Source organism: Streptomyces sp. NPDC001668 (assembly GCF_042893155.1).
GTDB lineage: Bacteria > Actinomycetota > Actinomycetes > Streptomycetales > Streptomycetaceae > Streptomyces.
Map to the genome: position 1 here is coordinate 1 of NZ_JBIAUQ010000020.1, position 57,671 is coordinate 57,671.

Below are 57,671 nucleotides of genomic sequence, written 5' to 3' on the forward strand. Positions count from 1 at the left end.
CCCGTCCCCTTCCCGCCGTCGGCGGCTTGAGGAGCGTCCACCGTCCCACCCCAGGGGCGCGGGGAACTGCGCGACCAGCCACAACGCACCCGCACTCGCCCGACAACCGAACCCGGCACCCCCGTAGGCGCCCCGCCCAAGCCCAGCGCAGCGGCCCCGCACAAATTTGTGATCGCATTGAGCGGTGCCGCATTCCCCTGCGTATCGTCTGGTAGGGGTCTCGGCACGCTGGTGAGAGGCGGCTCGGAGCGATGACTCACAGTTTTCGTACGGACACGCACGCCCCCTATTACGACGACGAACGGTCCTGGCGGGACAGCGTCGGGCAGTACGCCCTGCTGCCGTTGCGGATCTTCCTGGGTGTCACTTTTATCTATGCCGGCCTGGACAAGCTGACCGACAGTGCCTTCATGAAGGACTCCGGCTCGGGTTCCATCGGCGACATGATGCGCAGCGTCCGGGACTCCTCGGCCATCCCCGCGCTGGTCGATCTGTCTCTGAAGAACCCCGTCGACTTCGGTTACGCCATCGCCTTCGGTGAACTCGCCGTCGGCATCGGCACGTTGCTCGGCGTCCTCGCCCGCCTGGCCGCACTCGGCGGGGCGCTGATCTCGCTCAGCCTGTGGCTGACCGTGAGCTGGGCGTCCGACCCCTACTACTACGGCAACGACCTCGCCTACCTGATGGCCTGGCTGCCGCTCGTCCTCGCGGGCGCCTCCGTGTTCTCCGTGGACGCCGCCCTGCGTGCCCGACGACGGCAGCGGGCGGGAGGCTACCGGTAGCTCCGGCCGGCGGGGCTACCGCTGGGGTGCCTGGTCGGTCCCCGGTGGCGTGGGCGTACGGCGCCTGTCGCGGTGGTTGCGTATGGTCCGGTCCAGCAGGCCCACCGCGCCTGCCAGGCAGAGGCCGCCCACGACGAGGGGGATCACCGCGAACCACGGAGTCTCCCAGGCGCCGCCCGCGTCACCGGCGTAGGTGATGCCCGCGACGGCCAGGAAGCAGCCGGCGACCAGTTTTCCCGGTCGGAACTCATGACGCAGCACGGCTCACCTCCGCCTGGCCGATGCCGACCCGCAGGTCGAGGTCGAGGGTGGCGGTGTTCTTGTCGCCCGAGACCGGTTTCAGGGTGATCTCCTTGCGCTTGCCCGGTGCCACGTCCACGTCCTCCTGGTCGTCGCCCGGCAACTGGATGTCGCCCACTCCCACGTCGAGGACCGCCTTCACGGTCACGTCCGCGGGCACGATCACCACCAGTCGGCCCACTCCGACGTCGGCCTGGGTCGTCACGGTCCGGCCCTTGGCGAAGTCGACGCGGGACAGGTCCAGGGTGCCCACTCCGGTGCCCAGTTCGTATGCCGGGCGGATGTCCTGCGCCGCTGCCGGTGTCCAGGTCTTGCGGACCCAGTGCGTGGTGATGTCCTTCGGGAGCGCGGCCGAGGTGGCGAGCAGGCCCGCCGTGAGGATCGCCAGGAAGATCGAGCCCGCTCCCGTGCGGCCCAGGAAGGAGCTGATCGCTATGCCCAGGCCGAGGACGATCAGCGCGCAGGACAGACCGGTCTGCAGGCTGGTGCCCAGGGCGTGGTCCTCCCATGTCGCCGCCGTGCCGAGGCCGCCCGCCAGCAGGGCGAGCAGGAAGAGCCAGCCGCCGATCCAGCGGGGGCCGCGGGGTTTCGGGGGGTGGATCCGGGCTGCGTGGGTGTCCTCGCGACGGCTCCAGGTGACGCCCCGGCCGATGGTGACGGCCGCCGCGATGTCACGGTCGCGGGAGTCGCGCGGGCCCCACAGATAGCCCGTGCCGCCGACGTGGGTGCCGTCCTTGACGATGGGCTCGCGCCACCAGGACGGGTAACCGACGGCGACCGGCGGGGCCTGGGCCTCCGGCGGGGCGTCGGCGACCGCCTGGGCGGCGAGCGGGTCGGGGTCGGGGGTGCCGCGGTTGCGCGACCAGTACCCGGCGCCCGCGAGGAGCAGGGAGAGGACCACGGCGAAGGTCAGCACGCTGGTGTTGCTCAGCATGGTGAGGAAGACCCCGCAGCCGACCAGGGCGAACAGCACGCCGGTCAGGGCCTGGCCGTCCACCCGGCCGGTGAGCAGCTTGCGCACCTCGTTCTCCTCCTCGTCCTCGTACGGGACGAAGAGCCAGGCGAAGCCATAGAAGATGAGGCCTATGCCGCCGGTCGCCGACAGCACGGCGAGCGTGATCCGGAAGATCACCGGGTCCATGTCGCACTGCCGCCCGAGTCCCGCGCACACCCCGGCGAGCAGTTTGTGCCGCCGGTCCCGCCGGAAGCGCAGGGGGGCGAGGGGGGCGTCCTCGGCGGGGGCGGCGGCCTGCGGTGCGGTGGTGGGCGGGGAGGGGCGGGGCGGTACGGGGGAGTCGGTCGTCGTCGTCCGGTGCCCGACGGGCTCGGTGTCCGCCGGTGTGCCTCCTTCTTTCCGCGTGGCCGCGCCGGGGCCGGTGCCCGGGTCCGGGCCTCCGCCGGATCCGGCGCCCGCGGCGTGCTGGTGATCTGTCATGTGTCCATGGTGACGGGCTCGGGGGCGTGGCGGGAGTCGGAACGACCCTGGCCGGACCCTGATATCGGCCCCGAGAGGGGGGAGGGAAGCGTTCGGGCGACGCGCCGTTCGAAGATCAGGGGAGTCTCGGGGGACAACCCTGATGCCCCGGTACCGCGGCCGTGTGACCATCGATGGCATGCCGGAAGCCGCAGCAGCGCCACTCGTCGAACCGCGGCCGCCGCGCAAGCTCTACCGCAGCAGTGACGGACGCTGGCTGGGTGGTGTGGCGCGGGGGCTCGCCGGGCATCTCGGGCTGCCCGTGATCTGGGTGCGGCTCGTCTTCGTCGGCCTGTTCATGGCGGACGGGCTCGGCGCGCTCCTGTATGCCGCGTTCTGGTTCTTCGTGCCGCTCGGCGTCGGCGGGGTCGCCGGGCAGAAACCCCCGTCCCTGGTCACCACCGAGACCTCGCCGGACGGCCGCCGCAGACTGGTCGCCCGCCGCCCCGACAAGGGCCAGATCGTGGCCCTGCTGCTCATGGTCGTCGTGGCCATGGTCTTCGTCGGCAACGTCAAGGTGGGCAACGGCGCCAAGGCCTACCTCTGGCCGGCCGTCCTGGTCGGCGCGGGCGTGGCCCTGGTCTGGCGCCAGGCGGACAACGCCCGCCGGGCCCGCTGGATGGAGGTGGGCCGCCGACGGCGCACCCTGACGCTGCTGCGTGCCGCGGGCGGGGTCCTCCTCGTCACCGCCGGTGTGTCCGGGATCTTCGTCCTGCAGGGCTCCGCCGCCCACCTCGGCTCCGTCCTCCAGGCGGCCCTCGCGGTCCTCGTCGGGATAACGCTCCTCGCGGGGCCGTATCTCGTCCGCATGACCCAGGACCTCTCCGAGGAGCGCCTGATGCGTATCCGCGCCCAGGAGCGCGCGGAGGTCGCGGCCCACGTCCACGACTCGGTGCTGCACACCCTGACCCTGATCCAGCGCAACGCGGAGAACGCGTCCGAGGTGCGCCGCCTCGCCCGCGCCCAGGAGCGCGACCTGCGCACCTGGCTCTACAAACCCGAGGGCACCGGCAAGGACGAGGCCGACGAACCCACCGACCTCGCCGACGCGGTGCGGCGCAACGCGGCCGAGGTCGAGGACAAGCACGGCGTCCCCATAGAGGTGGTGGTCGTGGGCGACTGCCCGCTCGACGAGAGAACCGGCGCGCAGATGCAGGCCGCGCGCGAGGCGATGGTCAACGCCGCCAAGTACGGTGGCGAGGGCGGCGCCGTACAGGTCTACGCCGAAGTCGAGGGCAAGAAGGTCTTCGTGTCCGTCCGGGACCGCGGCCCCGGCTTCGACCTCGACTCGATACCCGCCGACCGGATGGGTGTCAGAGAATCGATCATCGGCCGCATGGAGCGCCATGGCGGCACGGCCCGGCTGCGTGCGGTGCCGGGCGGCGGCACGGAGGTCGAGCTGGAGATGGAGAGGGCGGAGAACACCTCATGAGTGACCCCACCGAGGCGAACACGGGCCCCGCAGAGCCGACGCCGGCCGGCGGCGCGGGCGAGCGGCACGTGCGCGTGGTCCTCGTCGACGACCACCGCATGTTCCGTACGGGCGTCCAGGCCGAGATCGGCCGGACCGAGGAGACCGGCGTCGAGGTGGTCGGGGAGGCCGCGGACGTCGAACAGGCCGTCACCGTCATCACCGCGACCCGTCCCGAGGTCGTTCTCCTCGACGTGCATCTCCCGGGCGGCGGCGGGGTCGAAGTGCTGCGCCGGTGCGCCCCGTTGATGGCCGACGCGGAGCGGCCCGTCCGCTTCCTCGCCCTGTCCGTCTCGGACGCGGCCGAGGACGTGATCGGAGTGATCCGGGGCGGTGCGCGCGGCTATGTGACGAAGACGATCACCGGCACGGACCTGGTCAACTCCGTCTTCCGCGTCCAGGAGGGCGACGCCGTCTTCTCGCCCCGCCTGGCCGGCTTCGTCCTGGACGCCTTCGCCTCCACCGACGCCCCACCGGTCGACGAGGACCTCGACCGCCTCACCCAGCGCGAGCGCGAGGTGCTCCGGCTCATCGCCCGCGGCTACGCCTACAAGGAGATCGCCAAGCAGCTGTTCATCTCGGTGAAGACGGTCGAGTCCCATGTCTCGGCGGTGCTGCGGAAGTTGCAGCTGTCGAACCGGCATGAGCTGACCCGGTGGGCGACGGCGCGGCGGCTGGTCTGACGCACGGGCCAGGTGCGCTCACACCACGCACGCTCACACCACGCACGGCTCACAGCACGCACGCTCACACCACGCGCGTGGCGCCCGCGAACGGCATCTGGTCGATCGGCGCCACCCGCACCGGTGCCGAGGGGTTCGGGGCGTGGATCATCTGCCCGTTGCCGATGTAGAGACCCACGTGGCTGATGCCCGAGTAGAAGAACACCAGGTCCCCGGGGAGGAGTTCGGAGCGGGAGACGCGCTGCCCGGCGTCGATCTGGGCGTAGGTCGTGCGGGGGAGGGAGATCCCCGCGGAGCGGTACGCGGCCTGGACGAGGCCCGAGCAGTCGAAGGCGTCCGGGCCGGTGGCACCCCAGACGTAGGGGCTGCCGAGCTTGGAGTAGGCGTAGGAGACGGCCGCCGCGGCACGGGAGTTGGGGGCTTGCGAGGTCGCCGCGCCGGCCGCGCCGGGTGTCGTCAGGTCCTCGCGTGCGCCCGTGGCGGCCCGTGAGACGCGCTCCCCACCGGCCCCGAGCGCCGCGCGTTCCCCGGCCGGCAGCCGGGACATCAGCCGGCGGGCCGCGCCGAGTTTGCCGGTGATCGTCTTCTTGTGGCGCTTCAGCTCCGCCTGACGGGATTTCAGCGAGTCCAGCTCGATGCGCGCGGCCCCGCGCAGCTGCTCGATCTCCCGCAGCTGCCGGCGTACGTTCGCCACGGAGGCGGCCTGGCGGGTGCCGGCCCGTTCCACGAACTCGGCGCTGTCCAGGTACCGGTCGGGGTCGTCGGTGAGCGCGAGCTGCATCGCGGGGTCGAGGCCGCCACCGCGGTACTGGGCCGCGGCGATCGAACCCAGCGCGTCCCGCGCCTCGTTGAGCTGCCCCGTCCTGCGGGCCGCCTCGTCCCGCAGGCCGTTCAGCCGGGTCTCGGCCGCCTCCGCCTTCTCCTTCGCGCCGTTGTACTTCTCGGTGGCGGCCTCGGCCTCCTGGTACAGCTGGTCCACCTTCGCCCGGACCTGCGCCGGGGTGAGCTGCGGTTCGGCGTGTCCGATTCCGTCGAAGCCCGTCGCGGTCGCCGCCCCCGCGAGGGCGATCGTCGCGGCCGTACGGATCGTATGGCCGCCGGCCGAGCGGCTGCGGGGCTTGCGGTGTGCTGCCACGTGGACTGCACGTCCTTTCGTACGTTCGCCCGCCCCGGGCTCGGGACGTACGAACGCCAGGGGGGAGCGGCCGTACGACCGCCCGGGGCGGTGTGCGCGTCCGGCGACGGCCTGCACAGGGGGAGCGGGCCGCCGCCGGACCTTCTCGGCGGTGGTGGCCGACTGCCGCCCCTGGCCCGGGCGGCGGTGGGGAGCCGGTCACCTGGTGGAGGACGCTAAACCTGAGCGTGTCCGGGAGGTAACGCGTTGTGCGGAAGTGCCGCCAGGGGACCGTCTGGTGAACGAAGGTGACCGTGATCGCCGGGGGGTGCCGTCGACTTCGCGCGGTGCGCTGACCGAAGTGGGGATTCCGGGGCCCGTGCGGGGCGTGGAGTGCTATGGGCCGCATATATGCAAGATCCGCCCGAGGGGCCGGTGCGAGCGTCGCCGGCGCCCCGGCATAGGCTCCGGCCTCATGGACGTACTCATCCATCTCTTCGTCGGCCTGCACATCATCGGCATCGCCTCGCTGCTCGGCGGCTTCCTCACCCAGATGAAGGCGATGGGCCAGGGCGCCGCCCGGTTCGTCCCCGCGATGCTGCACGGCGCCGCGACGATGCTGGTCACCGGGGTGATCCTGGTCGGCCTCAACCAGGCCGACGACCAGCACGTCAACAACATCAAGATCGGCGTGAAGCTGGCCCTGCTGATCGTGATCCTCGGCCTCGTCTATGTGAAGCGGGACGACGAGAAGGTGGACAAGGGCCTGTTCGGCCTGGTCGGCGCGCTGACCACGGCCAACATCTTCATCGCGGTGCTGTGGACCTGACGGCGGCACGGGCGGCGTGACGCGGGCGCGGCTGGGCGAACCGAGCCGGCCGCGGGACGGCGTTCCAGGCCAGGTCGAGCAGCAGCCGACTCGGCCGCGGCGAGCGTGGCGCCGAGGACTGCGAGGCCTTGGGTGGCCACACAGCGCAGGAACACCCCGCCGGGCATCCGCGGCTCCCAGTGCCGTACGACGAGCACGAGCAGCACCGGCCACAGCAGCATGGACAGGGCCGGCAGCGCTTCGGCGAGACTCTGCCGGCCGAGCGCGGGGAGCCCAGTGTCCGGGTGGCCGCGACCCAGTGCGTGCGCTCCCGCAGATCGGTAGGGCGGGCAGGCACCGGACCTGCGCCGATGCCAGGAAGCTCCCGGAGCCGTGCGGGAGGAGTTCCGCCCGCGCGCCGCTGGCCGGCGGTGCCTCAGGCGGGGCGCACCACGCTGTGGATCGCGGACTCGCCGTCGTAGTAGATGGACTCCTCGCGGACGTACGCGCCCGGCTTGGGGGCGTGGATCATCATGCCGTTGCCGATGTAGAGGCCGACATGGCTGATGTCGTCGTAGAAGAAGACCAGGTCACCGGGTTGTGCGTCGGCCAGGGAGACCGTGGTGCCGGCGTTGACCTGGTCGTAGGTGACGCGCGGGAGGTCGACGCCGGCGGCCTTCCAGGCGGCCTGGGTGAGCCCTGAGCAGTCGTAGGAGTCGGGGCCGGTGGCGCCCCAGACGTAGGGCTTGCCGATCTGCGCGCGGGCGAAGGCGAGGGCCTTGGCGGCCATGGTGGCGTACGAGGAGTCGGTCGCCGGCGCCGTGCTCTCCTGCGGGGCGGCGGTCTCCTGCGCGGCCTGCTCGGCGGCCGCCTGCTGCTGCGCGAGCTCCGCCGCCCTGCGGGCCGCCTCCTCCTGCTTCTGCTTCTCGATCGCCGCGAGACGCGCCTTCTCCTGGGCCGTCAGCTCCGACAGCAGCTCGCGCGCGGTGGCGAGCTTCTTCTGGACGGTGGCCTTGGCGGTCCTCAGGTCGCTCTGCGTCTCGCTGAGCGTCTGGAGGCTCTGGGAGGCCTCCTGGCGCTTTTTCATCGTCGCGGACTGCTCGGAGACGTAGTCGTCGACCATGCCCTTCTGACGACTCGTCAAGCGGCCCATCAGCTGTGTCTGGTCGAAGTAGTCCTGCGGGGTGTCGGCGAGCAGGAAGGTCGCCGTGTCGGGCGCGGCGGCGCCGGTGCGGTACTGGGCGGCGGCGAAGGAACCGAGTTCCTCCCGCGCCGCGTTGAGCTTCTGGGTGCGCCGGGCGACGTCGTCGAGGAGGGTGTCGACCTGCTTGCGCTGCTTGGCCGTCTTCTCCTTGGCCGAGTTGTAGCTGTCGGTCGCCGACTCGGCCTGGCGGTAGAGGTCGTCGACCTTCTTCTCGACCTCTTCGAGACTCGGCTTGTCATCGGCCGGCGCGGCGTTCGCCGACTGGGACAGCAGGGCCACGGAGGTGAGGGCGGCCGTCGCGAGGCCCGGGGTCCGTATGCCTGCCACGCGCGTACCGACGGGACGCGACTTGCGGTGCGACGCCAAGAAAGGCGACTCCTTCCGGTGCTCCGCCTACCGGGTTAGCTGTCGGGTTCGGGCGAAGTGCTTCGGAAGGTTTGCCCTACGGCGCTCCCGCGAGCGGGAGTCGGCCGATTCACCCCAGGTTCGGTGGGTCCCCGGCTCCGGGCGCGCGGCGGCGCTGCGGACTCGGCGGAGGCCGTGCGGCCCGGCGAGGTTCGCCGGAGGGGGTCGTACGGCCTGCCCGGAACGGTAGCCAACTGGTGTGGCCCCTGTGAAGGTTGATGTTCGATATGCCCGATACATTTTCGTGACCTTGGCCCCAAACATCGCTCCCCGTGGTCAATCCGGAGTGATCTGCCATGACTTGGGGGTATTTTCACCGGAGTGACATCGTCCGCCCCCTTCGTGGGACTAGCTTCCAGCCAGCCGCGGTCGGACGCCGCGGCCGGTTGGAGGGATACGGCCATGAGGACGCGCACAGGACTCGTCGTCGCCACAACGGTCGCGCTCGCCGCCGCCGCGGGTGTCACGCCCGCGACAGCGACGGCGGGACACGGCGGGGGCAAGCCGGTGATCCGCGTGATCGCCAAGGGCCTCGACAACCCGCGCCAGCTCTCCTACGACGACGGTCACCTGTACATCGCCGAGGCGGGCCGGGGCGGCAGGAAGTGCGTCGGTGAGGGCCCCGAGGGCCGGACCTGCGTCGGGCTCAGCTCGGCCGTCACCAAGATCTACTGGGACGGGGGCGCGTGGAAGCACCGCAGGGTGGTGAGCCGGCTCCCCTCGGGCGCCGCCCCCGACGGCGGCTTCGCGACCGGCGTGGACGGCGTCTCGGCACTCGACGGCGAGGTCTGGGGCGTGGAGACCTACGCCCCGCCGGAGTCCGGCGTGCCGACGAAGCCGCCCTGGAACACCCTCGGCAAGCTGCTGCGCGTCCGCCACGGCAAGGCGAGGATCGCCGCGGACATCACCGGCGTGGAGCTGAAGTACAACCCGCACAAGGCGTCGGTCGAGTCCAACCCGTACGGCGTCCTCGCCCTCCCCGACGGCCGCGAGATCGTCGCGGACGCGGCCGGGAACGACCTGGTCGTCGTCTCGCCGCACGGCAAGGCGCGCCCCTTCACCGTCTTCCCTGACCACAACGGGAACCAGGCCGTCCCGACCTCCCTGGCGCTCGGACCCGACGGCAAGCTCTACGTCGGCGAACTGAACGGCGAGGCCGCGAGGCCCACCGCGCGCGTGTGGCGCGTCGACCCGTGGACCGGCAGGATCCTCGGCTGGACCTCCGGCTTCGGCTCGATCACGGGCCTGGCCTTCGACGACGACGGCGAGATGTACGTCAGCCAGCTCTTCGCGGGCGTCGTGACCAAGGTCTCGCACGGCAAGCGCACGAACGTGAAGGTGCCGTTCCCGGCGGGCCTCGCCGTCGACCCCTACGACGGCAAGGTCTACGTCTCGGCCTGGTCGGTGGCCGACCGTGACGGCACGGTCATGGACGGCAGGAGGACGCCCGGAGGCCAGGTCTGGAAGATCATCGGGTTCTGACCGCCCGGCGATCCGGCCGGCGATCCGGCCTCGATCCGGGCGATGTTCCCGGGGCGGCGGCGGGCTGTCAGTGGGGAGCCCTAGACTCGGAGAGCGATGAGCAGCCTCTTTGACGACAGCTTCCTGGCGGACCTCCAGGCCCCTCGCGGGCACGGGGAGGAACCCCCGCCGCCGCCCGAGGACGAGCACGTACCGGAGCAGGTTCCGGACGACCTGTTCGGTGGGAAGTTCGACGTGCCCCCGGACCGGGACGCCTACTACCGCGACGGCGCCCCGCGCCCGGTGGTGGACCCGGCCGCGCTCCTGGAGGGGCTGAACGAGAACCAGCGCGCGGCCGTCGTGCACTCCGGCAGCCCGCTGCTCATCGTGGCCGGCGCCGGCTCCGGAAAGACCCGGGTGCTCACCCACCGCATCGCCCACCTCCTCGGCGAGCGCCATGTCCACCCGGGCCAGATCCTCGCGATCACCTTCACCAACAAGGCCGCGGGCGAGATGAAGGAGCGCGTCGAGCAGCTGGTCGGCCCGCGCGCGAACGCGATGTGGGTGATGACCTTCCACAGCGCGTGCGTGCGGATCCTCCGGCGCGAGTCGAAGAAGCTCGGCTTCACCTCCTCCTTCTCGATCTACGACGCCGCCGACTCCAAGCGGCTCATGGCCCTGGTCTGCCGCGACCTGGACCTCGACCCCAAGAAGTTCCCGCCGAAGTCCTTCAGCGCCAAGATCAGCAACCTGAAGAACGAGCTGATCGACGAGGAGGACTTCGCCGCCCAGGCCGCCGACGGCTTCGAGAAGACCCTCGCCCAGGCCTACGCCATGTACCAGTCGCGGCTGCGCGAGGCCAACGCCCTCGACTTCGACGACCTGATCATGACGACGGTCAACCTGCTGCGGGCGTTCCCCGACGTCGCCGAGCACTACCGGCGCCGCTTCCGGCACGTCCTCGTCGACGAGTACCAGGACACCAACCACGCCCAGTACGCGCTGGTCAGGGAGCTGGTCGGGACCTCCGAGCACCCCGTGGACGTACCCCCGAGCGAGCACGACCTGCCGCCCGCCGAGCTGTGCGTCGTCGGTGACGCCGACCAGTCGATCTACGCCTTCCGCGGCGCGACCATCCGCAACATCCTCCAGTTCGAGGAGGACTACCCGGACGCGACGACGATCCTCCTGGAGCAGAACTACCGCTCCACCCAGACGATCCTCACCGCCGCCAACGCCGTCATCGAGCGCAACGAGTCCCGCCGCCCCAAGAACCTGTGGACCAACGCGGGCGCGGGCGCGCGCATCACCGGCTATGTCGCCGACACCGAGCACGACGAGGCGCAGTTCGTCGCCGACGAGATAGACCGCCTCACGGACGCGGGCGACGCGAAGGCCGGCGATGTCGCCGTCTTCTACCGGACCAACGCCCAGTCCCGTGTCTTCGAAGAGGTCTTCATCCGCGTCGGCCTGCCCTACAAGGTCGTCGGCGGCGTCCGCTTCTACGAGCGCAAGGAGGTGCGGGACGTCCTGGCGTACCTGCGCGTCCTCGCCAACCCCGAGGACTCGGTGCCGCTGCGCCGGATCCTGAACGTCCCCAAGCGCGGCATCGGTGACCGTGCCGAGGCGATGATCGACGCCCTGTCCCAGCGCGAGAAGATCAGCTTCCCGCAGGCCCTCAAGCGCGTCGACGAGGCGTACGGCATGGCCGCGCGCTCCACCAACGCCGTCAAGCGGTTCAACGTGCTGATGGAGGAGCTCCGTACGATCGTCGAGTCCGGTGCGGGCCCGGCGACCGTCCTGGAAGCGGTGCTCGAACGCACCGGCTATCTCGCCGAGTTGCAGGCCTCCACCGACCCGCAGGACGAGACCCGCATCGAGAACCTCCAGGAACTCGCCGCGGTCGCCCTCGAGTTCGAGCAGGAGTCCGGCGAGGGCGAGGAGACGGGCTCGCTCTCCGACTTCCTGGAGCGGGTCGCGCTCGTCGCCGACTCCGACCAGATCCCCGACGAGGACGAGGACGGCTCCGGGGTCATCACCCTGATGACCCTGCACACCGCCAAGGGCCTGGAGTTCCCGGTCGTCTTCCTCACCGGCATGGAGGACGGCGTCTTCCCGCACATGCGCGCCCTCGGCCAGACCAAGGAGCTGGAGGAGGAGCGCCGCCTGGCCTACGTCGGCATCACGCGCGCGCGTGAGCGGCTGTACCTGACCCGGTCCTCGCTGCGCAGCGCGTGGGGGCAGCCGTCGTACAACCCGCCCTCCCGCTTCCTGGAGGAGATCCCGGCGCAGCACGTCGACTGGAAGCGCACGGGTGCGGTCGCCGCTCCCGCGGGGCCGGTCTCGGGGGTCGCCGCGTCGCTGTCGTCGTCCCGCTCCCGCTCCTCGGCGTCGGGCGCGTCCGGCTTCGCGACGCGCAGGACCTCGGAGAAGCCGGTGGTGTCCCTGGCCGTCGGCGACCGTGTCACCCACGACCAGTTCGGTCTCGGCACGGTGGTCGGGGTGAAGGGCACGGGCGCGAACGCCGAGGCGACGATCGACTTCGGGGAAGCGAAGCCGAAGCGGCTGCTGCTGCGGTACGCGCCTGTGGAGAAGCTGTAGCGCAGGTAGCGCAGGAAGGGGGCTGGGGCCCGAGGCGTTATGTCGGGTCCAGTCCGTGGCTGCGCAGCCACGGCAGCGGGTCTATGGCCGAACCGCCCGCCGGGTGCACCTCGAAGTGCAGGTGCGGGCCGGTCGAGTTGCCGGAGTTGCCGGAGTACGCGATCGGGTCGCCGGCCTTGACGGTCGTACCGGAGGCGACGCGGTAGCTGGAGAGGTGGCAGTACCACGTCTCCGTGCCGTCCTTCGCCGTCACCACCATCATGTTGCCGTACGCGCTGTTCCACTGCGTCCGCACGGTGCCGTCGGTCGCGGCCATCACCGTCGTGCCGTACGACACCGGGAAGTCGATGCCGGTGTGGACGGACATCCAGTTGACGCCGGCCTGGCCGAAGTAGGCGCTGAGACCGCGCTGCGCGACCGGAAGCGCGAACTTCGGGCGCAGCCGCTCCTTGCGGGCCGCCTCCTCCGCCGCCTTCCTCTTCTCGGCCACCTGCTGGGCCTTGAGGTCGATGCGCTCCTGCGTACGGCTGGCCCGGTCGGCGAAGTCGTCGGCACCGGCCGCGAGGCTCTCGAGCTGGGTGTCCAGCTTGTTGTTGGCGACGGCCGGCTTGACGGCGCTCGTGTCCGCGAGGGTCGTCGCGGTGTTGTTGTCGTCGCCGGTCAGCGTGCCGACCGAGGCGGCGGCGATGCCGGCCACACCCATGACACAGGCCGAGGGAACGGCGATCGTCAGCAGCGCGGAGCGCTTGGCCGGCATACGGCGGCGGGAGCGGTTGGCGTTGCGCGCGGCGACACGGGAGCCCGGGGCGGGGGCCGCGGCCGGAGCGTCCTCCTCCTGGTCGTCCAGGAGCGGGGCGTCCTCGTCGTGGACGGCGGGCATCTCGCCGGTGGCTGCGGTGGCTGCGGTGGCGCTCAAGTCGTCGTCGTGCGCGGTGTGCTCGGCGTAGGTGTCGCCGTAAGGATTCGCCTCGCCGTACGCGTGGCTCTCGTCGTACGCCTGGGTCTCGTCGTACCCGGCCTGCTCGAAGCCTGCCGTCGGCTGCGGGTCGGCCGCCGTGCCGCCGGAGTTCCACTGGGTGGCGTCGTACGCCCCGGTGTCGAAGGTCTGCGTGCCCCATTCCCAGTGCTGGGTCTGGTCGGCGGGGCCCGCGGACTGGTCCGGCTGGTGCCAGGAACCCGTGTCCCACTGGCCGCTGTGCTCGGGGTTGCCGGCCTGCGGGGGGATCGCGGCGAGCTGCTGGTGGCCGGCGCCCCACTGGGTCGCGTCGTACGCGCCGGTGTCGTAGGCGGCGTGGTGCTGGGCCGCGTACATGTCGTAGTTCAGGGTCTGGTGACCGCCGGTGTTCCACGTCGAGGCGTCGTACGAACCGGTGGCGTCGCCCGGCATGCTGCCGAAGAGCGGATCGGTCTCGAAGCTTCCGGTGGCCTGCGCGCCGATGGTGCCGGCGGCGTCGAAACCAGCGGTGTCGTAGGTGCCGTACGTGGTGAGGTCGCCGTACGGGGCTTCCTGGGTGCCGTACGACGCGTACTGCGACGAGTCGGCGTCGGAAGCCGGAGCCGGGGTGGTCATGGTCCCCGACGGGTGACGGTCGTTCACCAACTTCTCTTTCGCCTCGACAACAGGGGCTGCCAGAGCAGTGCGGCGACTGTACCCGGCGGTATGCGGGCGCGACAATCTTCAACTGGTTTTAGGCGCGCAGGAAACGGGCATTCGGCTGTGTTTCGGGGGACTGCGGGCGCGAGTTTGGCTCTGTGTTCGAAGAGTGTTCGATATCGGGTGACGGCTGTTCGCGGTCCGGTGGCTGTCGACGCGCTGTCGGCCGCCTGTGCCCAGTGGCCGATACGACCGTTACGCCACGGTCAGTCCGCCTGCCCGGTCGGCCGTCTCCTCCCCGGCCCGCGCGGTGTCGAGCACCTGGCGTATGCCGGTCGCGACGGCGGGATGCACGGGCAGGGCGAGATGTCCGATCCCGCTCACCCGGACGTTCTGCGCCGTCAGGTCGGGGTGGTCGATGCAGGCGGTCTCCAGCGGATCCATCAGGTGGTCGAGGTCGCTCCAGAAGCTCACGAAGTGCGTACGGCAGCCAGGGGCCGGCTGAGTGAGCTCCTCGAGCAACTCCGAGCCGGGGCGCATCTGGCGCACGATGGGGTGCGCGTTCGCCAGTGGCACCACCCGGGTGCCGGAGTGCGGGGTGCCGAGCGTGACCAGCGTGCGGACCCGGCTGTCGCCGCCGAGGCGCTGCACGTAGTACCGGGCGATCAGGCCGCCGAGGCTGTGCCCGACGACGTCGACCCGCTCGCTGCCCGTGCGCTCGCAGATTCCCTCTATGTGCCGGCCGAGCAGCTCAGCCGCGGCACGGATGTCGCAGGTCAGCGGGGAGTAGTTGAGCGACTCGATCTGCTGCCTGCCGTGCTGGGCGAGGCTGCGGCGCAGGAGCACGAAGACCGAGCGGTTGTCGATGAAGCCGTGCAGCAGGACGACGGGGGGCTTGGCCTCCGTCGGCAGTTGGGCGGCACCGTCCTCCGGGGAGGGGAGCGGGGGCAGCGGGGAGCGGCGCTCCTGGGTGATGCCGGACGGGTAGAGGAGGAGATGCCCCGCGAGGATCGCGATCTCCAGGGCGGTCGCCTTCAGGAGGGCCAGAGAGAGTCCCGCCAGCCTGCCGGGAAGCAGACGCTGGCAGAGCGGAAGAAGGGGCAGCGCTGCCCTGGTGACCTTCATGGCCGACCTCCTGTCGGCACACGGGAGGACAGCTCCGTCCCCCGTGTGCGCTCATGGGGAGTCGCGGCGGAAAGCGACGCCGGCGTGGCGCGAGAGGGGCGCGGGGGACGGGTGTGGCGGTCGGCGCGGGGTTCCGGGGCTGCCGGGCCGGCCGGCGGAGCTGACGGAACCGCTACTGCGGGTGGTGCGGGTGGTGCCGGTGGTGCGGGCGATGCCGACGGTGCCGGTGGTTGAGCCGGTCGTATCGGTGATGCCGGTCGTGTTACTGGTGTGCGCGGTGCTGGTGGTGCTGGTCGTGCGCCGGTGACGTGACGAGCGGCCCTGTCGGTGTGGCGACGAGGCTCCCCGCTGTCGTGCCTTACCTGTCCTGCGTGCCCTTCGTGCCGTCGCCGGCGCGCCGCACCACCGCGTCGCGCGGCCTGCGGCGCGGCGGTGCGGCGACCTCGTTGCGGCTCCCGAACGTGTCCCACGTGTGATTTTCCCCCTCCGTGTCCACCGCGAAACTGCGTCGTGTGTGATGGTGGCGATAACGTTCGTTCACATTCCCGGTCTGTGCGGTACTAGTCGGTACGAATGGACGCAGTCGCTTCATGGAGGCAGTGATGGGTGTGACAGCCGGTCCGATCCGCGTGGTGGTGGCCAAACCGGGGCTCGACGGTCACGATCGCGGAGCCAAGGTGATCGCTCGGGCGCTGCGGGACGCGGGCATGGAGGTCATCTACACCGGCCTCCACCAGACTCCCGAGCAGATCGTCCACACCGCGATCCAGGAGGACGCCGACGCGATCGGGCTCTCCATCCTCTCCGGCGCCCACAACACGCTGTTCGCCGCGGTGATCGACCTGCTCAAGGAGCGGGAGGCCGAGGACATCCTGGTGTTCGGCGGCGGGATCATCCCGGAGGCGGACATTCCGTTGCTGAAGGAGAAGGGGGTCGCGGAGATCTTCACGCCGGGGGCGACGACTCAGTCGATCGTGGACTGGGTGCGGGGGAATGTGAGGCAGGGGGCGGGGGCGTAGGGGGCGGTTTGATGCCGGGTGCGGGTCGGCGGGGGCCGGATATCGGGTGCGGGCCGGTGGTGGCTGGTCGCGCAGTTCCCCGCGCCCCTGGGTGGGGACGGTGGTCGGCGGTTGATCTGGGGACCTTGCCTGAGTGAGGCCACTCCGCCGACGCGGGCGAGCAAGACCCTTGTGCTCCCGCCGTGACCCTGCGCCGCTCCACCACAGGTCTGTCCACTGCCTACGCGACCTCCAGTTCCTCCGCCATCGCCGCTCGCAGTCGCAAGGTCGTCACCAGGCGTTGGAAGGCCTCTGCCCAGTAGCCCCCCGCGCCGGGGCTCGTGTTCTCCGTTTCGTCCGGTACTGCCATCAGCCCCTCCAGCCGTCCCGCCTCGGCGGGATCGAGACACCGCTCCGCCAGGCCCATCACGCCGCTGAAGGACCAGGGGTAACTTCCCGCGTCCCGGGCGATGTTCAGCGCGTCGACCACCGCCCGCCCGAGCGGCGCGGCCCACGGCACACCACACACCCCCAGCAGCTGGAACGCCTCGGACAGTCCGTGCGTCGCGATGAACCCGGCGACCCACTCGGCCCGTTCGGCGGAGCCCAACGTGGTCAGGAGCTTGGCCCGCTCCGCGAGGGACACCGCCCCCGGCCCCCCGGCCTCGGGCGCCGCGGGAGTCCCGAGCAGCGCCCGCGCCCACTCGGCGTCCCGTTGCCGTACGGCGGCCCGGCACCACGCCGCGTGCAGTTCGTCGCGCCAGTCGTCCGCCACCGGGAGTGCCACGATCTCCTCGGGCGTCCGTCCGCCGAGCCGCCCGGACCACACCTCCAGGGGAGCGGCCTCCACCAACTGCCCGAACCACCACGACCGTTCCCCCCGACCTGAGGGTGCCTTCGCCACGACACCGTCGCGCTCCATGCCCGAGTCGCACTCGTGCGGCGCCTCGACGAGGATCGTCGGCGTGTCCCGGGTGTGGTCGAGGGCCACGCACGCGCCGGCCCTGACCGCCATCCGCGCCGCCAGCGCCGAACCCGGCAAGGCCGACAGCAACTCCGCGGCCGTGGCCCGGACGTTGCGGCTCCGGTCGGCCAGCGCCTGCTCCAGGAACGCCTCGTCCTCCGGCCCCAGACCCGTCCGCAACGAGTCGAGGAACATCAGCCGGTCCTCCGCCCGCTCGGTCGCCCAGGTCGTCATGAGCAGTTCGCGCGCGGCGGCGGGCTCCCGGGCCCGTATCGCCGCGAGAAGGGCCACCCGCTCGGCGAACAGACCTTCCTCCCACAGCAGTCGGACTACCTCGGTGTCCTGCGCCGACGGCAGTGCCGTGCCGCCGCCGGGGGTCGCGCGCAGGGCGAACCGCCAGTCCGGGTTCAGCCGGGCGAGCCAGGTGGCCCGCGAACCCGCGAACGCCAGCGCCGCCGGCCGCAGATCCGTACGCCCCCGGGCCGCGTCCAGCAGCGCGGGCAGCAGCTGCGGGGGCGCCGCGTAACCGCGGGCGTTCGCCGTCGCGAGCCACTGCGGCAGTAGCTCCATGAGATCCGGTGCCGTGCCCCTGCGGCCGCCGCCCGTGCCCGGCCGGTCGGCGAGCAGCATCGAGAGCCGGCGGGCCGCCGCCGCGGGCAGCGCGGGGCGCGGATCCTGGGGCGCCGGCTGCGGCCGTTGCGCCGCGCGTGCGGGCCGCAGGCCGGCCCGCCGCCGTACGGTCTCCACAGCCGCCGCGTCCAGCAACGCCACCGGCGCCTCGGGACCGGCTTCGACGCCGGCCGGTGTGCGGCGTGCGGTGCCGAGCAGGGCCGAGGTGACGAGTTCCTCCCAGGCGTCCGGCGCGGGAGCGGAGGTCTTGTCCATGCGGTTCCTTTCCGTCCGGTCGGGTGCTGGGCCGCTTCGGTTCAGCACAGTTGCACCGCCTCGCCCGGACCCTCCGGCCACGCCGTCAGCGGGGTGAAACCGCGGTGGCCGCACTCGCCGAAGACCTTCACCGGGGCACCGCCCGAGAGCGCGACCAGGCGCCACAGACCCGGACGGGAGCGGGCGGAGGCGGTGAGCGGCAGTGCCGAGTCGCCCTCGGCGTCGGCCAGTTGCCAGGAGTCCCCGTCCGGGGCCGGTATCACCCGGTCCAGGGTGACGGGGACGGAGTCGAGCCACGGGTCGTCCCGCAACGCTTCGCCGTAGCGGGCGGCCGCCTGTTCGGTCGTCACCCCCGGCGGGCGGACCGCCGAAGGCGCGGGCGGTGCGAACTGCTCGCCGAGTGCCGCCCGCAGCTGACCGGTACCGGGATAGGGGGACACCTCCGCCTCCAGCTCAAGACCCACCGGCAGCGCCAGTTCGGGGGCGCGGCCGGCCGCGCCGTAGGAAAGGAGCAGTGCCGTGCGCTCCGAGTCCGTGCCGTGCAGCCAGATCCGGCGGGTCGTCAGACGGGCGTCCGCCGTGTCGTACTGGGCCAGGACCAGCCAGCGGTCCCGTATCGCGGGGCCGTCCGCCGAGGCGGGCAGGCCGATCCGGGAACGGACCGTCGACGCGAGGCCGTCCGGCAGCCGCTCGCGGCGCAGCCAGCCCTGGTCGAGGAGGTGGAGGAGGGCGCACTCCTCCAGCAGCCGCACCGGCCAGCCCGGACCGGACGACGGAATCGGTCCCAACTCCCTGACCCGGCCGGCGAGTCCCGGCGCCTGCGCGTCGACCATGCGGGCGGCCGTCTCCTCCCACATGCCGTACCCCGCCTGCTCCGCCCCCGCCAGACCGCCGCGCAGCAGGTCCGCCAGCCGCTGCTCCAGCTCCGTCGCGCCCGCCGTGATCCGCACGGCCCGGCGCTCCGCCCTGCGCCGGGCCGCCTCCGGATCACCGGACCCGGCGGCGGCACCGGCCGCGTCCGCCGTCCGCCTCTCCTGCGCCCGCTGCCTTCTCCCCTCTATCCACTGCTCCGCCCAGTCCGGTACCCGGCCAGGCGGCACCGCTCCCTCCCCACCCGCCCAGAGCAGCAGCAGCCCGAGCGCGTGCTTGCACGGGAACTTGCGGCTCGGGCAACTGCACTTGTACGCCGGGCCCGCGGCGTCCGCGATGTCGATGACCGTCTGATACGGCTTGCTGCCACTGCCCTTGCACAGCCCCCACACCGTCCCCTCGTCGGAACTCCCCGCCTCGGACCACGGCCCGGCCGCGCCGAGTTTGCTTCCCGCTTTGCGTGAGGCGGCGTCAGGAGCCAGTGCCAGCACCTGATCCGCCGTCCAGCGCACCCCCTGCTGAGTCATGACATCGAAGGTAGATCCCCCCACTGACAATCGACCCCGGACCGACTGCCGCTCCGTCCCCCGTGAGCGCGTTTCCGCAGGTCGGATCGCATTGTCAGTGGCGTGGTGCACGGTTGGTGACAGATCCGAACCGGCCGAGCTGGAGGGGGCCTCAGCCATGTCTGTGTCCGTGGAACCGACGAGCGTGGAACCGAAGCAGGGAGAGCCGGCCGAGGCGTTGCGGCCGCATGCCGAGGAAGCCTTCGCCGGTGAACTCGCCGCGCTGGCCGCGCAGGACGACCGTCCGCGCCCGGCCCGCTGGAAGCTGTCGCCGTGGGCGGTGGCGACGTACCTCCTCGGCGGCACCCTGCCGGACGGCACGGTGATCACTCCGAAGTACGTGGGCCCGCGGCGCCTCGTCGAGGTCGCCGTCACCACCCTGGCCACCGACCGCGCCCTGCTCCTGCTCGGCGTGCCCGGCACCGCGAAGACCTGGGTGTCGGAACACCTCGCCGCGGCGGTCAGCGGCGACTCGACGCTGCTCGTGCAGGGCACGGCGGGCACCCCGGAGGAGGCGATCCGGTACGGCTGGAACTACGCGCAGCTGCTCGCCAACGGCCCGAGCCGCGACGCCCTCGTGCCCAGCCCGGTGATGCGGGCCATGGCGGAGGGGATGACGGCCCGGGTGGAGGAGCTGACCCGGATCCCGGCCGACGTGCAGGACACGCTGATCACGATCCTGTCCGAGAAGACGCTGCCGATACCCGAGCTGGGCTCGGAGGTGCAGGCGGTCCGCGGGTTCAACCTCATCGCCACGGCCAACGACCGCGACCGCGGGGTCAACGACCTCTCCAGCGCCCTGCGCCGCCGTTTCAACACGGTCGTGCTGCCGCTGCCGGAGAGCGTCGAGGCCGAGGTCGACATCGTCTCCCGCCGGGTCGACCAGATCGGCCGCTCCCTCGACCTGCCGGCCGCGCCCGACGGCATCGCCGAGATCCGCCGCGTCGTGACGGTCTTCCGCGAGCTGCGCGACGGGGTGACGTCCGACGGCCGCACCAAGCTCAAGTCGCCCAGCGGCACCCTGTCGACCGCGGAGGCCATCTCGGTCGTCACCAACGGTCTCGCCCTCGCCGCCCATTTCGGCGACGGCGTCCTGCGGGCCGGTGACGTCGCCGCGGGCATCCTCGGCGCCGTGGTCCGCGATCCGGCGGCCGACCGGGTCATCTGGCAGGAGTACCTGGAAGCGGTCGTCCGCGAGCGGGACGGCTGGAAGGACTTCTACCGGGCGTGCCGGGAGGTGAGTGCGTGACGGAGGAGCTGGGGTCGGACGGCACGGAGTCCACCGAGGCCGTGGTGCGGGATGCCGAGGGCAGTGGAGACAAGGGGGCGGCTGTGACGGGTCTTGAGAGGTACAGCGACGGGGACAGGGCCGGGGCGGTCGGCGAGGACGACTCCAAGTGGCCTCGGCGGGGAGGGGGACGGTGTGACGGAGTTCGGTGAGGCCGGGGGCGGCGAGGCGTCCGGCGTCGGCGGGGCGGCCGCTGGGGGTGGGGTGCGCAGTGGTGGGTCCGGGAGTGCGAAAGAGAGGCGCGCGCACGCGTCAGTGGGGGAGGGGGCAGAGGGAGGCGAGGTGTCCGGGAGCGTGGAGGCCGGCGTCGGCGGTCACGGGCGCCGGAAGGCCGGTGCGGGGCCGTTGCTGCTCGGGGTGCGGCATCACGGGCCCGGGTCGGCGCGGGCCGTGCGGGCGGCGTTGGACGCGGCGCGGCCCCGGGCCGTGCTGATCGAGGGGCCGCCCGAGGCCGACGCGTTGATTCCGCTGGCCGCCGAGGAGGACATGCGGCCGCCGGTGGCGCTGCTCGCCCATGCCGTCGACGAGCCCGGCCGGTCGGCTTTCTGGCCGCTGGCCGAGTTCTCCCCGGAATGGGTGGCGATCCGCTGGGCGCTGGAGCACGACGTCCCGGCCCGTTTCATCGACCTGCCGGCCACGCACACGCTGGCGTGGGGCAGGGACGAGACGGACGAACGGCCCACGGACCGACCGGACGCACCCGCCACCGACGCCCCGGACTCTGGGGGCCCCGAGACCGGGGCGAGCGGCGTCGGGACCCCGGATGAGCGGGGCACCGTCCCGTCCGGTGAGCGCGGTGCCCCAGCGGGGGAGACGGCCGGCCAGGGCGGCGCGGAGGCCTCTTCGGCCGGTGACGGCACCGGTCCCGGCGACGAGCCGACCGTTCGCGAGGCCGTACGCGTCGATCCGCTCGGTGTGCTTGCCGAGGCTGCCGGATACGACGACCCCGAGCGGTGGTGGGAGGACGTCGTCGAGCACCGGGGGGCGGGACAGGGCGACGTGTTCGAGCCGTTCACCGTGCTGGAAGAGGTGATGGGGGTGCTGCGCGAGACGTACGGAAGCGGCGGACACGACCGGGACCTCGTGCGGGAGGCGTACATGCGGCTCCAGGTGCGGGCGGCGCAGCGGGAGTTCGGGGACGACGTGGCCGTGGTGTGCGGGGCCTGGCACGTGCCCGCGCTGCGGCGGAAGAGCACGGTCGCCGCCGACAAGGCTCTCCTGAAGGGGCTCCCCAAGGTCAGGGCGGACATGACGTGGGTGCCCTGGACGTACCGCAGGCTCTCGCGCCGCAGCGGCTACGGCGCCGGAATCGATTCGCCCGGCTGGTACGGGCACCTGTTCAGCGCGCCGGACCGGCCCGTCGAGCGCTGGCTGACCAGGGTGGCGGGGCTGCTGCGGGACGAGGACCGGCTCGTGTCCTCGGCGCACGTCATCGAGGCCGTACGGCTGGCCGAGACGCTCGCGGCGATGCGCGGCCGCCCGCTGCCCGGCCTGAGCGAGACGACCGACGCGGTGCGGGCGGTGATGTGCGAGGGCTCGGACGTGCCGTTGGCGCTGGTGCACGACCGGCTGGTGGTCGGGGACGTCCTGGGGGAGGTGCCGCAGGCGGCGCCGGCGGTGCCGTTGCAGCGGGACCTCGACCGGATCCAGCGGCGGCTTCGGCTCAAACCGGAGGCGCTGGAGCGGGAGTTGGAGCTCGACCTGCGCAAGGAGAACGACGCCGAGCGCAGCAGGCTGCTGCACCGGCTGCGGTTGCTGGGCGTGGCATGGGGTGAGCCGGCGGCCTCGCGGGGCAGCACGGGCACGTTCCGGGAGACGTGGCGGCTGCGGTGGGAGCCGGAGCTGTCGGTCCGGGTCGCCGAGGCAGGGGTGTGGGGCACGACCGTGCTCGCCGCCGCGACGGCCAAGGCCGAGGCGGACGCCGTCTCCGCGCCGGGGCTGGCCGACGTCACCGCCCTCGCCGAGCGCTGTCTGCTGGCCGAACTCCCGGACGCCCTCCCCACGGTGATGCAGATCCTCGCCGACCGCGCCGCGCTGGACGCGGACGTCGGCCACCTCGCCCAGGCCCTGCCGGCCCTCGTCCGTTCCCTGCGCTACGGCGATGTGCGCGGCACCGACACCGGCGCCCTGACGGAGGTCGCCGCGGGCCTCGCCGAGCGCGTCTTCGTCGGCCTCCCCCCGGCCTGCGCCGCGCTCGACGCGGAGGCCGCGGAGGAGATGCGGGGTCATGTGGACGCGGTCCACGGTGCGGTGGGCCTGCTGGGCGAGACGGCGGCTCCGGGGCGGAGCGACGGGGGGGATGCGGCGGTTCCGGCGCACCACGGCCTCCGTGGCCGTTGGCAGGCCGTGCTCAAGGTGTTGGCCCTGCGGGACACCGTGCCCGGTGTCATTCGGGGGCGGGCCGTGCGGCTGCTGCTGGACGACGGGGAGTTGGCACAGGACGAGGCGGCACGGCTCATGGGGCTCGTGCTGTCGCCGGGGACGGAGCCGGGTGACGCGGCCGCGTGGATCGAGGGTTTCGTCGGGGGCGGGTCAGGCGGCGGGATGCTCCTCGTGCACGACGAGCGGCTGCTCGGACTTGTCGACGCCTGGCTGACCGGGGTGTCGGCGGAGGCGTTCACCGATGTACTGCCGCTGCTGCGGCGCACGTTCTCGGCGTACGAGCCGGGTGTGCGCCGGACCCTGGGCGAACTGGTCCGACGGGGGCCGGGACAGCGGGGGAGCGCGGCGGGGGCCGGTTCCGGGATACCGGGGTTCGGGACCGATCTCGACGCCGACCGGGCGGACGCCGTGCTGCCCGTGGTGCGGCTGCTGCTCGGCCTGGACGACGACCGGGACGGCGGCTTGGCGCACCTTCACGACAACGACCTTGCGGGGGTGAAGGGATGAGGACCGAGGTATCGCCGGCATCGAGGGGCGGCGCCGACAGGACGCTCACCGTTGTGACGGAGGGGCGGGGAGCCGCAGCCGGGAACGGGACAGGAGTCCGGGCGAAGCACGGCTCGCGGACGAGCGTGGCAGTGGTCCCGCTGTGGGACCGGTTCCGGACGGGGGGACGGGCATGACGTACGACCCGATCGAGCCGATCGAGCCGATCAGCCCGAGCGAGCCGATCGAGCCGAACGTGAGCTCGGGAGGGCGGATGAGTCCGGCGCGCATTCCGGTTGCAGATCCTGGTGTCGGCCTGGGCGACGGACAGCCGACGGACGTCACGGCAGCGGCGGTCCCCGCGCGCGTCTTGGCCAACGCCTCGGCTGCCTCCACCGCCCCTGTCTCCTCTCCCGCCCCCACCGACGAACGCCTGCGGCGTTGGCGGCTTGTGCTGGGCGGGGAGGCGGCCGATGGGACCGGGTGCGCGCTCAGTGGGGAGGATGCCGCGATGGACGGGGCGTTGAGCGCGCTCTACGGCAGAGGGGATGCGAAGGGGCAGGCGGGAAAGGAACGTTCGGCGGGGCTGGGGGCCTCGGCGCCGTCGGTGGCGCGGTGGCTCGGGGACATCCGGACGTACTTCCCCTCCTCCGTCGTACAGGTCATGCAGCGGGACGCCATCGACCGGCTCGGACTGTCCACCCTGCTTCTCGAACCGGAGATGCTGGAGGCGGTCGAGGCCGACGTGCACCTGGTCGGGACACTGCTCTCGCTCAACAAGGCGATGCCGGAGACGACGAAGGAGACGGCACGTGCCGTCGTGCGCAAGGTCGTCGAGGACCTCGAGAAGCGGCTCGCCACCCGCACCCGCGCCACTCTCACCGGGGCCCTGGACCGCAGCGCCCGGATCAGCCGGCCGCGCCACCACGACATCGACTGGAACCGCACGATCTCGGCGAACCTCAAGCACTATCTCCCCGAGTACCGGACGATCGTGCCTGAGCGGCTCGTCGGGTACGGCCGGGCCTCGCGGTCGGTGAAGAAGGAGGTCGTTCTCTGCATCGACCAGTCGGGGTCGATGGCGGCGTCCGTCGTCTACGCGTCCGTGTTCGGGGCGGTGCTGGCGTCCATGCGGTCGATCGACACACGGCTCGTCGTCTTCGACACGGCGGTCGTCGACCTCACCGATCAGCTCGACGACCCGGTGGACGTGCTGTTCGGCACGCAACTCGGTGGCGGCACGGACATCAACCGGGCGCTGGCGTACTGCCAGTCGCAGCTCACCCGTCCCGCGGAGACGGTGATGGTGCTGATCAGCGACCTCTACGAGGGCGGCATACGCGACGAGATGCTCAAGCGGGTCGCGGCGATGAAGGCGTCCGGGGTGCAGTTCGTGACGCTGCTCGCGCTGTCGGACGAAGGGGCGCCGGCCTACGACCGGGAGCACGCGGCCGCGCTCGCCGCGCTGGGCGCACCGGCCTTCGCCTGCACTCCCGACCTGTTTCCCGAGGTGATGGCGGCGGCCATCGAGAAGCGGCCGCTTCCGATACCTGACCCGGGGTGAGGCCGGGCCAGCCGTTGGTGATTTGTCGATCCGGCGACCTGTGACTTCGACCAGCAAAACGGACATGGCTACGCATCAGTAACAGGGGGGTTGCGCGACCTCGGGCACCCCGTGCAAGGATCGGCTTCCCCACAGTCTTCACCCTTCCCCTCCGTTTCCCTTTCGCTTGCATTCCGTTCTGTTCCGTTCCGTTTCGCTTCGTTCCGTCGCACGGAAGGACCCGCCCCTCTTGACCTGGTCAGCAGCCTTTCCCGGTGTCGCTGTGCGCGTGCTGCGCGCGGTGGCCGGGCGGCGCGCGCTGCAAGTGGGGCTGCTGGTGGGCGGGTTGTTCGTGCTCGGCTTCCTCTGCGGCGGGGGACAGGCATACGCGGCGGACGGCTACGGGGTGTTGCCGGGCAGGACGGTCGGTCAGCCGGTGGAACCCCCGGCCGAGTTGAGGGCCACGCACACGGCCACAGCGACGGGGGCTGCCGCCGACACGGACACGGACACGGACACGGCAAAGGGCGGCGCCCTTGTCCCGGTTGCCTCCGCCCCCGTTGCCTCCGCCCCCGTTGCCTCCGCCCCCGTTGCCTCCGCCCCGGTTGCTCCCGCCCCGGTTGCTCCCGCCCCGGTCGTCCCCGGATCCGGCACTGAAGCCCTCCCGCACCCGGCCGACGGTAAGGTCCGCCGCCCGGTGACCGAGGACGTCATAGGCGCCGTGGCCGACGGTGTCGTACAGCCGGTCGGCGATCTGGTCGAGCCGGTCGGTGACCTGGTCGAGACCGTGACCACGGGGCTGACCGGGACGGTCGGGATACCGGCGCAGCCCACGTTGCCGGGGTGGCCGACGATGCCCTCGTTCCCCGAGGCCCCGTCGTGGCCGACGCTGCCGACGGTGCCGGGCGCCCCCACGGTGCCGGGCCTGCCCGGCATCCCGGGCCAGACCCTGCCCGCGCCCGCGCCTGCGCCCGTGCCCGCGCCGGTCACCTCGGCGCCGCAGCACCCCCAGCCGGGCGATCACGCGGCGGAAAAGCCGGCCGGTGACAAGCGCTCCGCGGACGGCGGTGCCGCCTACGGACCACGGTTCGGCGGGCACGGCACCGTGCCCCAGACCGTCCCGCACCCCTCCGCCCACCGCACCGCCTCCACCGCGCACGCGCCCGCCCACCAGGCTCCCTCCGACAACCCGGGTGGTGCCCTGGGCGGCAAGTCGGCCGTGGACAGCGGCCCGTCGCGACACGGCGACGCGCATGCCATCACCCTTGACCACCGGGCGCCGCTGCGGCTCGTGCCCGGTGCCGCCGCGAGCGTCGACGCGGCCGGGACCCGGGACAGGCACCGGGACATCCCCGTCTTCCCCGGCTAGGGCAGACCTTCCCCCGCCGACCTGCCGCGCGGGGGCGGAACAGGTCTGCCCAGCCGTTCGGACACCCCCCAGATCTCCTCAGATCTCCGGACGGATCCCCCCTGGAGCCCTGTGGCTCCGGATGTCCCCATGCCTCTCCAAGGCCTCCCAAGATCCAGGGATCTGACGCACTCATGAACAAGAACATCCGCCGTTCCATCGTCATAGCCGCCGGAGTCACCGGTGCGTGGGCTCTCGGCTCCGCCGTCGCCAGCGCGGACGAGCTCCCGGCCACCTCCCTCTCCGCGACGGACCCGGCGACGGACGCGACCGTCACCACCCCCCTCTCCGACGTCACCACCCCCCTCCCCGGCACCGAGGTCTCCCAGGCCGCCAAGGCGAAGGCGTCCAAGGTGAAGGGCGCCGCGGCCATCCAGGGCGCGAAGGCCGCCCGGGCCGCACAGGCCGAGGCGAAGGCCAACGCCGCCCAGGCCGCCGCCACCAAGGCCTCCGACATCGCCGTGCCCAGCACACCCACCGCGCCCAGCACACCCACCGCCCCCGTCACCCCCACCACCCCCCAGCACGACGTCGACTACCTCTTCGGCCCCCTCTCCGCCTTCGCCCCCGAGATGGACCAGACCGTGACCGCCGTCGTTCCCCCCGTCGCCGCGGCCGCCGTGGACGGCGTGCTGCCGGTCGCCGGGCAGGCGGTGGACGGTGTCGTGCCGGTCGCCGAAGGGGTCGAGCCGGCCGTCGGCCGGGCCGTGGGCGGGGTCGGGCGGACCGCCGGGTACGCGGTCGCCGGAGTCGGGGAGATCCAGCAGGGCGTGGCCGGGTACGCCACCGGCGCCGTCGCCGCCGATGTGCTCCCGGTCGTCGACGGTGTCGTCGCCGACGTGCCGCCCTACGCCACCGGTCTGGTCGGACAGCTCGCCCAGGACGGCACCGGGGCCGTGCTGCCCCCGCTCGTGAACACGGCCGTGCACGGCGTGGTGCCGGTCGCAGGGCAGGCCGTCGTGGACGCGGGCACCCTCACTCGGGGCGTCACGGGCGACGTCGAGCCCTTCGCGACCGGAGTCGTCGGCGACGTCGCGCCGCTCGCGTACGGCGTGACGGGCCGTGCCACCGACCTGGCGTACGGCGTGACGGGCGAGGTCCCGGCCTTCGCGCACGGTGTCACCGGGGCCGTCCAGCCCGTCGTCGACACCGTCACCCGGACGGTCGAGCCGGTCGCGGGCAGCACCACTGCACTCGCGTACGGCGTCACGGGTGAGGTCACGCCCTTCGCGCACGGCGTCGTCGGCGAGGCCGCCCCCGTCGTCGGGCAGGTCGGCCCCTTCGCCGACGACCTGACCGGCACCGTCCAGGACACCGCGGGACCGCTCGCCGGGCACGCCGTCACCGGCGTCCAGGGCGTGGCCGGATCCGTCACCCCGGGTTGGGCGCAGGACCTCCGGTACCGCGCCTGACCGTCCCTCCACCGACTCCGTGAGGCGACGGGCCCCGGACGGCCGAAAGCCGTCGGTCTGTCCTGCCGGGACCTCACGGTCGGGGGCGGAGAGGTCCCCATTGGGGTGGGGATCAACCGCCCTGAGCCCCTCGCAGGGCTGCTCAACGGGCCTCACCGGGCGAACCCCAGCCCGGTGAGGCCCTTCACCCACGGCACCGGGTGCCAGTGAGCGCGGCATCATGTGACAGGTATCACCGCTCAGGTGTGACCCTCGATTTAGAGGCCTCCCGCAAGCAGCGATAACCTGCGAGACGGACATGCCGCGCGCTCGGACACCGTGTGCGCCTCCCTTGTGACAGACAGCGGTCGGACGTCACGTTGCCCTCGCGGCACGCCCACGCAGACAACGAACCGCGAGATCACTGATAGGGACGGAAGCGCGTGGACCTGTTCGAGTACCAGGCGAGGGACCTCTTCGCCAAGCACGATGTACCGGTGCTGGCCGGTGAAGTCATCGACACGCCTGAGGCGGCCCGCGCAGCCACCGAGCGCCTCGGTGGCAAGTCCGTCGTCAAGGCCCAGGTGAAGGTCGGCGGCCGCGGCAAGGCCGGTGGCGTCAAGCTCGCCGCCTCCGCCGACGAGGCCGTGGAGCACGCGACCAACATCCTCGGCATGGACATCAAGGGCCACACGGTCCACAAGGTGATGATCGCCGAGACGGCCCCGGAGATCGTGGAGGAGTACTACGTCTCCTTCCTCCTGGACCGGGCCAATCGCACCTTCCTCTCCATCGCGTCCGTCGAGGGCGGCATGGAGATCGAGGAGGTGGCGGAGACCCGCCCCGAGGCCGTCGCCAAGACCCCGATCGACGCCAACGTGGGCGTGACCCCCGAGGTCGCCCGCCGGATCGTCGAGGCCGCGAACTTCCCGGCCGAGGTCGCCGACAAGGTCGAGAACGTCCTCGTCAAGCTGTGGGACACCTTCATCAAGGAGGACGCCCTCCTGGTCGAGGTCAACCCGCTGGCCAAGGTCGCCTCCGGTGAAGTCATCGCCCTCGACGGCAAGGTCTCCCTGGACGAGAACGCCGAGTTCCGTCAGCCGGAGCACGAGGCCCTCCAGGACAAGGACTCCGCGAACCCGCTGGAGGCCGCCGCCAAGGCCAAGAACCTCAACTACGTCAAGCTCGACGGCGAGGTCGGCATCATCGGCAACGGCGCGGGTCTCGTCATGAGCACCCTGGACGTCGTCGCGTACGCCGGTGAGGCGCACGGTGGCGTCAAGCCCGCCAACTTCCTCGACATCGGCGGCGGCGCGTCCGCGGCCGTGATGGCGAACGGCCTGGAGATCATCCTGGGCGACCCCGACGTCAAGTCGGTCTTCGTCAACGTCTTCGGCGGCATCACCGCCTGCGACGAGGTCGCCAACGGCATCGTCCAGGCGCTGCAGCTGCTCGCGGACAAGGGCGAGGAAGTCACCAAGCCGCTGGTCGTCCGTCTGGACGGCAACAACGCCGAGCTGGGTCGCAAGATCCTCTCCGACGCCAACCACCCGCTGGTGCAGCGCGTGGACACCATGGACGGCGCGGCCGACAAGGCCGCCGAGCTCGCGGCCGCGAAGTAAGGGACGAGGGAACACAGCCATGGCTATCTTCCTCAACAAGGACAGCAAGGTCATCGTCCAGGGCATGACCGGTTCCACGGGCATGAAGCACACCAAGCTCATGCTCGCCGACGGCACGAACATCGTCGGTGGCGTGAACCCGCGCAAGGCGGGCACGTCCGTGGACGTCGACGGCACGGAGATCCCGGTCTTCGGCACCGTCGCCGAGGCGATCGAGAAGACGGGCGCGAACGTATCCGTCCTCTTCGTACCGCCGGCCTTCGCCAAGGCGGCCGTCGTCGAGGCCATCGACGCCGAGATCCCGCTCGCGGTCGTCATCACCGAGGGCATCGCGGTCCACGACTCCGCCGCGTTCTACGCGTACGCCGTGGAGAAGGGCAACAAGACCCGGATCATCGGCCCGAACTGCCCCGGTCTCATCACCCCGGGCCAGTCGAACGCCGGCATCATCCCGGGCGACATCACCAAGCCGGGCCGTATCGGTCTGGTCTCGAAGTCCGGCACGCTGACGTACCAGATGATGTACGAGCTGCGTGACATCGGCTTCTCCTCCGCCGTCGGTATCGGCGGTGACCCGATCATCGGTACGACGCACATCGACGCGCTCGCCGCGTTCGAGGCCGACCCCGACACCGACCTCATCGTCATGATCGGTGAGATCGGCGGCGACGCCGAGGAGCGGGCCGCGGCCTTCATCGCGAAGAACGTGACCAAGCCGGTCGTCGGCTACGTCGCGGGCTTCACCGCGCCCGAGGGCAAGACCATGGGCCACGCCGGCGCCATCGTCTCCGGCTCCTCCGGCACGGCCGCCGCGAAGAAGGAGGCCCTCGAGGCCGCCGGCGTCAAGGTCGGCAAGACGCCGACCGAGACGGCGAAGCTGGCGCGCGAGATCCTGGCCGGCTGACGTACCCAGCTGCGGTCGGTGGGCCCGTTCCCTGCGTGGGGGCGGGCCCACCGGCGCGTTACGGGGTGCCACCCCGGCTCGTCGGGCGGCTATGGGTGCGTCGTGGCTGGTCGCGCCCACGCGGCGGAGCCGCACATGGACACAGCCCCGCGCCCCTGAAAAACCTCCACCGGCCCGCAGTCAACGAACGAGCGGTGCGACCCTCTCCGGGCCGCTCCCCGCGCTCTCCCGCAGCTTCTCGCGAAGCGACTCCTCCGCCTCCGACAAGGGCCCCTGCCCTACCCGCGGCGGCACCCCCTGAACCTCCGCCCCCGGCGCGACCGGCGGCTCGTAGTGCGTCGGGGCCGTGCGCAGCGTGAGCGCCGTCGTGCCGATCAGCGCCACCGTGAACGCGATCGCCGCCCGGGTCCAGAACCGCGCCCGCCGCTCGCTCCCGCTGCGCACGGAAGACGGCTTCGCGGCACGCAACCGCTCCGAGCCGGCCAGCGAGGCCAGGCGCTCGTGCAGCGAGGACGGGTCGGCCAGCTCGGGAAGCCGTTCCGCGATCACCGCCCGCGCGTTCATCAACCGGTACGCCGTCGTCGGCGTACTCGCCTCCGTCTCCGCCGCCGTCTCCGGAAGGTCGAGCCCCACACCGTCGTACAGCAGCAGCGTGCGCCGTTGCGGCGGTGGGAGTCTCTGGAGCACGGCCATCAGCGCGCGGCCGGACGAGTCGGCGACGGGCGCCTCGGGGCCGCGGTGGCGGGGGCGGAACCGGTGCCAGGGGGAGAGGGCGTACTCGTACGCCATGACCCGCACCCAGCCCGCCGGGTCGCGGTCCACCGCCACCTCCGGCCAGCGCTGCCAGGCGAGTTGGAAGGCCCGTTCGACCGACTCGCGGGCGAGTTGGCGGCGGCCGGTGAGCAGGTAGGTCTGCCGGACGAGGGCGGGCGCGCAGAACGCGTACAGCGCGTCGAAGGCCTGAGCGGGTGTCAGGGGGGCGGTCGCCGGGAGCTCCTCGTGCGGGGCGGCGACCTGATCCTGCGTCAAGGACCCGTCCGGGCTCTGCTTCACGGGGCGCCCCTTCGTCCGAAAATACGCATAGTCGTATATTGAGCGACACATCGGGGGTTCGCCTGTTACGACGAGAAAGCGCGTGTCGTTGGGAGCATGGCGGTCGTGATCCAGATGACCGCTCGCCGCACCTCGTTGTCTCCCCTGCTCACCCGGTTGCGCGACCGGACGCCCGGCCTGGCCGCCGGCCTCCTCGGTGGCGCGGTGGCCGCCGGGCTGGGGCTCGGTTCGTTCGCCGTGCTCGTGATGGTGCTGTGGATCAGCTCGCCGTACCCCGACAGCGGCCCGGGCGGCGCGCTGAACGTGGCCGCCGCGCTGTGGCTGCTCGCGCACGGGGCGGAACTGGTCCGCACCGACACGCTCTCCGGGGTTCCGGCGCCCCTCGGCGTCACCCCGCTGCTGTTGCTCGCCCTGCCGTTGTGGCTGGTGCACCGGGCGGCGCGGGACGTGGCCTCGGGGGACGAGGAGCCGCCGCGGGCGTCCGGGCGGACGGCGTGGACCGGGGTCGTGCTCGGCTACCTCGGCGTCGGCGCGGCCGCCGCGCTCTACGCCGGCGGCGGGGAGTTGCGGCCCTCGTGGACGTGGACCTGCGTCTGCCTGCCGGCCGTCGTCATGGGCGCGGCCGCGGCCGGGGTGTGGACGGCGTACGGCCGTCCCGCCGAGGCCGTGGACGGCGTGCTGGTGCTGCTGCCCGCCGGGGTCCGGCGGCTGGTCCTCGGTGTGGAGGCGCGGGCACGGCTCCTGGCGGCGGCACGAGCCGCGGGGGCCGGGGTCTCGGTGCTCGTCGGGGGCGGGGCGGTGTTGCTCGGGGTGTCGCTGGTGGTGCACGGCGACGCGACGCGGGGGTCGTTCGTCCGGCTGACGGAGGGGTGGTCGGGACGGTTCGCCGTGCTGCTGCTGTGTCTGACGCTGCTGCCGAACGCGGCGGTGTGGGCGGTGGGATACGCCGCCGGACCCGGGTTCCTCCTGGGCGCCGGGCATGCCGTGGGGCCGCTGTCCTCGGACCCCGCCCCGCTGCTGCCGCCGTTCCCGCTGCTGGCGGCGGTACCGGGACCGGGGGCCGGCGGACCGGCGCACTGGGCCGCGGGCGCCGTGCCGGTGGCCGCCGGGGCGGTGGTGGGGTGGTTCGTGGGACGGGCCGCGGATCCGGAGGGGACACGGGGGCGGACGGCCGGCGCGGTGCTGCGGGCGGCTGTGCTGTGCGCGGCGGCGGTCGCCGCGCTGACCGCGCTGTCCGGCGGACCGCTCGGAGTGGGGGCGCTGGCCCGGTTCGGGCCGGTGTGGTGGCAGGTGGGCGCGGCGGTCATGGCGTGGATCGCGGGGGCGGGTCTGCCGACGGCGCTCGCGGTATGGGCCTGGCGCGGGCGCTCACGCGCCCGTTCACGCGGCGGGCAGCGGACGTGGGTGCCCTCCCTGCCCTCCCTGCCGCCGATGCGGGACCGGCTCTCACGGCGCGCGGAGACGGCCGGGGTCGACACCGCCTCAGGAACCGCCTCCGGAACCGCCTCCGGAACCGCTTCGGGGACCGCCACGGCAGCGGCGAGCGCCGCGGACACCTCTTACGGCGAAGGCGGCGGCTACGAGCCGTACGCCGAGGACGACACCTACGAGCCCTACGGCTTCCTGCCCGCCGCACCTCAACCGGACCCGGTGCCCCCGCCGGAGCCCTGGCACGACGACGCCGCACTCGAGAACCGGTGGGCCGCCCTGAAGGAGGCCGCCACGCCGCCGGCGGAGTCCCCGGAGAAGCCTGCGCCGACCGACTGACGCCCGCCGACCGGCCTCAGCCGTTCGTGCTCAGCAGGCTCCGGAGTTCCTTCGGCAGAAGGTCCGCGCAGGACTTCTGGGCCTGGTTGGTGAGGGCGTCGTTCGTGCAGGTGTAGTAGTCGTCGTAGACCAGCCGCGCGGTGAAGCTCGCCGCGACGAAGACGATGGCCAGGGAGGCCGTGACCAGGCCGCTCACCGCCGCCGTGGTCTGCGGGCGGGCCGACTGGGGCGGGACGGGGGCGTCGGGGTCCGGGGTGCGGGGCTTGGCGCGCAGCGCGCTGATGCCCCAGTACATGGCCAGCGCGCCCAGCAGCAGGCCCACGTACGGCCAGCCGAACAGCACGAAGAAGAAGGCCCACATGCCGCACAGCAGGGCGTAACGGGCGCGGCGCTGGGAGGGATCCGTCGGGTCCCAGCGCGGATTGGGCCCCGCGCCGCCCTGTCCCTCCGGGCCGCCACCGGGGCCCGCGCCAGGGCGCTCGCCGAAGTTGCCGTCGGAGCGGCCCGGCTGGCGGTCGCTCCACTGGCTGCCCCACGGGGTGCGGCCGCCGCCCTCGCCCTCGTCGCCGTCCGAGCCCTCGGGGCGGCGCGGCTGCCACGGGCGGTCCGGGGTGCCCTCCGGCGGCGGGGCGAAGGGATTGTCGTCCTTGGACGAACCGCCCTGCCCCTCGCCGTTCTTCTTGCCGGAGGACGGGGCGTCCGGCGGCGAGGCCTGCTGCTCCCGCAGCAGCAGGCCGCTGCGCTCCCCTTCCTGCACCGACTGCTGGGGGAGCGTGAGGAGTCGCAGGCTGCGGTCCGACATCAAGTGAGCGTCTTCCCCTTGAGGATGTGGCTTGCCATGGCTTACGTGGATCGAACGGTTCGGCGGGCCCGTCGGCGCGGGCCTCACCCCGTGAACGCGTCGCGCGCCACCCGCGTTCCCGGACCGGTCCCTCCCAGACGCTACCTTCCGGCCACGCCCCCGTCCCGCGGGGGCCTCGCGGTGTGCCGGTATCGTTGCTGACGTTCGGCCGCTTCGTAGACTTCCCCGTATCCCGGGGCTCGAAGCATTCGTACGACCGTACAAACGCTCCCCCGAGAAAGGGCCCCGCCGTGGCCGCCAAGCCCGTGGCCGAGCAGGCCAGGCCGGTTCAGCGCCTGGTCGTGCTGGTCTCCGGATCCGGTACGAACCTCCAAGCACTGCTGGACGCCATCGCGGCGGCCGGCACCGAGGCGTACGGCGCCGAGATCGTGGCCGTGGGGGCCGACCGGGAGAACATCGAGGGGCTGGCGCGGGCCGAGCGGGCCGGGATCCCCACCTTCGTCCGCAAGGTCAAGGACTTCGGGACCCGCGAGGAGTGGGACGTGGCCCTCGCCGAGGCCGTCTCCGCGTACGAACCCGCCCTCGTGGTGTCCGCCGGGTTCATGAAGATCGTGGGCAAGGAGTTCCTCGCGCGCTTCGGCGGGCGGTTCGTGAACACCCACCCCGCGCTGCTGCCCAGTTTTCCCGGGGCCCACGGAGTGCGCGACGCGCTCGCGTACGGAGCGAAGGTCACCGGCTGCACCGTCCACTTCGTCGACGACGGCGTCGACACCGGACCGATCATCGCCCAGGGCGTGGTGGAGATCCGGGACGAGGACGACGAGAGCGCTCTGCACGAGCGCGTCAAGGAAGTCGAGCGAAGACTGCTCGTCGAGGTCGTGGGGCGGCTCGCCCGCAACGGCTATCGCATTGAGGGACGAAAGGTAGTTATCCAGTGACCGCCGAGAGCAACAAGCGGGCCCTTCGCAGGGCGCTCATCAGCGTCTACGACAAGACCGGCCTCGAAGACCTCGCGCGCGGCCTGCACGAGGCGGGCGTGGAACTCGTCTCGACCGGGTCGACCGCCGGCCGGATCGCCGCCGCCGGTGTCCCCGTCACCAAGGTCGAGGAACTCACCGGCTTCCCGGAGTGCCTGGACGGCCGCGTCAAGACCCTGCACCCGCGCGTGCACGCCGGCATCCTCGCCGACCTGCGCCTCGACAGCCACCGCGAGCAGCTCGCCGAGCTCGGCGTCGAGCCCTTCGACCTGGTCGTCGTCAACCTCTACCCGTTCCGCGAGACCGTCGCCTCCGGTGCCTCCCCGGACGAGTGCGTCGAGCAGATCGACATCGGCGGCCCGTCCATGGTGCGCGCCGCCGCCAAGAACCACCCGTCGGTCGCCGTCGTCACCAGTCCCGAGCGGTACGCCGACGTCCTGACAGCGGTGAAGGACGGCGGGTTCGACCTCGCCTCCCGCAAGCGGCTCGCCGCCGAGGCCTTCCGGCACACCGCCGAGTACGACATCGCGGTCTCCAGCTGGTTCGCCAGCGCCTACGCCCCCGCGGACGACTCCCCGTTCCCCGAGTTCATCGCCGCGGCCCTGGAGCGCAAGAGCACCCTGCGCTACGGCGAGAACCCGCACCAGCCCGCCGCGCTCTACGTCGACGGCACCGGCGTCGGTCTCGCCGAGGCGGAGCAGCTGCACGGCAAGGAGATGTCGTACAACAACTACACGGACACGGACGCCGCCCGCCGTGCCGCGTACGACCACGCCGAGCCGGCCGTCGCGATCATCAAGCACGCCAACCCCTGCGGCATCGCGGTCGGCGCGGACGTGGCCGAGGCGCACCGCAAGGCACACGCGTGTGACCCGCTGTCGGCGTTCGGCGGTGTGATCGCGGTGAACCGCCCGGTCTCCAAGGAGATGGCCGAGCAGGTCGCCGAGATCTTCACCGAGGTCATCGTCGCGCCCGACTACGAGGACGGCGCCCTCGAGGCCCTCGCCAAGAAGAAGAACATCCGGGTCCTCAAGGCCCCGGCCGCGCCCGCGCACCCCGCCGAGGTCAAGCCCATCGACGGCGGCGCGCTCCTCCAGGTCACCGACCGTCTCCAGGCCGAGGGCGACGACCCGGCGAACTGGACCCTGGCGACCGGCGAGGCGCTCGGCGCCGACGAACTGGCCGAGCTCGCGTTCGCCTGGCGGGCCTGCCGGGCCGTCAAGTCCAACGCCATCCTCCTCGCCAAGGACGGCGCCTCCGTCGGCGTCGGCATGGGGCAGGTCAACCGCGTCGACTCCGCGAAGCTCGCCGTCGAGCGGGCCGGTGCCGAGCGGGCGCAGGGCTCGTACGCCGCCTCGGACGCCTTCTTCCCGTTCCCGGACGGCCTGGAGGTCCTCCTGGAGGCCGGTGTGAAGGCGGTCGTCCAGCCGGGCGGCTCGGTCCGTGACGAGCTCGTCGTCGAGGCCGCCAAGAAGGCCGGCGTCACGATGTACTTCACCGGGACGCGGCACTTCTTCCACTGACGGAACCGGAACACCGGCCTGGGCGGCGCTACGTGGAACTGCGGAGCGCCGCCCACGTGTGGGGACCCACCTGGCCGTCGACCTCCAGCCCCTTGGCGCTCTGGAACTGCTTGACCGCCGCCTGGGTGTCCTTGCCGAACTCGCCGTCCACGCCCGAACCGCCCACGCTGTAGCCGCGCTTGGTGAGCATGCACTGCACCTGGACGACCCGCTGGCCCTTGTCGCCGTACTCGGTCTGTTCGGTGCCCGAGTAGTAGGTGCAGCCGGAGATCCAGGCGGGGGTGGCCGGGGGTGCGGCGGTCTTCGTCACGGTGGTGGTGGGGGTGGGGGCGGTGCTCCTGCCGCCCTGTGCACCGCCGTTGCTCCGGGTGGCTGTCGCGGACGGGGTGCTGTCCGGCGCGCCGGCGCTCTTCTCCGGTGCGGCCGTCTGCGCCTCTTTCCGGTCCTTCTTCTTCTCGTCGGTGTCCTTGCCGGAGGGCGAGGCGGACGCACTGGGCCCCGAAGAGGCCGGAGCGGCGGAGGCGGTGACCTCGGCGGCGCGGGTCGGGGCGGCCGCGGCCGGGGAGTCGAGGCCCGGACGGGTGAGCAGGAAGGCTCCGACGGCGACGGCTCCGACGGCGATGCCCGCGACGGCGGCCAGCAGGGGCCTGCGCCGCCCGCCGGTCCCGGTGGCCGGGGCGGGGCCCGGTGAGAGCACCGGCTCCAAGGGCGTGCGGAAGTGGGGGGACTGCCGGACGGGCACGTCCTCCAGCGCCGCGCACCCCTGCTGCCGTTCCCGGAGCCGGGCGGCCAGCGGGTCGTGCCAGTGGGACGCGCGGCCGTGTCCCGCGGCCGTGGCCGCGTCGATCAGCTGTCGCGGGGCGGGGCGGCCGGCGGGGTCCTTGGCCAGGCAGGCGGCCAACAGGGCGGCCAACGCGGGGTCCGCCTCGGCGAGTTCGGCCATGACCTCGGTGTCGGGTGCCTCGAAGGCGACCCGGTGCATGACGTCCACCCCGGTCCCGTCGCCGAAGGGGGCGTGCCCGGTGGCGGCGTAGACGATGGTGCAGCCGAGGGAGAACACGTCGGAGGCGGCGTCGCAGCGGCCCTCGCGCAGATACTCGGGCGCCATGTACGCGGCCGTGCCGACCCGGTGGCCGGTCGTGGTGATCGCGCTGCTGTCGGCCGCGCGGGAGATGCCGAAGTCGATGACGTGTGTGCCCCGGGGGGACAGGATCACGTTGGACGGCTTGAGATCGCGGTGTACGACCCCGGCGGCGGCCAGCGCCGACAGGGCCTCCCCGAGCTCCGCCACCAGCCGCCACACCCCGGCCGGTTCGAGCAGCCCGCACTCGCGGACCGCCTCGGCGAGGCTGAGGCCGGGCAGGTACTCGGTGGCCATCCACAGCAGCGCGTCGTCGAAGCCGGTGCCCAGCAGATGCGGTGCGCGCGGTGTGCGCACCCGCCCGTGCACGGCGGCCTCCCGCTCGAACCGCCGCCGGAAGTCCGGCCCTTCGGCGTACTCGGGCCGGATCACCTTCACGGCGGCGAGCCCCGGGCTGTCGTCGGCACGCCGGGCCAGGTAGACCCGGCCCATACCGCCGCTGCCGAGCAGCCCGAGCGGGACGTAGGGTCCGATACGTCCGGGATCGGCGGGCAGCAGCGGGACCGCGCCCGCCTGCCGCAGCGCGGTCTCACCGGCCGCCGGTATGTCTGTCACGGTCCCCCCGACCTGCCTCTTCGTTCCTCAACGTGCTCATGCGTCACGCCAGTTGACTGAGGAGAGGCTAGCGCCCCACCGCCGGGCGATGCCGGGATACGAAGGACCCGGTGCCGTCCGGAGCGGCGCTCTCCCGTGGGTCCGTGGTCGGCGGAGGCACCACGATGACGCTGTACACGGTCCTACGCCCAGGGGCCGTGTCACGGTGTGACACGGCCCCTGGGAAAGTATGGCGAGAAGGCGTCGTGGCGATCCGCCGTCAATTGTGGTGAGGCGATGCTCAGTTCGTCCGGATGACGATGGACGAGCAGATCTTGTCGGCGAAGGTCTGGCGCTTGGCGTCCCAGGCGGGCCACAGCCAGCCGAGGTAGCAGGCGAGGCTGTCCAGGAAGTGCGCGAGGCGGCGGACGAAGGCCATGCCGACACCGAGGGGCTGCCCGTCGATCTCCCGCACCAGACGGATGCCGAGCGCCTTCTTGCCGAGCGTCTGGCCGTTCTTGCCCTCGATGATCAGCTGGTAGATCGCGAGGCCGAGGAGCGCGATGCCGCCGATCGCCATCAGGGCCCCGTTCTGGGCGTTGCCGCCGAAGATGACGAGGAGGTACGGGACCGCGAAGACGAGCCCGTCGACCAGGGTGCCGAGGAAACGCTGGCCCCAGTTCGCGTACGGCGGCTGCGCGCCGTAGCCCGGCTGCTGCGGGTAGCCGTAGGCGGAGGCGGGGACCTGCGGCGCCTGCGGGTAGCCGTAACCGGGCTGCTGCGGGTAGCCCTGCTGCTGGGGGTAGCCCTGCTGCGGCGGGACACCCTGCGGGGCCTGCTGGGGGTAGCCGTAACCGGGCTGCTGCGGCTGCTGCTGCGGGTAGCCGTAACCCGGCTGCTGGGGCTGCTGCGGCTGCTGGGGGTTCTGCGGCTTTTCGTACGGGTTGTTGGGCGAGCCGAAACTCATGGTGATCCTCCGTTGGCCAAGCTGGGGACAATGCGGGACTGCGCGGAGGAACGTCATGGCTGAGCGGTCTGCCCCCCGAACACCAACCGCGATACTGCGCCAGACATCGTTGTAGGCAGGTGTGTTGTTGTCCAGACCCATTCGGTATGTGTTGTGCAAGTGCAACCTCGCCGATCTTGGGCGGGGCCACGGGGGAACCCGGATTGGTACCCGGGCCGGGTCATCCGCGAGGATGGGGGCATGACCGCCCAGATTCTCGATGGCAAGGCCACCGCAGCCGCGATCAAGTCCGATCTGACCGCCCGCGTGGCGGCGCTGAAGGAGAAGGGCGTCACGCCCGGCCTCGGCACGATCCTCGTCGGCACCGACCCCGGCAGCCAGAAGTACGTCGCCGGCAAGCACCGCGACTGCGCGCAGGTCGGCATCGCCTCCATCCAGCGTGAACTGCCCGAGACGGCCACGCAGGAGGAGATCGAGTCGGTCGTCCGCGAGCTGAACGACGACCCGGCGTGCACCGGTTACATCGTCCAGCTGCCGCTGCCCAAGGGCATCGACGAGAACCGCATCCTGGAGCTCATGGACCCGGACAAGGACGCGGACGGCCTGCACCCCATGAACCTCGGCCGCCTGGTCCTCAACGAGCCGGCGCCGCTGCCCTGCACCCCCAACGGCGTCCTCACCCTGCTCCGCCGCTACGGCGTCGAGATCAAGGGCGCGGAGGTGGTGGTCGTCGGCCGAGGCGTGACCATCGGCCGCCCGATGCCGCTGCTGCTCACCCGGCGCAGCGAGAACGCGACGGTGACCCAGTGCCACACCGGCACCCGTGACCTGTCCGCGCACCTCAAGCGCGCGGACATCATTGTCGCCGCCGCCGGTTCCGCCCACCTGATCCGCCCCGAGGACGTGAAGCCGGGCGCCGCCGTTCTCGACGTCGGCGTCTCCCGCAACGCCGAGGGCAAGATCGTGGGCGACGTCCACCCCGGCGTCGCCGAGGTCGCCGGCTTCATCTCCCCGAACCCCGGCGGCGTGGGCCCGATGACCCGCGCCCAGCTGCTCGTCAACGTGGTCGAGGCGGCGGAGCGCAGTGTCGGCTGAGGCGCGGGGCCCCGAGAAGCGGGGAGCGGCGACCGGGGCGACCGCGGCGCCGGGCCCCCAGGAGGAGCCGGTGGCTGCGGCGGACGGAGCCGGTCGGACGTCCGGTGAGGGCGCCGAGGCCCGGGTGGACAACGCCCCGGACCCCGAGGAGCAGGCCGACATCGTCGTACGGGACGCGATCAGCGCGCCCGATGCCGACGGGGTGCCGCGGCGGGTCACCCGCCGGTTCCCGCTGTTCACCCGGGACACCGCGCGGCCCGAGGGCGGCGGCCGGGCCGCACCGCGGGACGCTCCGGCGCCCGCCCGGCAGTGGCCGGTGCTCGCGGTGCTGGCCTCGGTCGGGCTCGGGCTGCTGGTGACCGCCCTCGACCAGTTCCGCGTCGGCACGCTCCTCATCGGGGTCGCCCTGCTCGGCGGTGCCGTGCTGCGCTGGCTGCTGCCGGACGTCGGCATGCTCGCCGTCCGCTCCCGCTTCACCGACATCGCCACGTACGGCGTGCTCGGCACCGTCATCGTCCTGCTGGCGATGATGGTGCAGCCGCATCCCTGGCTGGAGATCCCCTTCCTGAAGGACACCCTGCACTTCACGGTCAGCAGCAACTGACCCGAAGCGGGTACCGGCGGTCCGCCCCCACCCCCGACGAGGGACGGGCCGCCGTCACGGTCCAGCGTCCTGTGGCGCGAACAGCCTGTTCAACCGCTGTCAGTCCGCTGTGGCACAGCGGTGACGGTTCCGGCACGGTGTGCGCGAGCTGCCACAGCCGACCCGGGACAAGGAACCGATCAGGCCTGTGACGTCGTCAATTGCCTGGGAGCAGGTGAAAACGCCGCGGAGGTGGGCGATGAGTGGCTGGCAGGCGCTGCCCGACGATCTGCCGCCGGAGGTACGGCACTTCGTGGAGCAGCTCAGACAGCTCAAGGACCGCACGGGGCTCAGCCTCGTCGCGCTCGGCGCCCGCACCGCGTACAGCAAGTCCTCCTGGCACCGCTATCTCAACGCCACCCAGCCCCCGCCCCGGCAGGCCGTCGCCGCCCTGTGCCGGATCGCGGGCCTCGACACCACCGACGCCGAGCGCTTCGGTGTCCGCTGGGAACTGGCGGTCAAGGCCTGGCCCCGTCCGGCGGCTCCCGCGCGGGCCGCCGGGGGCGAGGAGGGCGGTGACGGCGAGAGGTACGAGGACGACCCCACCCTGCCGTGGTGGGACGAGCCTCCCGGGAAGGGCGCCACCGGCATGAACCCCCTCCTCCTGACCGCCGCGCTGCTGCTCGTGCTCGTCCTGCTGCTCGGAGTGGCCGGTGCCGTTGCGTCTGGGTGATCGGGGGCCTGCGTGGCGGCCGTTATTTCCGGTGTGTTCCACCTGTGACGATGTATCGACAAGTTTGCGTATTTGATATGGGGATGTTCGACAGCGCGGCTAACGTGTCGAACTTGCGGATGCTCCCGTGCGCCCCCACCCGGGGAGCTGAGATCCTTACCGCACGGGGAAGAGCGGGGAACAGCCAGCACCGACCGGGGGAAAAGAGGGGGAGCAATGCCTCGTTGGAGGGCCTTGCCGGATGAACTGGATCCGCAGGTCAGGGAGTTCGCGAGCCAGTTGCGGCGGCTCGTGGACCGCAGCGGCCTGAGCATCGCGGCCGTCGCCGACCGCACGGGTTACAGCAAGACGTCCTGGGAGCGGTATCTGAACGGCCGGCTGCTCGCGCCGAAGGGCGCGATCGTCGCCCTGGCCGAGGTGACCGGCACCAATCCGATCCACCTGACCACGATGTGGGAGCTCGCCGAACGCGCCTGGAGCCGTTCGGAGATGCGCCACGACATGACCATGGAGGCCATCCGGATCTCCCAGGCGCGGGCCGCGCTCGGCGAGTTCGGGGCACCGCCCGCGAACGCCAAGGGCACCAAGACGGCCCGCAAGAGCGGCAGCGCGACGGCGCTGCCGGGGGTGGCGGGACCTGCGGGGGTCGCCCCCACGGTGCCGCCGCAGCCGACCGCGGCGGACGTGGACAGCGTCTCCTCGGGCGCCAATTCCTGGGGTGTGGCGGGGTACCAGGGGCCGTCGCAGACCTCGGGACGTACGGCGGCACCCGCTCCCGCGCCCGTCTCCACCGAGGGTCCGGGGCGGACGCCGGCGACACCGGCGGCACCGGGGGTGCCTGGACCGTCCGACCAGCCGCAGGACGCGCGTCCCGGGGACGGTTCCTCCGGAGGCGGGAAGCGGCGGCTGACGATGTTCCTCGTGGGGGTCGTCGGAGTGCTGGTCGTGGTGGCCGCCGTGTTCTTCCTGACCGACCCGGGCGGGGACAAGAAGAACCAGTCCGGGACGTCCCCCTCGCCGTCCGCCAGTACGTCCGTCTCGCTGCCCGCCGGGGTCAAGTGCAGCGGTGCCGGGTGCACCGGCAAGGACGCCGAGGCCATGGGCTGCAGCGGGAACCTGGTGACGACCGCGAAGACCGCGACGGTGGGGGCCACCGTGGTCGAGGTGCGGTACAGCGAGACCTGCGGGGCGGCGTGGGGCAGGGTCACCCAGGCCGGTCAGGGGGACAAGGTCGAGGTGACCGCAGGGAAGGCGACCGAGCGGAGCGGGAGCATCACCGAGGCGGGGGACACGATCGCCTACACGCCGATGGTGGCCGTGAAGGACGCCGGTGCGGCCACGGCGTGTGTGACCCTGGCCTCCGGGCAGCGGGGGTGCACCGGCTGAATCTTCCCGGGGTGTGCATGGACTGTCGGATCGGGGGCACGCGAACCGTACCCCCACGGGAGTCCGGCAATCGGTACCCCCATACGGCGGCCGCCTTCGTCCCCCCTCTCCCGGACGGGCGGCCGCCTCTTTTCCGGGCTCGTTTCCGGGCTCTGTTCCGGGGCTCTGTGGGGTGGGCCACACGGACCCGGACGTCCGGGTCCCCGGATGCGCGATAGCCTGACCGCTGGAGATCTCTTGACGCCGAGAGATCGATCAAACGTCCGGGGCAGGGACGCCCCACCGCCAGCTGTCATACGGAGAACGCCATGACCCGCACTCCCGTGAACGTCACCGTCACCGGCGCGGCCGGCCAGATCGGTTACGCCCTGCTCTTCCGCATCGCCTCCGGCCAGCTGCTCGGCGCGGACGTGCCGGTCAAGCTCCGCCTGCTGGAGATCACCCCCGCGCTGAAGGCCGCCGAGGGCACCGCCATGGAGCTCGACGACTGCGCCTTCCCGCTGCTCCAGGGCATCGACATCACGGACGACCCGAACGTCGCCTTCGACGGCACCAACGTCGGTCTGCTCGTCGGCGCCCGCCCCCGCACCAAGGGCATGGAGCGCGGTGACCTCCTGGAGGCCAACGGCGGCATCTTCAAGCCGCAGGGCAAGGCCATCAACGACCACGCCGCGGACGACGTCAAGATCCTCGTCGTCGGCAACCCGGCGAACACCAACGCGCTGATCGCCCAGGCCGCCGCCCCGGACGTACCGGCCGAGCGCTTCACCGCGATGACCCGCCTCGACCACAACCGCGCGCTGACCCAGCTCGCGAAGAAGACGGGCACCACGGTCGCCGACATCAAGCGTCTGACCATCTGGGGCAACCACTCCGCCACCCAGTACCCGGACATCTTCCACGCCACGGTCGCCGGCAAGAACGCCGCCGAGACCGTCAACGACGAGAAGTGGCTGGCCGAGGACTTCATCCCGACCGTCGCCAAGCGCGGTGCCGCGATCATCGAGGCCCGTGGCGCGTCCTCCGCCGCCTCGGCCGCCAACGCCGCCATCGACCACGTGTACACCTGGGTCAACGGCACCGCGGACGGCGACTGGACCTCCATGGGCATCCCCTCGGACGGCTCCTACGGCGTCCCGGAGGGCCTGATCTCCTCCTTCCCGGTCACCACCAAGGACGGGCAGTACGAGATCGTCCAGGGCCTGGACATCAACGAGTTCTCCCGCGCCCGCATCGACGCCTCCGTGAAGGAGCTCGAGGAGGAGCGCGAGGCGGTCCGCGCGCTCGGTCTCATCTGAGTTTTCTCGACGGCTCTGTCACGAGCCTGCACGGGCCCTGTTCCGGTTCCCTCCGGAACAGGGCCCGTGGCCGTTTTTCGCCCTACGGTCGAAGTCTTACCCGGTGGGGTGATGCGGGGGGTGCGCGATGAACGGCTGGAATGGCTGGAACGGCTGCAGCTCCGGTTCCGGGGCGGAACACGAGCCGAGCGAGGACAGGGGCCGGTCGGCCTGGAGCTCGGAAGCGGCGGAGACCACCCCGCCGTGGGCCTCCGCGGAGACCCAGACCTCGTTCGCGCCGCCCTGGGCCACGGCCGGGACCCAGGCGCCGGTTCCCGTGGGCCCTCCGCACGCGCCGCACCGCGTCCGGCGGGTGTTCGCCGCTTTCACGGTGGCCGTCCTGGTCGGCGTCTCGGTCGGCGTCGGCGTCTGGCTGCTCCTCCGGGGCACCTCCCTCAACTCCGGTACTCACACGGGCGCGGGTCCGGCCCCGAGCGTCACGGCCACCTCGTCGCCTCCGGCCTCCGCGTCCGCGTCCGCCTCCGCGTCCGCGTCCGCCTCAGCCTCCGGCTCCTCCGCCTCCACCGGCTCGGCGTACCACCGCGTCCAGGACCCCGTCGGCTACACCGTGGACATCCCCAAGGGCTGGGCGCGTACGGAGAAACAGGGGCAGCTGGCGCCGGTCGTCAGCTTCGACGCCCCCGCCGACGGCCGCCGGCTCCAGCTCTTCCGGATCGCGGAGGACACCCCGGCCCAGTCGCTCGACCTGGCCGAGAACGACCGCGGTTACGGCTTCGCCCGCCAGCCCGGCTACCAGGTCCTCGACCGCGCCTCCGGCACCACCTGGGCCGAGCTCGTCTACCGCTACGACGACCCGGACCTCGGCGCCCGCCAGGTCGTCGACCACCGCTTCCAGGCCGCCGACGGCACGCTGTACGCGATCCGGGCCACCGGCCCCGCCTCCCTCACGCCCGCCCTGGTGCGCGAGCCGCTCACCAGGGCACTGTCCTCGTTCTGCCCGGCGGACACGGAGTGCCGCTGAGCCTGCGCCGGCGGCCGGGCGACCACTCTGGCCCGCGTCCTGCGTGCGGGCGGTGAGGGGTTCGGTGCGACTGAGGGGGGACCGTCGGCGCACCGGCCGTCATGATCTGCATCGCCTCGGGGCCGAGCGGCCGGCCGAGCTGCACAGCCCGACCGGGCCCCGCCGGGGGTGAGCGCCCCCGTCACGCGCGACGCAGCCGCGCGCCGGCCGCGACCCGGTGGCCCCACGGGGCGCGGGCCGGGCCCGGGCGCCGCAGTGCCTGCGCGGGAGCGGGCCCGAGGGGACCAGGGCGCGCGCCGGCTGACGGGGACGGACATCGAGCCCGGCGCGGGCGCCGCCCCCGGCCGGAGCGGTCCCGGTGCCGACGCTCCGGAGCAGGAGTGCGCTGACGACCGGGTTCAGAAGGGAGGGCACGGCGGCTCCTCGGAGCAACTCGGGTACGAGCAGGGACGGTTGGGCCGACAGCCGAACCGAACGCGACAGTACTCGTTTCCGGCTGAACGCGATAGTACGCGAATCCCCGTGGCCGGGTGATCGGGTCGTCAGCCGGACAGCCGCTTCTCGAACCAGTGGTCGCCGTAGACGTGCTCCGAGTAGGGCGGGATCTCCCGGTAGCCGCACGCCCGGTACATCGTCTGCGCCTCGGTGAGCGACGCGTGGGTGTCGAGCCGCAGGACGGTCAGGCCGCGGGCGGCGGCCTCCGACTCCAGCGCGGACAGGATCCGGCGGGCGAGGCCGAGGCGGCGGGCGTCCGGGTGCACCCACACATGGCGGAGCTCCCCGACCCCCGGCTCCAGCCGTCGCAGCGCCCCGCAGCCCACCGGGCGCCCCTCCTCGTACGCCACGAAGAACGCGCCCGCCTCCCCGGAGACCTCCTCGGGGCGCACCAGGTCGGACGCGTCGAAGCCCTCCGGGAAGCGGGCGTCGATGTCGGCGGCGTACGCCTGGAGGCAGGCGCGGGCGTCGGGGGCGGCGCCGTCGACCGGGGCCACGGTGATGCCGGCCAGGCGCAGCAGGCGCTGGGCGGTGCTCATCGCCTCGGTGAGCCGGTCGCGCTGGGCCCGGGTGAGTCCGTCGAGCAGTCCGGCCGCGAGGGCGTCGGCCCGGCGGTTCTGCTCCCCCAGCTCGGCCCTTCCGGCGCGGGTCAGCTCGATCCTGCGCAGCCGGCTGTCCTCGGGGTGGACGCTGATCCGCACCAGGCCCTGCGCCTGGAGGGTCTTCGCCATCCGGCTCAGGTATCCGGCGTCCAGTCCGAGCCGGGTCCTGAGCTCACGCAACGAGACCCCCTCACCGATCTCGAACAGCAGCCGCGCCTCACCGAGCGGGCGGTCCTGGCCGAGGTAGTGGTCGTCCAGGGCGCCGATACGGCGGGTGAAGTAGCGGTTGAACCGGCGGAACTCCGCCACGTGCTCAATCGACACCGGGTCCATAATCTTTGACATTAGTCAAATAAATTACCCGGTGTCCACGGGTACGCACATTCCGGTTTGCCGACCCCATCCGCACCTCTATGCTGATCCGTTGTCAACAACAGCACTGAACAAGGGCTTTGCACGCATCGGGGGAGCCGCGTGACTACTACATCTGTGCCTCGGCAGCCGCAGTCCGCACCGCCGGGCCCCGCCACGCCGCCGCACGCCAGCGAGGCGACCCGGCTGCTGTGCGCCGGCACCTACCTGGATTCCGGTTACCGGGACCGGGTCATCGAGCAGCTGCACCTGAACGAACAGCGGATCGTGGCGCCCTCGCTGGGCCTCGACGCGGCCCGGGTGCTCGCGCACGCGCTGCGGGCCCGGCGCCAGGAGCTGCTGTGGGCCGGGCTGATCCTGGGTCTGTGGGTGATCGGGCTGCCGCTGACCGGCGGGCTGCTGTTCGCGTTCCTCATGCCCAGCCTGATGCTCGCGGCCGCCTCGTGGGTCCGGGGCAAGGGCGCGAATCCGCCGCTGTACCGGCGGGTGCCGGCCTTCGTCATGCGCTGGTGGGGGCGGCTCGTCTTCGCGATGTTCCTGATCCTCGCCCTGGTCGTCGCGTTCGGCGGAGGCGACGACGACTCCTCGTCCTACGGCGGCTCCGGCTCCTTCGGCGACTCCTACGGCTATGGCGGCTCGTACGGCTCCTACGGTGACTCCTCCGACCCGTCCGACCTGCTGTTCCCCGACTTCGACGGGGTCAACGGCCTGATCGGGCCACTGCAGGCGTGGCTGGTGATCGTCGTCTTCGCGCTGATCGCGGTGTGCGTGGCCGCGCAGCGCGGCCAGTTCGCCAGGGCGGTGGGCGCCGAGCTGTCCCCGCAGCGCTTCCCGGACGCGGCCGGCGACCCCGCCGAGCGCGCCGAGGGGCCGCGGTTCCAGCGGCTGAAGCAGCGCATCCGCATCGAGCAGCACGCGCCGCTGGTCATGTACCACGAGAAGCGTCCCTTCTGCGGTGCCGGGTTCGCCTACGAGACCTGGGTGATCGCCGTCGAACTGCGGCCCGACGAGATGAAGAAGGAACAGCTCCCGCTGAACAACCGCGCGGTCCTGGAGAAGATCCGCCCGCTGCTCGAACAGCTGCGGCTGCCCTCGGAGTTCGCCGGGCACACGGTCCGCGACCGGCTGCGCTGGCTGGAGATCGACGAGTGTGTGTTCCTGCCCGCCGAGGGGCTGCGCCGGCGCGAGGAGGCCCCGTACCACCCGCAGGCCTTCGAGGACCACCGGGCGCGCGCGGTCGAGGAAGGCGCCGAGAAGCGGCGGCACTTCCTGCGGATCCGGGTCGGCGGCTGGGAGGAGGAGCTGGTCGTCACGGTCTTCGTGCGCGTCCACACCCAGGGCCGGATGCTCATGCTGGAGATCGCCCCGCATGTGCTGCTGCCGGTGCGCGAGGACTTCAAGGACGCCGACCGCGCGGCCCACACCTACCGGCACAACAACGTCCTCGGCAAGGCGGCCTGGGCGGTGGCCCGGGTGCCGGGCTCCGCGGCCCGTTCCCTCGCCACCCTCGGCCGGGGGGCGGGGTACGCGTGGAAGCTGCTGACCGGCGGCTACGCGGGCGCGCTGCCCGACGGCCCGGCGTTGTCGGTGCGCGAGCTCGGCTCGATGGACGAGGGGTCCCGCTTCCAGGAGATGGACGCCTACCGCTACCTCAGGAGCGTGCAGGACCGGGTCGCGCACGGCGTGCTGACCGCGCTGGCCGAATCCGGTTACCAGACGGGCGAGTTCGTCCAGAAGATCGTGAACATCAGCAGCGGCGGCGTGCACGTCGAGGGCGGCGTCCACGGCAGCACCTTCGCGGTGGGCAAGAACGCCTCCGCGTTCACCGGCGGCGCGGGGACCGCGTCACAGAAGGGAGCCAGCGGCAATGGCAACGGATGAGCCAGGCGTCAGCATCAGCGGCGGTGTCCACGGCAGCACGTTCGCCATCGGCAGCCACGCGCACGCCGAGAGCCACCACGGTACGGCGCCCCAGCGGGACGAGAGCGCCGAGGCGCTCCTGACCGCCGTACGGGAACTCCGCGAGGACCTGACCCGCCTCAGGGCCACCGACCAGACGGCCGCGCTGGACACCGCGCTGGCCGAGACGGAGGAGGAGATCGTCACCACGGGCCAGGCGGGACCGACCCGGCGGGAACGGCTGCGGGCGCTGCTGGACGACGCGCAGGCGCTGGTCGGTCTGGTCGCGTCGGCGGGGGCCGTGGCGGGGCTGCTCGGGTTGTGAGAGAGCGCTGCGGGGCGAGCGGGAAGGGGACGCCATGAGCGGGGGAGTGCGGTACTGGAACGAGGAGACGCAGCGGTGGGAGGACGGGGACGGCGGCGAGACCGCGACCGGTCCGGTCACCCCGCCGCCCCCGGCCCCACCGGGCGTGCCGCCGGCTGACGCGGACGTGGAGGCGGACGCCACGGCTTCGGCGGGTCCCGCCGCGCCCGTGTGGCCGCCGGCGGCCGGGTCGGAAAGGGGCGGGTCGGAAAGGGCCGGGTCGGACACCGGCGACACGGCTGCGGGGCCCGGCGGCTCCGCGGGACCGTTTCCCTCCCCGCCACCGCCACCGCCACCGCCCCCAGGCTGGCCCGGCACCGGAAGCGGCAGCACCTGGCACGGTCCCGGAACCGCCGGCGCCCCCGGCGACGGCTGGTCCTCCGCCGAACAGATCGGGGGCGGCGGGGCCGCGCCGTCGGCCGAGTGGTCGGGGGCCGAGTGGTCGGGGGCCGGCTGGTCGACCGCCGGCCAGACGGCCGTGCCCGAGCCCTCCGCCGGGACGAACCGCCGGCTCGTCTGGTCCGCGCTCGCCGGTGTCGCCGCCGTCGGGGTCGCCGTGACCCTGGTGCTGACGCAGGTCGTCGGCGGTGGGGACCAGGACGACAAGGCCGGTGACGTGAGCCCGACGCCCACGGGGATCGTCTCGCAGCAGAGCGGTCCCTACGCGTCGCCGACCCCCTCGCCGACCGAGGACACCGCGTCCCCGACCGCCTCGGCGCCCGAACTCCCCGCCGGGTACGAGCTGTACGAGGACGAGGAGGGGTTCCGTATCGCCCGGCCCGTGGGCTGGTCGCGCACCACCGTGACGTCCAAGTTCGGCATCGACGTGGTCAACTACCGCAGCGCGGACGGCGAACGGCGGCTCCAGGTGTACCAGGTGGCGGAGGAGTCCCCGGAGGCGTCCTTCGAGCTGTACCTCTCCGCCGACACCTCCAAGCCGGACGGCTTCGAGAAGGTGGACCTCCAGCCCGTCGAGGAGAACGGCTTCACGGGCGAACGCCTGGAGTACCGGGCCGACTCCCTCAGCGGCGAGCCGGACGTGGGCCCCTGGCACGTCTACGACGAACGGTTCGTCGCCCAGGACGGCCTCATCTACGCGGTGGCCGCCTACGGCCCGGAGAAGGACGGTGGCGAGGACGAACTGGAACTCCTGACCACCGCGTTGCAGGGCTTCTGCGCGCCCTACGCCTGCGACCCGGCCGCGATCGACTGAGGCCGGGCCCGCCGCCCTTCTGCGTGGCCCGCACCAGCCGGTGCGGCGCGTCCGAAGTGACGTACAGGACCGCCTTCTTGCCGTCCGCGTCACAGGTCTCCTCAAGAGCTCGGCCACTGCCTCGCCCTGTCGCCCGGCACCTGCGCCTTCCAGAAGGCGGCGTCCGGCTTCGTCCCTCTTCGCCTGCTCGACCAGCTCGCGCGCTCGGATCGTCGGTGAGCCTGAGGCTGAGGCGGCGACCGGGACGAGGCTCGCCGACAGCAGAAGTTGGGCACGTCCAGCGCGCCTTTCGTCCTGTTTGCCCGCATGTTCAGTGAGTCAGAACACTTTCGGCCACCCATTGCGCATGCAATCGGGTCGCGGGGGCATGCGACGACGGTCCCCCTGAGTGACACCCGTGTGACTCAGGGGAGCCGAACAGGAACGGAAGGCAACACCGATCATGGCCGGACAGCACGCGCGGCAGGAGCCGCACACCATCCACGCGGGCGGCGAATGGCGCGCAGCCGTCTCCGGAGCCACCCGCGACATCCTCGACCCCGCCGACGCCCGGCCGTTCGCCGTGGTTGCCGAGGGTGACGAGAAGGACACCGACCTGGCGGTCGCCGCCGCCCGCCAGGCCTTCGACTCAGGACAGGGCCCCTGGCCGCTCACCCCCGTCGCCGAACGCGCCGCACTGCTGCGCCGCGTCGCCGATCTTCTCGTACGCGACCGCGAAGAACTCGGCCTCCTGGAGAGCCGGGACGCGGGCAAGACGGTGGAGGAGGGCCGGGTCGACATCGACTGTGTCGCCGACGCCTTCCGCTACTTCGCCGACCTGGTCGCCGGCGAGTCGGCCGGCCGGGTCGTCGACGCCGGCTCGACCGACATCCACAGTGTCGTCGTGCACGAGCCGGTCGGTGTGTGCGCGCTGATCACCCCCTGGAACTACCCGCTCCTCCAGGCCAGTTGGAAGATCGCCCCCGCCCTCGCGGCCGGCAACACCTTCGTGGTCAAGCCGAGCGAGATCACCCCGATGACGACCATCGCGCTCATCGAGCTGCTGGTCGAGGCCGGACTGCCGGAAGGCGTGGCCAACATCGTGACCGGCCCCGGCCACACCGTCGGCGCCCGGCTCGCCGAGCACCCCGACGTCGACCTGGTCTCCTTCACCGGCGGCCTGGTCAGCGGCACCAAGGTCGCCCAGGCCGCCGCCCCCTCCGTCAAGAAGGTCGCCCTCGAACTCGGTGGCAAGAACCCGAACGTGGTCTTCGCCGACGCCTGTGCCACCCCCGAGGGCTTCGACACCGCCGTCGACCAGGCCCTCAACGCCGCCTTCATCCACAGCGGCCAGGTCTGTTCCGCGGGCGGACGCCTCATCGTCGAGGAGTCCGTCCGGGACCGCTTCGTCGCCGAACTCGCCCGCCGGGCCTCGAAGATCCGCCTCGGCCGCGGCACCGAGGACGGTGTCGAGTGCGGGCCGCTCGTCTCCGAGCAGCAGCGCGCCAAGGTCGAGTCCTACGTCGCCTCCGCGCTCGCCGAGGGCGCGGTGCTGCGCTCCGGCGGACAGCGTCCCGAGCCGTCGCCCGAGCGTCCCGCCGACGGCTACTTCTACGAGCCGACCGTCCTCGACCGCTGCCACCGCGAGATGCGGGTCGTGCGGGAGGAGGTCTTCGGACCGGTCCTCACCGTCGAGACCTTCCGCACCGAGGAGGAGGCGATCGCCCTCGCCAACGACACCGAGTACGGGCTCGCGGGCGCCGTCTGGACCGCCGACGCCGGCCGTGCCCGCCGGGTCGCCGGACGGCTGCGCCACGGCACCGTCTGGATCAACGACTTCCACCCCTACCTCCCGCAGGCGGAGTGGGGCGGCTTCGGCAAGAGCGGAGTGGGCCGCGAGCTCGGCCCCGCCGGCCTCGCCGAGTACCGCGAGAGCAAGCACGTCTACCAGAACCTCGCGCCGAAGCCCGTGCGCTGGTTCGCCGGCTGAGCTCACTCGCCCTCCCCTCTCTCTCAAGACTTCCCTGGAGTACCCCCATGTCCGAGATCAAACAGGAGTACGACTACGTCGTCATCGGCGGCGGAACGGCAGGCTCCGTCATAGCCTCCCGCCTCACCGAGAACCCCGATGTCACCGTCGCCGTCATCGAGGGCGGCCCCAGCGACGTCGGCCGGGACGACGTCCTCACCCTGCGCCGCTGGATGGGCCTGCTCGGCGGCGAACTCGACTACGACTACCCGACCACCGAGCAGCCGCGCGGCAACTCCCACATCCGGCACAGCCGCGCCCGGGTGCTGGGCGGCTGCTCCTCCCACAACACCCTGATCGCCTTCAAGCCGCTGCCCTCCGACTGGGACGAGTGGGAGGAGGCCGGCGCCAAGGGCTGGGGCGCGGTCCCGATGGAGGCGTACTACGCCCGGCTGAAGAACAACATCGTCCCGGTCGACGAGAAGGACCGGAACGCGATCGCCCGCGACTTCGTCGACGCGGCCCAGAAGGCCCTCGACGTCCCCCGGGTCGAGGGCTTCAACAAGAAGCCCTTCGACGACGGCGTCGGCTTCTTCGACCTGGCCTACCACCCGGAGAACAACAAGCGCTCGTCCGCGTCGGTGGCGTACCTGCACCCGGTGATGGACGAGCGGCCCAACCTCACGATCCTGCTGGAGACCTGGGCGTACAAGCTGGAGCTGGACGGCACGCGCGCGGACGGTGTGCGCGTACGGTCCAAGGACGGTCAGGAGACCCTGATCAGGGCCCGCCGCGAGGTCGTCCTGTGCGCGGGCGCGGTCGACTCGCCCCGGCTGCTGCTGCACTCCGGCATCGGCCCCCGCGAGGACCTCGAAGCCCTCGGCATCCCGGTCGTCCACGACCTGCCGGGCGTCGGCGAGAACCTCCTCGACCACCCCGAGTCGGTCATCGTCTGGGAGACCGAAGGACCGATCCCCGAGAACTCCGCGATGGACTCCGACGCGGGCCTGTTCGTGCGCCGCGACCCCGGCCACGCGGGCCCGGACCTGATGTTCCACTTCTACCAGGTCCCCTTCACCGACAACCCCGAGCGCCTCGGCTACGAACGCCCGGCGTACGGCGTCTCGATGACCCCGAACATCCCCAAGCCGAAGAGCCGCGGCCGCCTGTACCTGACCAGCGCGGACCCGGAGGTCAAGCCCGCCCTCGACTTCCGGTACTTCACCGACGAGGACGACTACGACGCCCGCACCCTCGTCGACGGCATCAGGATCGCCCGCGAGATCGCCGCGACCGAACCGCTCGCCGACTGGCTGAAGCGGGAGGTGTGCCCCGGCCCCGACATCACCGGTGACGAGGAGCTGAGCGAGTACGCCCGCAAGGTCGCGCACACCGTGTACCACCCGGCCGGCACCTGCCGTATGGGTGCCGCCGACGACGAACTGGCCGTTGTGGACCCCGAGTTGAGGATCCGCGGCCTGGACGGCATCCGCATCGCGGACGCGTCCGTGTTCCCGACCATGACGGCCGTGAACCCGATGATCGGGGTGCTCATGGTCGGTGAGAAAGCCGTGGACCTGCTGGGAGGTGGTGCGTGATGAGTACGACCGCGACCATGGAGAAGCCGCCGACGACGGACAATCCCGTGTTCTCCGTCGACGGGCTGTGGAAGGTCTTCGGCCCCAAGGCGGACCGCGTTCCCGAGGACGCCGAACTGTCCGCCCTCGACCCCGCCGACCTGCGCGCGCAGACCGGCTGCACGGCCGCCGTCCGTGACGTGAGCTTCGACGTCCGCAAGGGCGAGGTCTTCGTCGTCATGGGCCTGTCCGGCTCCGGCAAGTCCACGCTGGTGCGCTGCCTGACCCGGCTCATCGAGCCGACGGCCGGCACGATCTGCATCGACGGCGAGGACGTCCGCGCGATGGACAAGGCCCGGCTGCGGGAACTGCGCCGCCACCGCGCCGCGATGGTCTTCCAGCACTTCGGCCTCCTCCCGCACCGCACGGTCCTCGACAACGTGGCCTACGGCCTGGAGATCCAGGGCGTGGGCAAGGCCGAGCGCCGGGCCCGGGCCGCCGAGGTCGTCGCCAAGGTCGGCCTTGAGGGCATGGAACAGCGCAGGCCCTCCCAGCTCTCCGGCGGCCAGCAGCAGCGCGTCGGCCTGGCGCGGGCGCTCGCGGTGGACCCGCAGGTCCTCCTGTTCGACGAGCCGTTCAGCGCGCTCGACCCGCTGATCCGGCGGGACATGCAGGAGGAGGTCGTGCGCCTGCACCGCGAGGAGGGCCGCACGATGGTCTTCATCACGCACGACCTGAGCGAGGCGCTCAAGCTCGGCGACCGTATCGCCCTGATGCGCGACGGCAAGGTCGTCCAGCTCGGCACCCCGGAGGAGATCGTCGGCTCCCCGGCCGACGGCTATGTCCGCGAGTTCGTCCGGGACGTGCCGCGCGAACAGGTCATGACGGTCCGCCGGGCCATGAAGCCGGGCGACTGCGCGGGCCCCACCCATCCGGGCGCGCTGGCCCCGAACTCCGTGGTCGCCGACGCGATCAAGGTCGTCGCGGGCAGCGGCAGGCCGGCCTGCGTCGTGGAGAACGGCCGCTGCCTCGGCGTGGTCGACCACGAGCGGCTGCTCGGCGTCGTCGCCGGAACGGAACCGGGCGGGGGAGCCGCCGGAACGGAGCTTCGCAAGGAGGCCGTCTGATGGCTACCGTCACCGCGTCCACACCCCGCGCCCTGCCCACCGGCCTGCTCAAGCACCGGGCGGTCCACAAGCTCCTGCTCATCGCCCTCGCCGCGGCCGTCCTCGTTCCGCTCGCCAACGCCCGCTGGGCCAGCGGAAGCTGGCCGACCGCCCTCACCGTCGACCTCACCAAGCCGCTCGGCAGCGCCAGTGACTGGATCATCGACAACCGCGACAGCCACCCGCTGTTCCTCTACGGCTTCGGCTACGTCAGCAACGCCGTCGTGATCTCCGTACGCGCCGTGTATCTCGTCCTGCTCGGCGCGGGCTGGGCCGGCGTCACCGCGCTCGGTGCCCTCGTCGCCTGGCGCGTCGCCGGAGTCGGACTGGCCCTGGGCACCACGGCCGCGTTCCTCGCCTGCGGTCTGCTCGGCATGTGGATCCCCACCATGCAGACCCTCGCCCTGATGGTCGTCGCCGTGCTCGCCTCGGTCGTCGTCGGCGTCCTGCTGGGGCTCGCCGCCGGTCTGTCCCGCCGCATGGACAAGATCCTGCGCCCGGTCCTGGACACCATGCAGGTCATGCCCGCCTACGCCTACCTCCTCCCGGTGGTCCTGGTCTTCGGCATGGGGGTGCCCGCCGCCGTCCTCGCGACCGTCGTCTACGCCGCCCCGCCCATGGCCCGCCTCACCGCGCTCGGTCTCCAGGGCGCGGACAAGGAGGTCCTGGAGGCGGTCGAGTCGCTCGGCACCACCGCCCGCCAGCGGCTGCTGACCGCCCGTATCCCGCTGGCCCGCAAGGAGCTCCTCCTCGGCCTCAACCAGACGATCATGATGGCCCTTTCGATGGCCGTCATCGCGTCCGTGATCGGCGCCGCCGGCCTCGGTGACCGCGTCTACCAGGCGCTGGCCTCCGTCGACGTGGGCGCGGCCCTCGCGGCCGGCATCCCGATCGTGCTGCTGGCCGTCGTCCTCGACCGGGTCACGGCCGCGGCGGGCGCCGCGGACGGCACCGAAGGACAGAGCCGCGCCCGATGGGCGTACGCCCTCGCCGGGACCGTCGTCGTGGCGCTCGCCGGACGTCTGCTGGGCCGTGTCGACTGGCCCGACGCCTGGACCCTGAACATCGCCGAGCCCGTCAACCGGGCCGTCGACTGGATGACGGCCCACCTCTACTCCGGTGTCCCCGTCATCGGCGGCACCGCCGACTGGGCCGGCCACTTCACCACCTGGGTCCTCGACCCGGTCCGCAACGGTCTCCAGGGGCTGCCCTGGTGGTCCGTGCTGCTCATCGTCGCCACCCTGGCCTGGCTGATCGGCACCTGGCGCACCGCGCTCACCGCGGTCCTCGCCATGGCCGCGATCGGCGTCCTCGGCGTGTGGACCCCCGCGCTGGACACCCTGTCGCAGGTCCTCGCCGCCGTCGCCGTCACCCTCGTCCTGGGCTTCGCGACCGCCATCGCGGCGGCCCGCAGCGACCGCGTCGAGCGGTGGCTGAGGCCCGTCCTGGACGTCTTCCAGACCATGCCGCAGTTCGTGTACCTGATCCCGGTCGTCGCCCTGTTCGGCGTGGGCCGCGCGCCCGCCGCGGCGGCGGCCGTCGTCTACGCGCTGCCCGCCGTGGTCCGCATCACCACTCAGGGCCTGCGCCAGGTCGACCCGGCCGCGATGGAGTCCTCCCGCTCGCTCGGTGCCACCAGCTGGCAGCAGCTGCGCCAGGTCCAGCTGCCGCTCGCCCGGCCCGCGTTGCTGCTCGCCGTCAACCAGGGCGTGGTCCTCGTCCTCGCCGTCGTCGTCATCGGCGGCCTGGTCGGCGGAGGCGCGCTCGGCTACGACACCGTCTTCGGCCTGGCCCAGGGCGACCTGGCGACCGGCCTGGTCGCCGGTGCCGCCATCGTCTGCCTCGGCCTGATGCTCGACCGGGTCACCCAGCCGACGGAACGCCGCACGGGGAAGGGAGCCTGACATGCGACTCCGTACGATCGCGGCGGCGAGCTCGCTGCTGCTCCTCACGGGCTGCGGTGCCGCCGACATGACCAAGCAGGCCTCGCCCTTCGCCAACGCCCAGGGCGCCAAGTCGGTGACCCTGTCCGTGCAGTCCTGGGTCGGCGCGCAGGCCAATGTGGCCGTCGCCCAGTACCTCCTGGAGCACAAGCTCGGCTACCGCGTCGACACCGTCCAGGTCGACGAGGTGCCCGCCTGGGACGCGCTCAGCCAGGGCCGGGTCGACGCCATCCTGGAGGACTGGGGCCACCCCGAGCAGGAACAGCGGTACGTCAAGGACAAGAAGACGATCACGCCGGGCGGCGGACTCGGCGTGACCGGGCACATCGGCTGGTACGTCCCGACGTACTTCGCCAAGCAGCACCCGGACGTCACCAACTGGAAGAACCTCAACAAGTACGCCTCGCAGCTCCGTACGGCCGAGAGCGGCGGCAAGGGCCAGCTGATGGACGGCTCCCCGTCCTACGTCACCAACGACAAGGCGCTGGTGAAGAACCTGGACCTGGACTACCAGGTGGTGTTCGCCGGTTCGGAGGCCGCGCAGATCACCCAGATGAAGCAGTTCGCCAAGGAGAAGAAGCCCTTCCTGACCTACTGGTACGCCCCCCAGTGGCTGTTCGAGAAGGTCCCGATGACCGAGGTGAAGCTGCCCCCCTACAAGGAGGGCTGCGACGCGGACCCGGCGAAGGTCGCCTGCGCCTACCCGCACACCCCGCTCCAGAAGTACCTCAACACGGACTTCGCCAAGTCCGGCGGCAAGGCGGCGGCCTTCCTGAAGAAGTTCAAGTGGACGACCGAGGACCAGAACCAGGTCTCCCTGATGATCGCCGACCAGAAGCTGACGCCGGAGGAAGCGGCGAAGAAGTGGGTCGACGGCCACGAG

General features: G+C 72.3%; 44 protein-coding genes and 1 riboswitch (1 of these 45 running past the window's edge). Of the genes, 31 read left to right on the forward strand and 13 right to left on the reverse strand.

The genetic code is table 11. The annotated features are described in order from the left end of the window. Positions 1 to 251 precede the first annotated feature (251 nt). Entirely contained in the window at positions 252 to 782 is a 531-nt protein-coding gene (locus ACFYZ8_RS39700) for a DoxX family protein (protein WP_359036697.1), read from the forward strand. A gap of 15 nt (positions 783 to 797) precedes the next feature. Here ACFYZ8_RS39700 and ACFYZ8_RS39705 read toward each other — a convergent pair whose 3' ends face one another. Beyond that, the gene (locus ACFYZ8_RS39705) at positions 798 to 1,043 is read right to left on the reverse strand and encodes a hypothetical protein (RefSeq protein ID WP_359036695.1); all 246 of its coding nucleotides are present in this window, start codon (positions 1,041 to 1,043) and stop codon (positions 798 to 800) included. Next, on the reverse strand, positions 1,030 to 2,517 hold the full coding sequence (locus ACFYZ8_RS39710) for a PspC domain-containing protein (protein WP_388541027.1): 1,488 nt from the start codon (positions 2,515 to 2,517) through the stop codon (positions 1,030 to 1,032). The genes ACFYZ8_RS39705 and ACFYZ8_RS39710 overlap by 14 nt, the downstream gene beginning before the upstream one ends. A gap of 142 nt (positions 2,518 to 2,659) precedes the next feature. On the opposite strand from ACFYZ8_RS39710, the gene ACFYZ8_RS39715 reads away from it, so the two are divergent. Beyond that, entirely contained in the window at positions 2,660 to 3,988 is a 1,329-nt protein-coding gene (locus ACFYZ8_RS39715) for a PspC domain-containing protein (RefSeq protein ID WP_359036691.1), read from the forward strand. Then, the gene (locus ACFYZ8_RS39720) at positions 3,985 to 4,710 is read left to right on the forward strand and encodes a response regulator transcription factor (RefSeq protein WP_359036689.1); all 726 of its coding nucleotides are present in this window, start codon (positions 3,985 to 3,987) and stop codon (positions 4,708 to 4,710) included. Before ACFYZ8_RS39715 ends, ACFYZ8_RS39720 begins: the two co-directional genes overlap by 4 nt. Before the next feature lie 64 nt (positions 4,711 to 4,774). Here ACFYZ8_RS39720 and ACFYZ8_RS39725 read toward each other — a convergent pair whose 3' ends face one another. Next, the gene (locus ACFYZ8_RS39725) at positions 4,775 to 5,845 is read right to left on the reverse strand and encodes an NlpC/P60 family protein (protein WP_388541031.1); all 1,071 of its coding nucleotides are present in this window, start codon (positions 5,843 to 5,845) and stop codon (positions 4,775 to 4,777) included. A 454-nt stretch (positions 5,846 to 6,299) separates the two neighbouring features. Between ACFYZ8_RS39725 and ACFYZ8_RS39730 the strand changes: the two genes are divergently transcribed. Next, complete coding sequence (locus tag ACFYZ8_RS39730) at positions 6,300 to 6,653, forward strand: hypothetical protein (protein WP_359036685.1); 354 nt, start codon at positions 6,300 to 6,302, stop codon at positions 6,651 to 6,653. 415 nt (positions 6,654 to 7,068) lie between these two features. Here the strand turns inward: ACFYZ8_RS39730 and ACFYZ8_RS39735 are convergent, their stop codons facing one another. Next, a complete protein-coding gene (locus ACFYZ8_RS39735) occupies positions 7,069 to 8,202 on the reverse strand; it encodes an NlpC/P60 family protein (RefSeq protein WP_388541033.1) in 1,134 nt (377 codons plus the stop codon). A gap of 7 nt (positions 8,203 to 8,209) precedes the next feature. Next, a riboswitch (cyclic di-AMP (ydaO/yuaA leader) is annotated at positions 8,210 to 8,380 on the reverse strand. A 263-nt stretch (positions 8,381 to 8,643) separates the two neighbouring features. Here ACFYZ8_RS39735 and ACFYZ8_RS39740 point away from each other — a divergent pair. Further along, the gene (locus tag ACFYZ8_RS39740; RefSeq protein WP_388541036.1) at positions 8,644 to 9,723 is read left to right on the forward strand and encodes a ScyD/ScyE family protein; all 1,080 of its coding nucleotides are present in this window, start codon (positions 8,644 to 8,646) and stop codon (positions 9,721 to 9,723) included. A gap of 96 nt (positions 9,724 to 9,819) precedes the next feature. Continuing rightward, positions 9,820 to 12,303: a DNA helicase PcrA gene (pcrA, locus tag ACFYZ8_RS39745; protein ID WP_388541039.1), complete on the forward strand. Its 2,484-nt coding sequence runs from the start codon at positions 9,820 to 9,822 to the stop codon at positions 12,301 to 12,303. A 37-nt stretch (positions 12,304 to 12,340) separates the two neighbouring features. On the opposite strand, the gene ACFYZ8_RS39750 is transcribed toward pcrA, so the two are convergent. Together ACFYZ8_RS39750 and ACFYZ8_RS39755 are read right to left on the reverse strand one after the other, a co-directional pair. Continuing rightward, positions 12,341 to 13,873: a M23 family metallopeptidase gene (locus ACFYZ8_RS39750; RefSeq protein WP_388541254.1), complete on the reverse strand. Its 1,533-nt coding sequence runs from the start codon at positions 13,871 to 13,873 to the stop codon at positions 12,341 to 12,343. 279 nt (positions 13,874 to 14,152) lie between these two features. Further along, positions 14,153 to 15,022 carry an alpha/beta fold hydrolase gene (locus ACFYZ8_RS39755; RefSeq protein WP_359036676.1) on the reverse strand — a complete coding sequence of 290 codons (870 nt, stop codon included), beginning with the start codon at positions 15,020 to 15,022 and terminating at the stop codon, positions 14,153 to 14,155. 602 nt (positions 15,023 to 15,624) lie between these two features. Here ACFYZ8_RS39755 and ACFYZ8_RS39760 point away from each other — a divergent pair. Next, positions 15,625 to 16,041 (forward strand): cobalamin B12-binding domain-containing protein, encoded by a 417-nt coding sequence (locus ACFYZ8_RS39760; RefSeq protein WP_388541042.1) that lies wholly within the window; start codon positions 15,625 to 15,627, stop codon positions 16,039 to 16,041. Positions 16,042 to 16,261: 220 nt separating this feature from the next. Here ACFYZ8_RS39760 and ACFYZ8_RS39765 read toward each other — a convergent pair whose 3' ends face one another. Beyond that, the gene (locus tag ACFYZ8_RS39765; RefSeq protein WP_388541044.1) at positions 16,262 to 17,869 is read right to left on the reverse strand and encodes a DUF5691 domain-containing protein; all 1,608 of its coding nucleotides are present in this window, start codon (positions 17,867 to 17,869) and stop codon (positions 16,262 to 16,264) included. Positions 17,870 to 17,910: 41 nt separating this feature from the next. Beyond that, positions 17,911 to 19,266 (reverse strand): SWIM zinc finger family protein, encoded by a 1,356-nt coding sequence (locus ACFYZ8_RS39770; protein ID WP_388541046.1) that lies wholly within the window; start codon positions 19,264 to 19,266, stop codon positions 17,911 to 17,913. 157 nt (positions 19,267 to 19,423) lie between these two features. Between ACFYZ8_RS39770 and ACFYZ8_RS39775 the strand changes: the two genes are divergently transcribed. From ACFYZ8_RS39775 to sucD, 7 genes are all read left to right on the forward strand, one after another. Further along, positions 19,424 to 20,554 carry an AAA family ATPase gene (locus ACFYZ8_RS39775; protein WP_359036666.1) on the forward strand — a complete coding sequence of 377 codons (1,131 nt, stop codon included), beginning with the start codon at positions 19,424 to 19,426 and terminating at the stop codon, positions 20,552 to 20,554. Between the two features lie 321 nt (positions 20,555 to 20,875). Next, positions 20,876 to 23,482, forward strand: coding sequence for a DUF5682 family protein (locus tag ACFYZ8_RS39780; RefSeq protein ID WP_388541049.1), 2,607 nt, complete (start codon positions 20,876 to 20,878; stop codon positions 23,480 to 23,482). A gap of 172 nt (positions 23,483 to 23,654) precedes the next feature. Beyond that, positions 23,655 to 25,025 (forward strand): VWA domain-containing protein, encoded by a 1,371-nt coding sequence (locus ACFYZ8_RS39785; RefSeq protein ID WP_388541052.1) that lies wholly within the window; start codon positions 23,655 to 23,657, stop codon positions 25,023 to 25,025. A gap of 229 nt (positions 25,026 to 25,254) precedes the next feature. Beyond that, positions 25,255 to 26,373, forward strand: a complete 1,119-nt coding sequence (locus ACFYZ8_RS39790) for a hypothetical protein (protein WP_388541055.1) — start codon at positions 25,255 to 25,257, stop codon at positions 26,371 to 26,373. Positions 26,374 to 26,546: 173 nt separating this feature from the next. Then, complete coding sequence (locus tag ACFYZ8_RS39795; RefSeq protein ID WP_388541057.1) at positions 26,547 to 27,824, forward strand: hypothetical protein; 1,278 nt, start codon at positions 26,547 to 26,549, stop codon at positions 27,822 to 27,824. A 422-nt stretch (positions 27,825 to 28,246) separates the two neighbouring features. After that, positions 28,247 to 29,425 (forward strand): ADP-forming succinate--CoA ligase subunit beta, encoded by a 1,179-nt coding sequence (gene sucC / locus ACFYZ8_RS39800; protein ID WP_359036656.1) that lies wholly within the window; start codon positions 28,247 to 28,249, stop codon positions 29,423 to 29,425. A 19-nt stretch (positions 29,426 to 29,444) separates the two neighbouring features. Then, entirely contained in the window at positions 29,445 to 30,329 is an 885-nt protein-coding gene (gene sucD, locus ACFYZ8_RS39805; protein ID WP_359036654.1) for a succinate--CoA ligase subunit alpha, read from the forward strand. Positions 30,330 to 30,509: 180 nt separating this feature from the next. Here the strand turns inward: sucD and ACFYZ8_RS39810 are convergent, their stop codons facing one another. Continuing rightward, a complete protein-coding gene (locus ACFYZ8_RS39810; RefSeq protein ID WP_388541059.1) occupies positions 30,510 to 31,433 on the reverse strand; it encodes a sigma factor-like helix-turn-helix DNA-binding protein in 924 nt (307 codons plus the stop codon). Between the two features lie 45 nt (positions 31,434 to 31,478). Here ACFYZ8_RS39810 and ACFYZ8_RS39815 point away from each other — a divergent pair, with 45 nt between their 5' ends. Next, positions 31,479 to 33,149, forward strand: coding sequence for a DUF6350 family protein (locus tag ACFYZ8_RS39815; RefSeq protein WP_388541061.1), 1,671 nt, complete (start codon positions 31,479 to 31,481; stop codon positions 33,147 to 33,149). 16 nt (positions 33,150 to 33,165) lie between these two features. Here ACFYZ8_RS39815 and ACFYZ8_RS39820 read toward each other — a convergent pair whose 3' ends face one another. After that, complete coding sequence (locus tag ACFYZ8_RS39820) at positions 33,166 to 33,951, reverse strand: hypothetical protein (protein WP_388541063.1); 786 nt, start codon at positions 33,949 to 33,951, stop codon at positions 33,166 to 33,168. Between the two features lie 290 nt (positions 33,952 to 34,241). On the opposite strand from ACFYZ8_RS39820, the gene purN reads away from it, so the two are divergent. Next, on the forward strand, positions 34,242 to 34,889 hold the full coding sequence (gene purN, locus ACFYZ8_RS39825; protein ID WP_359036645.1) for a phosphoribosylglycinamide formyltransferase: 648 nt from the start codon (positions 34,242 to 34,244) through the stop codon (positions 34,887 to 34,889). Beyond that, the gene (gene purH / locus ACFYZ8_RS39830; protein ID WP_359036643.1) at positions 34,886 to 36,451 is read left to right on the forward strand and encodes a bifunctional phosphoribosylaminoimidazolecarboxamide formyltransferase/IMP cyclohydrolase; all 1,566 of its coding nucleotides are present in this window, start codon (positions 34,886 to 34,888) and stop codon (positions 36,449 to 36,451) included. Before purN ends, purH begins: the two co-directional genes overlap by 4 nt. Positions 36,452 to 36,479: 28 nt before the next feature. Here the strand turns inward: purH and ACFYZ8_RS39835 are convergent, their stop codons facing one another. After that, on the reverse strand, positions 36,480 to 38,147 hold the full coding sequence (locus ACFYZ8_RS39835; protein ID WP_388541066.1) for a protein kinase: 1,668 nt from the start codon (positions 38,145 to 38,147) through the stop codon (positions 36,480 to 36,482). Positions 38,148 to 38,427: 280 nt separating this feature from the next. Then, positions 38,428 to 39,093: an RDD family protein gene (locus tag ACFYZ8_RS39840; protein ID WP_388541069.1), complete on the reverse strand. Its 666-nt coding sequence runs from the start codon at positions 39,091 to 39,093 to the stop codon at positions 38,428 to 38,430. A gap of 240 nt (positions 39,094 to 39,333) precedes the next feature. Between ACFYZ8_RS39840 and ACFYZ8_RS39845 the strand changes: the two genes are divergently transcribed. From ACFYZ8_RS39845 to ACFYZ8_RS39870, 6 genes are all read left to right on the forward strand, one after another. Next, the gene (locus ACFYZ8_RS39845; protein WP_359036637.1) at positions 39,334 to 40,188 is read left to right on the forward strand and encodes a bifunctional methylenetetrahydrofolate dehydrogenase/methenyltetrahydrofolate cyclohydrolase; all 855 of its coding nucleotides are present in this window, start codon (positions 39,334 to 39,336) and stop codon (positions 40,186 to 40,188) included. 124 nt (positions 40,189 to 40,312) lie between these two features. Next, a complete protein-coding gene (locus ACFYZ8_RS39850; protein ID WP_388541257.1) occupies positions 40,313 to 40,792 on the forward strand; it encodes a DUF3017 domain-containing protein in 480 nt (159 codons plus the stop codon). A 238-nt stretch (positions 40,793 to 41,030) separates the two neighbouring features. Then, complete coding sequence (locus ACFYZ8_RS39855) at positions 41,031 to 41,504, forward strand: helix-turn-helix domain-containing protein (protein WP_388541072.1); 474 nt, start codon at positions 41,031 to 41,033, stop codon at positions 41,502 to 41,504. A 234-nt stretch (positions 41,505 to 41,738) separates the two neighbouring features. After that, entirely contained in the window at positions 41,739 to 42,890 is a 1,152-nt protein-coding gene (locus ACFYZ8_RS39860; RefSeq protein ID WP_388541075.1) for a DUF2690 domain-containing protein, read from the forward strand. Between the two features lie 308 nt (positions 42,891 to 43,198). Further along, complete coding sequence (locus ACFYZ8_RS39865; RefSeq protein ID WP_359036629.1) at positions 43,199 to 44,188, forward strand: malate dehydrogenase; 990 nt, start codon at positions 43,199 to 43,201, stop codon at positions 44,186 to 44,188. 127 nt (positions 44,189 to 44,315) lie between these two features. Then, positions 44,316 to 45,209, forward strand: a complete 894-nt coding sequence (locus ACFYZ8_RS39870) for a hypothetical protein (RefSeq protein WP_388541077.1) — start codon at positions 44,316 to 44,318, stop codon at positions 45,207 to 45,209. A 542-nt stretch (positions 45,210 to 45,751) separates the two neighbouring features. Here ACFYZ8_RS39870 and ACFYZ8_RS39875 read toward each other — a convergent pair. Next, on the reverse strand, positions 45,752 to 46,639 hold the full coding sequence (locus ACFYZ8_RS39875) for a GNAT family N-acetyltransferase (RefSeq protein WP_388541259.1): 888 nt from the start codon (positions 46,637 to 46,639) through the stop codon (positions 45,752 to 45,754). A 141-nt stretch (positions 46,640 to 46,780) separates the two neighbouring features. On the opposite strand from ACFYZ8_RS39875, the gene ACFYZ8_RS39880 reads away from it, so the two are divergent. The 8 genes from ACFYZ8_RS39880 to ACFYZ8_RS39915 all read left to right on the forward strand — a co-directional run. Continuing rightward, positions 46,781 to 48,559 carry a hypothetical protein gene (locus ACFYZ8_RS39880; protein WP_388541080.1) on the forward strand — a complete coding sequence of 593 codons (1,779 nt, stop codon included), beginning with the start codon at positions 46,781 to 46,783 and terminating at the stop codon, positions 48,557 to 48,559. Beyond that, positions 48,546 to 48,902 carry a hypothetical protein gene (locus ACFYZ8_RS39885; protein ID WP_359036623.1) on the forward strand — a complete coding sequence of 119 codons (357 nt, stop codon included), beginning with the start codon at positions 48,546 to 48,548 and terminating at the stop codon, positions 48,900 to 48,902. The genes ACFYZ8_RS39880 and ACFYZ8_RS39885 overlap by 14 nt, the downstream gene beginning before the upstream one ends. A 34-nt stretch (positions 48,903 to 48,936) precedes the next feature. Continuing rightward, positions 48,937 to 50,154 (forward strand): hypothetical protein, encoded by a 1,218-nt coding sequence (locus ACFYZ8_RS39890; protein WP_388541082.1) that lies wholly within the window; start codon positions 48,937 to 48,939, stop codon positions 50,152 to 50,154. A 442-nt stretch (positions 50,155 to 50,596) separates the two neighbouring features. After that, positions 50,597 to 52,123: an aldehyde dehydrogenase family protein gene (locus ACFYZ8_RS39895; RefSeq protein ID WP_359036619.1), complete on the forward strand. Its 1,527-nt coding sequence runs from the start codon at positions 50,597 to 50,599 to the stop codon at positions 52,121 to 52,123. Between the two features lie 47 nt (positions 52,124 to 52,170). Beyond that, positions 52,171 to 53,700: a GMC family oxidoreductase gene (locus ACFYZ8_RS39900; protein ID WP_388541084.1), complete on the forward strand. Its 1,530-nt coding sequence runs from the start codon at positions 52,171 to 52,173 to the stop codon at positions 53,698 to 53,700. Next, entirely contained in the window at positions 53,700 to 54,806 is a 1,107-nt protein-coding gene (locus ACFYZ8_RS39905; RefSeq protein ID WP_388541086.1) for a glycine betaine/L-proline ABC transporter ATP-binding protein, read from the forward strand. Before ACFYZ8_RS39900 ends, ACFYZ8_RS39905 begins: the two co-directional genes overlap by 1 nt. Next, positions 54,806 to 56,749 (forward strand): ABC transporter permease, encoded by a 1,944-nt coding sequence (locus tag ACFYZ8_RS39910; RefSeq protein WP_388541089.1) that lies wholly within the window; start codon positions 54,806 to 54,808, stop codon positions 56,747 to 56,749. The genes ACFYZ8_RS39905 and ACFYZ8_RS39910 overlap by 1 nt, the downstream gene beginning before the upstream one ends. 1 nt (position 56,750) lies before the next feature. Next, positions 56,751 to 57,671 carry the 5' portion of an ABC transporter substrate-binding protein gene (locus ACFYZ8_RS39915; protein ID WP_359036611.1) on the forward strand. The gene runs 27 nt beyond the window's last position, so the window shows 921 of its 948 coding nt (coding positions 1-921); it begins with the start codon at positions 56,751 to 56,753; the stop codon falls past the right edge of the window.

Coding starts and splice junctions, on each gene's coding strand:
- sucD (WP_359036654.1), top strand. CDS start 29,445: ATGGCTATCTTCCTCAACAAGGACAGCAAGGTCATCGTCCAGGGCATG.
- ACFYZ8_RS39900 (WP_388541084.1), top strand. CDS start 52,171: ATGTCCGAGATCAAACAGGAGTACGACTACGTCGTCATCGGCGGCGGA.
- ACFYZ8_RS39910 (WP_388541089.1), top strand. CDS start 54,806: ATGGCTACCGTCACCGCGTCCACACCCCGCGCCCTGCCCACCGGCCTG.
- ACFYZ8_RS39775 (WP_359036666.1), top strand. CDS start 19,424: ATGTCTGTGTCCGTGGAACCGACGAGCGTGGAACCGAAGCAGGGAGAG.
- ACFYZ8_RS39885 (WP_359036623.1), top strand. CDS start 48,546: ATGGCAACGGATGAGCCAGGCGTCAGCATCAGCGGCGGTGTCCACGGC.
- ACFYZ8_RS39820 (WP_388541063.1), bottom strand. CDS start 33,951: ATGTCGGACCGCAGCCTGCGACTCCTCACGCTCCCCCAGCAGTCGGTG.
- ACFYZ8_RS39765 (WP_388541044.1), bottom strand. CDS start 17,869: ATGGACAAGACCTCCGCTCCCGCGCCGGACGCCTGGGAGGAACTCGTC.
- pcrA (WP_388541039.1), top strand. CDS start 9,820: ATGAGCAGCCTCTTTGACGACAGCTTCCTGGCGGACCTCCAGGCCCCT.
- ACFYZ8_RS39810 (WP_388541059.1), bottom strand. CDS start 31,433: ATGTGTCGCTCAATATACGACTATGCGTATTTTCGGACGAAGGGGCGC.
- ACFYZ8_RS39890 (WP_388541082.1), top strand. CDS start 48,937: ATGAGCGGGGGAGTGCGGTACTGGAACGAGGAGACGCAGCGGTGGGAG.
- ACFYZ8_RS39785 (WP_388541052.1), top strand. CDS start 23,655: ATGACGTACGACCCGATCGAGCCGATCGAGCCGATCAGCCCGAGCGAG.
- ACFYZ8_RS39755 (WP_359036676.1), bottom strand. CDS start 15,022: ATGAAGGTCACCAGGGCAGCGCTGCCCCTTCTTCCGCTCTGCCAGCGT.
- ACFYZ8_RS39715 (WP_359036691.1), top strand. CDS start 2,660: ATGCCCCGGTACCGCGGCCGTGTGACCATCGATGGCATGCCGGAAGCC.
- ACFYZ8_RS39815 (WP_388541061.1), top strand. CDS start 31,479: ATGGCGGTCGTGATCCAGATGACCGCTCGCCGCACCTCGTTGTCTCCC.
- ACFYZ8_RS39905 (WP_388541086.1), top strand. CDS start 53,700: ATGAGTACGACCGCGACCATGGAGAAGCCGCCGACGACGGACAATCCC.
- ACFYZ8_RS39730 (WP_359036685.1), top strand. CDS start 6,300: ATGGACGTACTCATCCATCTCTTCGTCGGCCTGCACATCATCGGCATC.
- ACFYZ8_RS39795 (WP_388541057.1), top strand. CDS start 26,547: ATGAACAAGAACATCCGCCGTTCCATCGTCATAGCCGCCGGAGTCACC.
- ACFYZ8_RS39895 (WP_359036619.1), top strand. CDS start 50,597: ATGGCCGGACAGCACGCGCGGCAGGAGCCGCACACCATCCACGCGGGC.
- ACFYZ8_RS39740 (WP_388541036.1), top strand. CDS start 8,644: ATGAGGACGCGCACAGGACTCGTCGTCGCCACAACGGTCGCGCTCGCC.
- ACFYZ8_RS39845 (WP_359036637.1), top strand. CDS start 39,334: ATGACCGCCCAGATTCTCGATGGCAAGGCCACCGCAGCCGCGATCAAG.
- ACFYZ8_RS39750 (WP_388541254.1), bottom strand. CDS start 13,873: ATGACCACCCCGGCTCCGGCTTCCGACGCCGACTCGTCGCAGTACGCG.
- ACFYZ8_RS39710 (WP_388541027.1), bottom strand. CDS start 2,517: ATGACAGATCACCAGCACGCCGCGGGCGCCGGATCCGGCGGAGGCCCG.
- ACFYZ8_RS39700 (WP_359036697.1), top strand. CDS start 252: ATGACTCACAGTTTTCGTACGGACACGCACGCCCCCTATTACGACGAC.
- ACFYZ8_RS39870 (WP_388541077.1), top strand. CDS start 44,316: ATGAACGGCTGGAATGGCTGGAACGGCTGCAGCTCCGGTTCCGGGGCG.
- ACFYZ8_RS39875 (WP_388541259.1), bottom strand. CDS start 46,639: ATGGACCCGGTGTCGATTGAGCACGTGGCGGAGTTCCGCCGGTTCAAC.
- ACFYZ8_RS39720 (WP_359036689.1), top strand. CDS start 3,985: ATGAGTGACCCCACCGAGGCGAACACGGGCCCCGCAGAGCCGACGCCG.
- ACFYZ8_RS39760 (WP_388541042.1), top strand. CDS start 15,625: ATGGGTGTGACAGCCGGTCCGATCCGCGTGGTGGTGGCCAAACCGGGG.
- ACFYZ8_RS39840 (WP_388541069.1), bottom strand. CDS start 39,093: ATGAGTTTCGGCTCGCCCAACAACCCGTACGAAAAGCCGCAGAACCCC.
- ACFYZ8_RS39855 (WP_388541072.1), top strand. CDS start 41,031: ATGAGTGGCTGGCAGGCGCTGCCCGACGATCTGCCGCCGGAGGTACGG.
- ACFYZ8_RS39770 (WP_388541046.1), bottom strand. CDS start 19,266: ATGACTCAGCAGGGGGTGCGCTGGACGGCGGATCAGGTGCTGGCACTG.
- ACFYZ8_RS39865 (WP_359036629.1), top strand. CDS start 43,199: ATGACCCGCACTCCCGTGAACGTCACCGTCACCGGCGCGGCCGGCCAG.